We start from the raw sequence: 55,209 nt of genomic DNA, 5'->3' as shown, positions 1-55,209 counted from the left end.
CACTGATGGCCGCCCGCAAAGCCGATCACCCGCTACAGCGCAACGAGAAGCGCGCGGGCACTCGGCTTTGCTATCTCCCGCCAGTTACACCATCTGCTGGGACACGATCGACTTACCACCACCGTTGGCATGCCTATTTGAATGACTACCTCGAACCCATACTCCCGTCGCGATTGGTTCGAGCTTATCTCTAAAATGGACGGGATGGTCACCGTCGCCCGGATTTGGATTCTAAGAGCCGGTGATAGCCCATCGATCGTTAGGCCTGGAACCCGACGAGTACAATGACTGACGAAATAAATCAGCTCACAAGTATTTTCACGGCCGCCGCCGCGGCGAGGATGCGCCAAAGCCGCAATCACGGCGACCGGGGACGGGTTAGGCCGCACCTGGAAGTTACCAGGGTTAGGTGAAGCATCTGAATGGTGAGTAAATGGCAGCGGTCATCTGCCCTAGCGGCTGGCATCGGTGGCGACCGCGCTAAGGATTCATATTGAATTTTCCGCGATAAGGGCGGATTTTCGAGAATGATTCAATAATGGAATCATATTGAGTTTTCCGCGCAAAAAGCGGATAAGGAGATATGATGCAAGTCGGTCGGCCAACACTGTCTTCCTACGCTTCTGGTCTACTTGCTACGGGCCGGGGAGTTTTCTCTGTGGATGAAGCCCAGCAGGAGATCGGCATCAGCCGTGGCGCATTCCTTGACGCTGCCGAGCGTTTGCAGCGACGCGGCCAGCTTATCCGGCCCCGTCGCGGCTTTTATGTGGTTGTGCCCCCTCAGCACGCCGTCATGGGAGCGCCACCGCCGGAGTGGTATATAGACGCCCTGATGCGCCACGAAAAACGACCCTACTATGTGGGATTGCTGACGGCCGCCGCCGCCCATGGCGCCTCCCACCAAGCCACCATGGTATTTCAGGTCGTCACGAACAAACTCCTGTCCGATATTGAGGCCGGGCGAACGCGGATCGTGTTTTCATACCGCAAGGATATGGGAGCGGTGTCGGCGGGAATCGAAGGCCGCAAAACGCCTTCGGGATATATGAAGCTATCCTCACCGGAACTGACGGCGCTCGACCTGGTACGCTATCCGCATTCCGGGGCTGGATTGGACAATATTGCTACAGTGCTTTCCGAACTTGCCGAGCGGTTGCAACCGAAAAAGCTTGCTTCCCTGTCGCGTGCTTTCGAGAAAGCGGTCGCACAACGCCTCGGGCATCTTCTTGTGAGGCTGGGGCACTCGCAGATAGCGGAAGCGATGTTTGCAGCGCTATCTCCACGTGGGCCTTTGCAATGGGTGGAACTCGACCCCAAGCAGGCCGGAGATCCAGATTTGTCGCCGCCGCCATCCGAACGCGATGAACACTGGCGTGTAATCGTTCGCCGGCCGCCGGAGATCGACGAATGATACCGCAGGATTACATCACCGCCTGGAATCGTGTGGTGCCGTGGGCAAGTCAACGGCAAGTCGAGCAGGATCTCATCATCAGCCGCGCGATTGTTGCCATCTTCTCCGATCCTTTCCTGCGCGACGAACTGCGCTTCCGCGGCGGCACTGCGCTCAACAAGCTGCACTTCCCCAAGCCGCTACGCTATTCGGAAGACATCGACCTTGTGAGGACGACTGCCGGTCCTATCCGCCCGTTACTAGAGCATTTGCAGGACGTTCTCGATCCGTGGCTGGGCAGGCCGCGTTTCGATCAAAGCCCGGTTTCGCCCAAACTCAAATACGCTGTCGAAGCCGAAGACAAGGCTTCTGACGGGCCGATAAAACTCAAGATCGAAATCAACACGCGCGAGCGTGAAGCTTACGATCGGCCCATTGAGATTCCGTTTGGCGTCGAAAATCCGTGGTTCACCGGAACGGCCGCAATCTCGACCTTCTCTCGGGAAGAAATGTTGGCGACCAAGCTACGTGCTTTGCTTCAACGCAATAAAGGCCGCGACCTGTTTGACCTTGACTACGCGCTCAGAGTATTCGAGGGGCTGAACTCGGCTAGGATCGTCGAGTGTTTTCTGCTCTACCTTGAAAAAGGAGAGGTAGCGATTTCCAGAGCCGAAGCGCAGCAGCGCATGTTCCAGAAGCTCGTCAATCCGGGCTTCTTCACTGACATGGGCCCGCTGCTTCCGACAGATCTCGCCAAGGCTCTGACCGAAGAAACGCTTAAGGCCGCCTTTGCAAAGGTGATGAAGGAACTCATCGACCGGATGCCTGGCGAAGAATGGGCGAAGGCCGAGGAAATGCGGAAACGGTTCGGGCTATGAAACGACATCTGGCAAGAGCCTACCCTTCTGTAGGCAGACCAGTGTCGCGAGTTAGGGATACTAAACGAACGGTTTGTGATCGGTAGAAATGGTGATATGTTCGCCGTCCGTTCTGAGAACCAACCTTTCGCTTTGCTGCCAGAAGAACGATGACAAATACCTTTCCCGCAGTAGAGACCATCCGCAAAATCATCCATGTGGACATGGATGCCTTCTATGCCTCGGTCGAGCAGCGGGATAATCCGGAACTGCGCGGCAAACCGCTGGCCGTCGGCGGTGCTGCCGCCAGAGGTGTGGTGGCGGCCGCCAGCTATGAGGCCCGCAAGTTCGGGGTTCATTCCGCCATGCCGTCGGTCACGGCCGCTCGCAAATGCCCGGATCTGATTTTCGTAAAGCCGCGCTTCGAAGTCTACCGGGCAGTCTCGCAGCAGATCCGGGAGATCTTTGCCGAATACACGCCATTGATCGAACCCTTGTCGCTGGACGAAGCTTATATTGACGTGACGGAAAACCTGAAGGGCATGCCTGTCGCGACAGAGATCGCGCTGGAAATTCGCGCGAAGATCAAGGCGGTGACTGGTCTCAACGCATCGGCCGGGATTTCCTACAACAAGTTTTTGGCCAAGATGGCCTCCGACCTTAACAAGCCCAACGGTCAGGCCGTGATTACGCCGAAGAACGGTCCGGCCTTTGTGGAGGAACTTGCGGTCAAGAAATTCCATGGTGTCGGTCCAGCGACCGCCGAGAAGATGCATCAGCTCGGGATCGAGACCGGGGCGGACCTGAAGGCGCAGTCGCTGGCTTTCCTGACGCAGCATTTTGGCAAGTCAGGCCCGTATTTCTATGGCATAGCCCGCGGCATCGATAATCGTCAGGTCCGGCCGGACCGCGTGCGAAAATCGGTTGGTGCTGAGGATACGTTCCACGAGGATATCACCGATCTTGATCTCGCGACGAGCGAGCTGAGGCCTCTAGCCGACAAGGTCTGGAGTTATTGCGAAGCCAAGGCGTTTAGCGGCAAGACCGTCACCGTGAAAATCAAATACTCCGACTTCACGCAGGCGACGCGTAGCAGGACCACCGCCCTGCCCGTTGCCAATGGTAATGAGATTTTCGAGGTAGCAATCGGGCTGCTGGCGACGGTTTATCCATTCAAGCGGCCGGTGCGCCTTTTGGGCGTAACGCTATCGTCGCTCACCCAGGATCGTCACGGAGATAACGATCAGGATCAGTCGCAGCTGGATTTCGGGATGTAGACAGAAACGAAAAAGCCTGCCGCGGGAGGAGGTGCGGCAGGCTTTCGAAAGAGTTGAACAACGGCTGGGAGGAGGAGTGCCGCTGTTCCGTCAGGCAACCCTTGGGAGGAGGAGTGGGTTACCTGAATGACGAAGCTTTGCGGGAGGAGGTGCATCGCTTCGTTGAGATTGCTTATACAAGCATTCTGCCAGCCGCGTTAGCGACTTCACCGCATCTCAGCTATGCTCTGAATGCACGCCTAGCAAAAAGGTCGCCCAATTTTCCGCCATTATGCGCGGAAGCGGTCGAAGGCGGTCAGGTACTTGGTCGGTGGGTCCGCTTCCGGGTGGCGGTAGATCTCTGTGCGAAGGTAGTCGAGTTCATCAGCCAAAGCGGCCTCATCTACTTCGATCCACCAGGATTTCGGGCGTCCCTCGCTGCCATCCGACCATCGATACCCCCTCGCCTTCAGGTGATCCTTGAAGTCGTAAGGGCTGTTCTCGGCGAAGATGCGCACCCGGGAATGCTGGCTTGCCCTGTAGAGCTCCGCAAACGGGGACGAATAATCCCCCTCAACCTCGCGATCTAACTTCAAGCAGGGCGAAACAGTCGTCTACAGCGCGATGGCCGTCATGGAAATAACCGGCCTGGCCGACGAGGTAACCGAGCTTTGTCCCTTCAAATCCCCACGCCGACCAATCGATCTCTGCATTCGAACACGCCCAAGCCTTGTTGCAGAACACACGAGAAAACGCTTCGCAGAAGGGTCTGTCGAAGCCGGCATTGTGGGCGATAATAAGATCGGCCGGGGCGACAAGAGTCTCGACGGCCTCCATGTCGATCTTCTGGCCGGCGACCATGTCATCGGTGATCCCGGTCAGCTTGACGATTTCAGGGGGGATTGGTTTGCCGGGCTGCTGCAGACCGCCATAAATCCCGGTCACGTCTCCGATTACACCTTGGTCGTCAAAGGTAAAGGCGATCAAGCCGATTTCGATAATCTCTTCATTGCGATGATTAAGACCGGTGGTTTCGGTATCGAGAATAATTCCTTTATGCGGGAATTCCGGGCGTAGGCTACGGACAACCGGGCGGGACTCGAGCTTTCGCAATATTCGATAGCGACCTGTTGATCGACCATCTCCTGTTCGGACAAGGCGACATCTACCGTGCGCCCGGCTGGCCTCTTCAAAGAGGACTTGGCCGGAGCCGCCGGCGGTCCGTCCGAAAACATATCGAACTGGGCAAGGTGCGCTGCACGATCATTCTGCGTCATGGAACAGGATTAGCACGATGCCCTCCTGCGGTCATGAACCGGGGATGTCAGGTTGAGGCACGGTCCACAGTCTTCGATGGCGATTGACCGATATTGGCATCGTCGATCCATCCGCTCGATCACCGCTATCGGGCATCAATGCACGCCGATTGCCCGGATGTCGTTCGGGAGCGTGATCTTGATGACCTTGCCGAAAATCTCCGACTTGCGGAACTGCCTGTCGGTCACTGCCAGGCTGGGCGTATTTTGAGGAGAATTTTGCAACAGGCCAAGCCAGGTCAAAGGCCGAATGAAATTATGCGCAATGAAAAAGCTTGCCTCGTGTCGTGGTCCGAATGGCCCCCTGCCTGGAAAAAGCTCAATCGGCAGTGCCCATTCGGTAAATGTACCGAGCGTCACCCAATCGACCATTCGGTTAGAAATGCCTGAAGCGCACCGTGATTGCCGAGAATAGACCTGCCGGCTTTCGTCAGAACAGCTTTGCCCTTGTAATGGCGGATGAGGCGCAAGTCCTGCAACGCCTGATGCAGGATAGATAGCGGCGGGAAATCCGGTTCGTTGAGAACCTTGTTTACCGAATAAAGCACGTCGGGTTCGAAGCCAGGCCAGCGGAATTCATATGCTGCCCATTCGACGCATTTGCGATGGAATGCTCCCAAAGACTGGGTCAAAGGGATTCCGCCGGACTGCTCCGCGTAGCGAAAGAGTTTCATGCCATTTATGGCGAGCGGGCTGTCCGTCAGCTCTTGTTCCGAAAGATCGGATGAGATGAAGATTAACGGCGAAAGTGTCGACTGTCTGAACATGCTTGAATGATGACCAAATTCATCGAGGCCGTCACCGTGAAATCTCTTCTCCGTCGGTGCGGGGCTGGGCTCTTGACGGGACACGAACCATCGAACCGCCTGACTCTAAAGCTAAGGCTTTAAAGTCCCTCTCTTTTGCGTCGTAGGCTTTGCAGGTAGCGAAGCAAGATCCCAGCGCAATGTCCCCACTGGGACGGCGTGCCGAGCGGCCGTTCAACGTAGATAGGCTTCATTCGCTTGAGTGGAATATTCTCAACCTGGCAGCAAGCTCGCCTCTTTATAGCTGTCGATCATTGCATCGAACAGCGAGATGTCGGACCTGCTGCGGGCCAGGAGCTGGGCTCCGGCGACAGCGGCGAAGATTGATCTCGCCCGCGCTTCGCTTCCCTTCTTATCCGTCAAGCCGGCATCGAGCAGCCGCTCCGCGAGCCAGGCGATATTGACGTCGGCGAAGGTCTGGACCTGTCTGCGGACCTGTTCGGGAAGGTCATCGTACTCTGCTCCGAGGAAGCTGCCGAGACAGAGGCGATTGCCGTTTTCCAGCGACATTCGGAACGTCTGCGTGTACTTTCGGAGACTGGCTTTGGAATCAGCGTCCTCCCTCGCGACTTCCTCCAGCCACGCTTTAGTGTCCTGCCAGTAGCGCTCGGCGATCGCCGCAGCGAGATCCGCCTTGCTCGGGAAGTGGTGATAGATGCTGGCGGCCTTGATGCCGACCTCGGCTGCGAGCTCGCGCATGTTGAGGCCACCATAACCGTGCGACTGAGCGCTCAGGCGTCCCGCCGCAAGGATGGCTTCCCTTGCACTTCCACTCATACCTATGTCCCTTCCTGATCACCTAACAAATGTTAGATAGGGGTTGACGGCGAGATTGTAAAGATCTAGCTGTTGGTTGCCTACCAATCGTTAGTTAGAGAGAGCGCCATGAGCAACGAACTGATATATTCCGACGCCACAAGGCTTGCCGAACTCATCCGCCGCAAAGAGATATCGCCTGTCGAAGTGGTACAGGCGCATCTCGACCGCATCGAAGCGATCGATCCCAAGATCAATGCGATCGTCACCGTGGCGGAGGGAGCGCTGCAGGCGGCCCAGAGAGCCGAAGCCGCAATCCGGGCCGGCGAAGAACTCGGTCCGCTGCATGGCGTGCCGTTCACCGTCAAGGATTCCATCGATACCCAAGGCGTGATGACGCAGCGCGGTTCCCCAATCTTCAAGGGACGTTTGCCTGACCGCGACGCGACCAGCGTCGCGCGCCTGAAGACGGCGGGCGGCATTCTGCTGGCCAAGACCAACTTGCCGGAGTTCTCCTACTGGATCGAGAGCGACAATCTGCTGTCCGGGCGCTCCAACAATCCCTGGGATCTGGAGCGGACGCCTGGAGGATCGAGCGGCGGTGAATCTGCCGCGATCGCCGCCGGAATGTCGCCACTCGGTCTTGGGACCGATCTTGCGATTTCCGTACGGGGACCTGCCGCGCAGACCGGGATCACCTCGATGAAGGCGACCCATGGTCGTGTCCCGATGACAGGCATCTGGCCGCGCGCGCCGCGCCGCTTCTGGCATGTCGGGCCGATGGCCCGGTCGGTGCGCGACGTGGCCCTCGCCTTCTCGCATATGGCAGGACCCGACGGCGAAGACGCTTTCTCGTCCAGCGCCGTTCCGTTCGACGCCGGGATAGGTAGACAGCCCTTCCGGCAGCTCCGCGTCGGCTGGATGGTCGGACCCGGCCTCGGCCCCGTCGATCCGGAAGTCGTCGCTACCGTCAAGGCAGCGGCTGAAGCGTTGAAGGATGTCGGCCTTTCAGTCGAGCATGTCGGCATCCCGGCACTGGAGAAGGACTTCGCCCTTGATGTCTTCAACCGTCTGCATGTCATGGAGATGAAGCCCGCCTTCCGCGAGGCGACCGCAGGTCGTTGGGACGACGAACTCTACAAAATGGCGAAGACCATGCTATCCCTTCCCGACACCTCCATGGACGACTATATCGAGGCCGAGCAGGCGGCCGAGCGGCTTCGTGATGGCTATGCTGATTACTTCTCCCGTTACGACGCGCTGATCACTCACGTCCTGCCGATCCCGGCCCACAAGCACGGCGTTGAAGAGTTCGTGATCGACGGACAGACGGTGGATGCGACATACCTGCAGGGCGCGACCGTGCCCCTGAACGTAACCGGCCTTCCCGGAGTCTCAATGCGGTTCGGCACCAGCAGGGAAGGCCTTCCGATCAACGTGCAGATAGTTGGCGCGTGGCAGGCAGAGTCGACCATCCTACATGTCGCCTCGCTGCTGGAGAGCGTCAGTCCAACGCGCGGCCTGCGTCCCGCACTCTGACGGCTACCGTCGATCAGGCACGACCTTCCTCGTGGTGAAGGCCGTGCTCCTGCGCCACATCGGCGATCACAGACCGCGGTTACAGGTGCGCTGGGTGGTCGGGTAACGGACGTGTCAGATGAGTTCGACCGGAAGGCAGCCGAGATCTGCGGGCGCAGGGAGCACCGGGAAGTGTGATTGACACCGGCCGCTTGCATTGGTGCTGCTAGCCCGTCCGATCTCGCAGTCGAGCAAAGATGAAGCCCTACGAATAATGGATCATGACGCTACGCGGTCCCCGACCACTTCACACCTTCTGCTCATTGTGAGGGTGGACATATTACGGCGATCCTCTATGTGTTCGTCATCGTCAGCAAACGAATACGTAGGCGCTGGCGGCTGAGGGCTGTGAGCTCCCGCCTGCCAATGCAGGACGCGCTCATGGTCGATGATTCCGCCGAGACATCTCAGAAAATCATCAGCGGCGACGGGAGCAAGCTGCTTGTTCTTATCGCCGAAGATGAACCCCTCATTCAAGCAACTCTCGAAGATGTCGTGGCGGAAGCGGGCTTCTTGCACTTTTCAGTATCGAACGCGGACGAGGCTATCCGTGCTTTGGAGGAGGACTCGGCTCGCTTTTGCGCCCTGATAACCGACGTAAGGATGCCGGGAGAAGCAGACGGTTGGGATTTAGCGCGCCGCGCGCGGGAACTGCAGCCGCTCATGCCAGTGATCTATATGACCGGGGACAGCGCCAAGGACTGGGCGGCCCAAGGCGTTCCCAATAGCGTTCTACTCCAGAAGCCTTTCGTTCAAGCCCAGCTCGTCACCGCATTGACCACTCTTCTCAATGACGCTGCCACGAGCGGCATCGGGCAATAGCTCGTTAGTCTGAACTGAGGGGATCGGCCAGGGTGCTCATCTACCTGCCAACTTTGCTCCTACGGCGAAGAACGGCGCCGCCACGAATGACCGCGACAACAACCCGACACTTACGACCGCTTATCGGCGATAATGGATAACTTGTGGATCTGTGGTGGCTTGGCGAATAAGTCGCCTTCGGCCGCCTTCGCCATCAAAGCCGCAGCGACCTGGCCATTTAGGTGGGCATCCCTTCCGTCCTCATCGTCGAACGTATCGAAGATTGCAAACGAGCTTGGGCCTTCCTGTATCGCATACCAGGAAATCGTGCCCGGCTCCGCGTTGACGAGAGGTATGGCTGCTCTCAGGAAATCGGCGACCTCCTGTTCCTTACCGGGTTTTGCTTCAAGCGGAACGTAAAGTGCGAATTTGGTCATGGCCATCTCCATGGGCACCTGATCGTGCCGCAACCTGCTATACCACGTTCAGCCGCCGGATGTTTCGCGATCGGGCAAATAAAGAAATCCATAGGAAAGCTCGGCTTAACGGATAGCGAACCCCTCGGAATGGTTGGAAAATAAAGGTCGCGGGATCAACGGCTCTGGACGGGATCCGAACCCTCGGCCCGCAAATATACGACTTCGGAGCACAAATAATTACCTGCGGTTCCAGCAACTTCCGCAATGATAAGAGTGCGTCCTTTCCGATTTTTCCCGAGGAAGCCGGGATGAGAAGCAAAGGCGTGCCGCGGCTCAAGTGACATTACGTCGACGCGGCTCCGCCCCGTGGCTATCGATCTGGCGCCTCATTGCTTGAAGACATACCAGGACCGCGATCGCAGCTGCCGTCGCGGCCACGCCCAAGGCCCAGCGCGGACCCCATTGATCGGCGACCCGGCCCTCGATCAGGGCGCCGATGGGCGTGCCGCCCAGCGCGACGCCGACGCGCAGCGCCATGACCCGACCGCGCATCTTCGGCTCGGTCGACAGCTGCATCAGGCTGTTTGTGGTGTTGGTGAAGGTGAATGCCGCGACGCCGATCAGGATCAGCGCGGCTGCGAATGACCAATAGCCGGGGGCAAGCGCAGCCAGGGCGCACCCGAGCCCGAAGGCGCCTACGCCGACCAGAAGAACACCAAAACGGGCAGCCTTTTTGCGACTTGCGGTCAAAAGCGATCCACTAATCGTTCCGATGGCCATGATCGTTGAAAGAAGTCCATAGCTGGCAGCATCGGCATGAAACACCCCGACTGCCATGCCTGATATGAAGATCGGGAAATTCAACCCGAAGGTACCGATTAGAAAGAGCATCAGCAGAATGGCTTTGAGGTCCGGCCTCGCCATCACATAGCGGATGCCTTCGACGAAATTGCCCTTGGCGCCACCCGTCCTAGCAATCGGTTTAAGCTGGGCCCTGCGCAGGAGAAAGAGCGAGATCAACACCGCGGCGAAGGAAAAGCCATCGATCAGGAATGCCCATCCGGTGCCAACGGTCGCGATTACGCCACCTGCGATGGCCGGGCCGATCATCTGCGCCGCGTTGAACGAAGTCGAGTTGAGCGCCACGGCATTCGGAAGATCCTCATCGCCGACCAGTTCGGCAACAAAGGTCTGTCGAACCGGAGCATCGACGGCCGCCGCACATCCGAACAGCAGGGCGAGGACATAGACATGCCAGAGCTGCACGATATCAAGGATGGTGAGCAGGCCGAGCGCCAGCGACAGGGCGCCCATCGCTGCCTGGGTCAGCATGAGCAGACGGCGCTGATTGAAGTGATCGGCCGCGTATCCTGTCCAAGGCAGCAGCAGCAGCTGAGGCGCGAACTGCAGAGCCAGCACGATGCCGAGGGCTGAGGCACTGTGCTCAGTCAGTTGTGTGAAGACCAGCCAGCTCTGCGCAGTGCGCTGAACCCACGAGCCTATGTTCGAGACCAGCGCACCCACGGCCCATAGCCGGTAGTTGAAATGCCGCAACGACCGGAACGTACGGGCGAGCGGATTGCTCACGAAACGCCCGGCCTGTTGCCACCATGGAACTTGCCGAAATGCCGGGCCATGAACAGCGCGATAAGCAGCGCACCGATCCCTGGCGCCAGCACATCAGAAAGGTTGCGCAGTTGGAAATCGCCCACACGGATGAAAAGGACGTAGGCGACGGCCAGATTGAAGAAGCCCCAGAGGACATTGACTGTCGAGGATGAAAGGCCCTCTCCACGCGGCTTGGCAAACGGACTTTGAAAGGCATGCCCCATCGAACCGGCGACGACATGCGGCACCGCGTTCATCAGGAAGACACCACCGAAGAAATAGGAAATGAGTTCGCGCCAATACATGTCATGCACTCCGCTTTTCGAGCATATCGATAACGTCCTGCGTCGTACCGGTTTCGCCCAGCCGCGGAAAAACGTTGGCGATGCTATAGTCATGCGCCTCGGCTCGCATATCCGTCATCGCGTCGATGGCGAGGGTAACGTTGAAACCGCCCTCGTAAGCCTGCCGTGCCGTCGCTTCCACACCGGTCCCCGTGGCGACCCCGACGACGACGACTTGCGTCACGCCGGTCGCCTTCAGCTGCCTCTCGAGATCCGTTTTGGCAAAGGCGCCCCATGTGCGCTTCGTCACGACGATATCGCCGGCCTGAGGTGTAATTTCCGGTATGAAATCCGCAAATCCCTCCGGAAACTCTATCGGGCGGCGAGGCTGTTCCGTTCGTCCGGGCGCCTGCGCGGTCACGTTGACCAGCACGACAGGCAGATCGTGCCGTCGAAATGCATCGACCAGCGCGGCTGCCTTCTCGACAACGGTTCCAATGGGATGGATGAGTGGACACCCCATCAGGCCCTTCTGCAGATCGACGACAACAAGGGCCGTACGGAGATCAAGCGTGGTTATCGCCATGGCGTTTCTTCTTTCGAACGGTTGCCGAAGGGTTTCCGGTGTCGCACCGGAGGCGTGTCAATCTTCCACGAGCCGCATCAGCAACTTGAGATGTGATGCGAGTTGCTCTCGCTCTTCGCTGCTGAGCTTTGTCGCGATAGTCTTCGAAAGCCAGTCCTGCCGCATGGCGCGCCCTTCCTGAAGTCGCTTGCGGCAGGCGTCCGTGAGCGAAAGAACGGTCTGCCGTCCATCACTGGAATCCGGCACACCCTGGATCATTCCAGCCGATTGAAGGGCGACGACGATCGAACCCATCGACTGTGGGCGCATGCCTTCAGCGCGCGCAAGGCCGGAGGTCGTCGCGGGACCTCCGCTTTCAAGTCTGAGAATGACGGCAATCTGGGATTGGGTCAGCTCGCCCACATCCGCCTGCTCCCGAAGACGCCGTTTGATATGGCGCACAAAGCTCCGGAGTTCTTCGGCAAGTTCGGCCGGCGCTGTCTTTGGTGGAAGTTCGTGGCTATCATCCATGCACGGTCAATAGCATATATGAAGCTAGACTGTAAAGATATCTGTACAGATTACCTTCATATTTCAGATGGGCGACCGAAGGGATCCCAAAACTCGCGCCATTTTCAAGGCCCATCTGTTGTTTTGCATTTAATCGCACGACTCCGCATCCAATAATTTCAACAAGATAGCGCGGCACTTAAATTGAGATCGGGCACTTAATTTGAGATTCGCCGGTCCGATTTGGCACTTAATGTGAGATTTACCGCGTAGAAAAAGATGACCACCGATGGCCAAGCTTCATCGGAAAATGCGAAATATTACAGAACGCTATTTCCGAACCAGAGAGCGTCAAGCGCCGAAAATGGAACCGGCGAATCTCAAATTAAGTGCCATGAGCTGCCGAAGCGGGCGCATTCTTACAGTTAAATGCCAAACGACATCTCGTTCGGCCGATCCATGAGAAGGCCATGCCCGTCCTGCTGCAGACGAAGGAAGAAACCGACATCTGGATGCGGGGGCCTTGGGGTGAGGCAAAGCACCTCGCGCGACCACTTCCGAACGATGCACTGATCATTCTGACGCGTGAGTCCTATGGACCCTTCAGCGACTGACACCATCTCTGCCCGCGGATCTGCGTCGTGGACCGTTGCATGCCGATCTTCGTAAACTTCCGCCGGGACTTTTCTTCGCCGGGCAGTTGGACCCGATCGTCGACGACAGCATCAACATGCATGCCCGATGGGACCAGGCTAACGGAAATGCCCGCCTCGTTATTATTCCGGAAGGCCCTCACGGCTTTAATCGCATGCCGACTCGTCTGGCAGAAAAAACCAATGCTGTCGGGAGGCGGTGAATGAGAGAACGCATTTGGGTAAACGTCGTCGATAGGCGCTCGGACGGCGAGAGCCCCTAAGCCGGCCTCAAAGAGACACCAGACGTCGTGTGGAAGTAGTCTCTGCATGCACTGCGCTGTCCAAAACAGGCATCAAGCGGTCCTGTCGTGATTTTTGCACAATGCGGAAACCTCCCACCGATCCTTCCCAGCGACCTTCGCCTGGTACAACAGGCGATCCGCTTGCGAAATCAACCGTTCTAAATCGTCCTTCATGGCAGTCCACACCCCGCCGACGGTGGCACGAACGTTTGCACAGGCGGCGCCGATTGCTATGGGAGCGCGCATCGCCTCTACAACACGCTGCGCAATGGCACGGCCGGAAGCCAAGTTTCCTGCCACTACAAGAAGGAACTCGTCACCGCCCGTCCTGCACACAAGGTCGGTATGGCGGACAATCATCCCCAGGCGCTTCGCGGTCTCCACGAGAACCTTGTCGCCCGCAGGATGACCGTGGGCATCGTTCACCATCTTGAACCCGTCGAGGTCGATAGCCAGGAGAGACCAGCCATCCGCTGATGGCATCTGGGGGAATCGGTTGATCAGCCCCCGCCGGTTAAGCAGCCCCGTCAGAAGGTCGGTCTCCGAATTGCGTTCTGACGCCTCAATCCGCCTATATTCTTCCGTGAAATCTATGGCCACACCAACCACCCTGCGAGGGGTGCCGTCCGGGTTTCGAAGCAGCCGTCGATCGCACCGGATCCACTTCTCCCCTTGGACAGTATCCAGTCGATATTGGGCAACAGATTGGTCGACGCGGCCGGCTAGCAACGGCGTCAGATCCGCGGCCTCGGCGTCCTCGGGATTTACCTTGTCCAGGTAGCGCTGCAGATCGAACTTCGCCGCCGCCGGGCCGCCAATGAACTGAGCCAGGCGATCGGACGTCTCAAATTTCCCGGCCGCCACGTCCATGTGCCAGAAGCCTCCAGGAACGGCCTCCATGGCGAGCTCGAGCTGAGCCGCCTTCTCCGCCAGCTGGCGCTCGTGCTCCTTGTGTACCGTCACGTCTTCGATCTGCGAAATAAACCGGACAACCTCACCCGACGCATCGCGCATCGCCGCGACATGTATGAGAACTTCTACGATCCGGCCATCTGGCCGCACGTAGCGCTTCTCAATAGTGTAGCCATCCCTTAGTCCCGCCAACACCTCCCGGAACAGAATGAGATCCGCCTGCAGATCGTCTGGATGGGTGAAATCCGCAAAAGGGGTGCCGTTCAGAGCCTGACGCGGTATGCCGACCAACTTTGAGAAGGCGTCATTACCACGCAGGATCCTCCCCTCGACGTCCACGATCGCAATGCCAATCGGCGCGTGGTCGAAGGCGAAATCGAACAGCGCCAGGCGTTCTTCGGCGCTGTCGTTACGGAAATCTCCACTCTTCATGTCCAACCTCGTAGCCGCTCGCATCGAGTTCAGCTGCGTCATCTGCCAAGTGAGATAGATGCATCATGAAACAGAACAAGGTGCGTGCTCCTCGGTTCCGTGTAGTCAACTTCATTCAAGGTCGGTATAGCTCGGCTTTTGAGGAGTTTTGAGCATGGTCTGGAAGACACCGAAGACCGAGTATGTGAACGGCTACAAAATTGTTGAGTTCGATGGGCCAAACTTCAAGGTTTATGAAGGCGACCGTCAGCGCGGGGATGATTTTCCCTACTCAGGCGAAGCTGCTGCTTACGCGCGGTCTCTCCCGAAGCGAGATCCCGCTCGTTAGTTGCATGGTCGCTGAAGCGCCTTAGCGTGGCATTGCCCACCAGATGGTCGCGACAGGCGACTTCCTCGTTTCGCACCGTGATGGTGATAGAGAGGTAGTGGTCCGCGGGCGACGACCTCCTGGGCTTGATATTGATCTCCCGATGATGATTGGGTGATGGTCCCCATATCCGAGCGGTGTCGATATCGTGCTGCGCATAGAGAGCTGGTCGACCCGACAGCGGTCGCGCAAGCTGGCGACCGGTACCAGATTGGTGGTTGCCACTCCCGCCAATCTGGAGCGGACAGGGACGGCAAAGATGATGGCATCAACGGATGCTTGCAACAGGCTTTTTCCTCCTCGGGTGGCAGAGCAAAGGAAGCTGTCCAGGTTGGACGGTTTTGTCGCAAACATTTGAAAAGGCCGCAGAAGCGGCCATCGCTGGACACAGTTATGCAGCGAGTGTAGCGAATTGCTGAAATGCCGATTGGCCACTGGTTGAAAATTGGCGCTTGCGGATCATCTATCGGTCGGCATTTCCTCATCCCATAATATGGCGTCGACCGGGCAAACAGAAAGGCACAATCCGCAATTGATGCACTCTTCCGGCTGAATGTAGAACATTCGGCCGCCCTCATAAATGCAATCGACCGGACACGCGACCGTGCAGGCTCCATCCTTCGTATCGATGCAGGGTTCGGTGATTACGTAAGCCATGACCTTCGCCTCACGGCGCACTGAATGACGCCCTTAGCAAACTATGACAAACTGGAGCGTTCTGAAGAAGCGCCGATTTTCGGATTGCTTGTTGCTCAAACGGCAACGGTCGCGTGGATCGGGTGAGTTGGAGAGACAGAGATGGTTGGCGGCATACCGTCTCGGTAGACGAATTATTTTGGCACTTGCCACCGCGCCCAAACACGAAACTACGTCGCTGGGGAAAGGGCGCGGCCGCCCGAAGATGTCGGTGGCGTAACACGATACGAGCGGTTTCCGGAATTTAGTGCCGATCCAGAGAAGTCCGAATTACCGAACCATTCGGCGGTTCAGCGACTACTTCGATTCCGAATGGCTTGACATAAGTTTGAGTGGGTTTCCGGCTATCTAAGTTACGGTAGCATCATCTTCGTGTACACCGCAGACGACGAATCCATCACTGCAATGACCAACGATGGCATGGACGAACCGGAGTAGATGTTCAAAGATTCCCGCCGCTCCCCAACGAATGGAACGACTTCCTTGACAGCTTGGTCGATGACAAAGACCTTGTCGCCGCATCAAAGCAAGACTCTGCGGGAGCAATGGGGGATTACGATAGAATGCCGGAGATAACTGAAGGAGGTCATTCCGATGCTCTTCAAGCGGAAAATCACTTTGCCGCCTGGCAGTCAGCTGGGAAAACGCCAGTTGCGCTGCCCCCGTATGCAGTCGAACGAAAAAGCAGCAGGTCGTGGAGTGGCGGACCATCCTACGCCTTTTGGAATACGGTGTTTGATATCGATATCAGCGGCAGGTTGAGGCCAGTGACTGATTCCGAATGTCCAATGAACAAGAAGCCTTTTTGATCGGCATTGGTGCACCGATCGTTAGCGGTTACGCTTTATGGAGCGGCGATCGAAACAACGCCCAGTCACCGCTATGCCTTTCAAACACAATGCTGCCCGCCGTCATCGTATCGGCAAGATGAAGTTCAAGGTGACGAACTGGGCAGAATACGAAGCCGGCCTTCGCCGTCGCGGCAGTCTGACGTTTTGGATAACACCGGAAGCGTTGTCGTCCTGGCAGGCGCCGAAGCGGACGACACGCGGCGGCCAGCCTCGCTATTCTGAACTGGCGATTGAGACCGCCTTGATGCTGGGCCTGGTGTTCGGCCTGCGTCTGCGACAGACGGAGGGCTTGCTGGTGTCGGCGCTCAAATTGATGGGGTTGGATCTCGCCGTGCCCGATCACACCACGCTGAGCCGGCGGGCACGGACATGGCGATCGATGAACAGGCCAAATGGTCGTAGCATTGCGAAAACGGGACCAGTCCACATCATCATCGACAGCACAGGGCTCGAAGTCTATGGCGCCGGCCAGTGGCTAGCGGAGAAGCACGGTGCTAAATCCCGTCGGCGCTGGCGCAAATTGCACCTTGCGCTGGACGCCGCCACCGGCGAAATCATCGCTCAAAACATGACCGATCAGAATGCGGGCGACGCCTCACAGGTCGAACCGCTGCTCAATGAGATCGATCGACCGATAGCCAGTTCACGACCGACGGCGCCTATGATGGTGAACCGACCTATGATGCCGTCGGTCGGCATAGCGCCGATGCTGTCGTCGTCATTCCACCTCGATCAAACGCGATCGACGGCTCGCAAACGGGGATCGCCAGTCAGCGAGACCGACACATCGAAGCGATCAAGGCCCACGGTCGGATGAAATGGCAAGCAACGACCGGCTATGGCAAGCGCTCGCTGGTCGAGACCGCCATCGGCCGATACAAATCGATCATCGGACACCGACTACGGGCACGCTCATTCGGCGCGCAACAGACCGAGGTCGCCATCGGCTGCGCCGCCCTCAATCGCATGCTGGCATGCGCTCGCCCGAATTCCGTCCGCTGCCAAGCAGCAAAGGCATAGCGTCTGTTCAAAGACAGAAAGTCGTTCCCGTTGTGACCCATGCACCAACGCCGGGCCGACCCACTCGGACCCCCGTATCAACATCATTATTCTGAGGGACAGCCACCTATCTGGCTACAGTCTCCGAAGCGCCGGCCCATTACGGCATCTAGTCACTTCTGGCGCGCAGCGAGCTGTTGTTGAACAAGCTCTTCATCAAGAATGCGATCTGGGGAAAGCCTCGTGAGCTCGGAACGATCGGCTGGCGTAAAATCCCGAATGAAGTCCCCGATCCGTGCCGGCGGAGCGGTATAGTCCAAGTTAAAGCCATCGGTTTCGCAATGGTAACCGTTGGCGTTGAGCAAATCCGTCACCTCGTCCCAAGGCATATAGCCGAAGACGCTATTGCCATTCTCCTGGCGGGCCAAAAGGATAAAATCGACTTCCGGCAGGATCGCCGGGAGTGCATCACCCCAGACAGCGACCGTTCGAACACGCCCAGAGATCAGCATATACAGAACTTGCGGGACAAATTGCCTATTCCCGCACCTGGCTTGCCGGAGAGGCCGACTATAGTTCCAGTGCCACGTTTTGTGGAGCTGCGATGAAGGCAGATGCAAGATCGGATCGCTGGACTGTGACAGAACGGCTTCTATGCCGAACTCGTTGCCGGCGTTCCAACCACGCAGGAACCCCTCCCTCGAATAGGGACCGTCGCCCATTCCGTTCATCTGGGGATCGTGGATCTGGCATGGGAACCTTTTCAGGAGATCGGCAATTTCAATCTCCGCCTCCAATCCGAAGAAGCTTGGCCTGCAATAATTGATATTGATGTGGGCCTTTATGTCGTTTTTGCGCAAGAAGCCCTTCTTTTCTTCGCTAAAGTTGAGCATGAAATAAACGCCGGTGAGGCCATTCTCGTAGATGATCTGGCTTCCATTTGCCTTGTAGTTAGCGCGGGCCGCAAAAAACTCGAAAATGTCCTCCATTCGCACGCGTGACTTGAAGTCCAGATAGAGATCGTAGCTCATAACGCTGTCATTCTCAGATGGGAGATATTTGGGAATCGGGATGACGACAATATCATCTCGGTGTTGCACAATTTTTGCCATACCGCCGATGCAGCAGCAGTGGTCTATCGGATGCGCGGTGTCGCAGCTGACCGAATTATGATACCTCCGCTTCTTCAGTAATCCGGAACAGATCCGGCCTGAAAAGCTTCTTCAGCTCCACGCGCCGACGGGAGAATGTCGGGAAGTCGTTGAAGCTATCCATGATATTATCGCTCATCAACAAGAGATAGCCGTCGGCTAGCTCCTCGACGCAATAGCCAAGTTCAGCGAGCTTTTTAAAATCAACCTCATGAGCGTAAGGGGGACCAAAGAACGTCGCCCAGGCAATATTGGGAAACTGCTTTTTTAAGATACTTCCGCCAACACCGGGATAGTAGGGCGAATACCCATTTTCGCGTCTCTCGACTTCCGCTGGAATATGGATAAATCCTGCGGCAGCCTTAGTCAGCTCGCAGACTTCTTTAAAGAATTTAAGCCAATCCGTTGCCTCATCATAAGCGGATGACATAAAAATATTTCCGAAAATCAAATCTCCCTTTTTGTTTCGATCCGTAAAACTCACCCGACCATTGCTCTCAAGCTTCGTGCGGCGGTGCCAAGCAACAGGCCACAACACATCTGAAGGACCAAGTGGTCCCTCGAGCCGAACCTTCTTTCCCCAGTGCGACTCAAAAGAAGCGATATTTTCATATTTCGTCAGGTTATCGGAGTTTCCGATCTTCTCGGGTGTGAGACGCACGTCCGTATCGATCAACAATTCAAAAAAACGCTGACCGAAACGCCAGTCCGACATGTAATTCGCTGTCAGCACATCGAACTCTATTGTCGGTTGCCCATTTTTCCGTTCACTTGCCATCATCGCCTCAATATCTTGTCATAATTCCAGTCGCGGGGTCGAATCGGTAGATATTCCCACCATATTGAAGCCTGCTTATTGCTTGTTCGAGCATGTTATCAACCACAGTGCTAGGCCCGACAACCAGATTATAGGGCAACCCGTTAGATGACGCGAAACTCATTTGCGCCGTCAATTGATTGGTCTCCTTTACTGTCGTCGCGTTGTAGAATTTGGCCTCCGTTACGCCATCCAGTGGAGTTCCTGTGCCGCTAGCCACAATAGCGTCAGGAATGGTGTTCTGTGCTGTGCCATCACCTAGAAGACCTGGAACCTTGACTTTGTTTTCTGGAATTCCAACGGACTGAAGAACCTGATTCTGGAAGACAATGCCCTGCTTTTGTGGATCGATTCGTGCGACGCCGGTTCCATTGAACTCAAAATAATTTCCATTGCTGTAGTAGACCGGATTTCCATTGTTGGTTTGTCCGACCGTAGCATATTTCGCCCCATTCGAGCTCACTAGGTCCCCGCTGACGGTCGGAGTGTATGTGCACGAATTGTGAACCCATACCGGTTCGGCGTCTGCGTTGTCAGCTTGCTTGACGAAGTAGGTATGGAAACCAGCAACCGTGAGATTGTAGGCGTCGAGCGCTTTACCGGAAACTCGAACTCCGACGACATCGGTCCAGCTTCCGTCCGCGCCCAGCAATCTGTAGCCCGGTTTCAGGTCACGGGCGGCAACCCAAGCGCCATTGGCGATTGGGCCATGATACAAACGACCTTCAGGCAATGCCGCCGGCTGCACAGCACCTTCCGGCACGATCGCGAAGAAGGGGTGCGTTAGCGTGGTGGTAATAGTCTGCGGATGCCCGCCGCTTTCAGAACGCAAGGTGACATAGACGGTTTCAGCATGCCTGTTGAGCATCTGATGCAGGACAAGCTTATAGCCTTCCTGTCCGTGCTCATCTCGCGACCAGACCCGAGTCTTACCGGGGCGAATATCACGGATAGCGGTGAAGCCATCTATGGTCTTGACCAGCGTCGAGCCTTCGAAGGAGCAGCCGACGATACAAGTGGTGCCTGAGCAGCTTACCCCCTTTAGCTCCAACGCAGCATTGTCGATCTGAGAAGCGCCGATATCCGCGTCAGCGACGACAACCTGGAGCAAGCGGGATGCGCTGTTTGCACCACCAAGCTTGCTGGCATTGACAGCAAAGCTGTAAACGGTCTGACCGCCTACCGTCCCAACAGTCACGACCAGGATGCCGGCATCGACATAGGCTTGATACTTCGCGGCGTCGGCCGCTGAATAGCCCTGGTTCTGAAGCGCCAATTCCAGGATCGACTTGGCTGCCTCTCCGGTGATTGCCTGTTGTGCATCGCCGTAAAGGTGATTAGCTGCACTCGCCGCGCCCAGAAGACCTAGTGCGCAGGCGACCCCGCCAGTGCCGCCACACACTGCCGCTCCGCCAACAACTCCCGCCGCATCAAGGAAAGCTGCGATGCCGCCCTTGCTTTTGGAAATATCCGTCGCAGCATCGGCAAGCGCCTGATCGGGTGTAATCGACCCATTGAGGACACCTGCAAGGTGATCTGCCAAAATGCCGTCATAGCTAAATGCAGATTGCATGACGGCATAAGCGCCGGCCTGCTGTGCCACGGGGAGGCCGGCATCGCTGTCATTTGCCACCGCTTTCTGGAACTCGAGAAGCTGCCTGATCCCCTCCTGACAAGCCGCCGACGCCGTACTGCCGCTGCAATTTGCGATCAGATTCTTCGTATTGTTCTGTGACAGTGTCAGATAATACGCGTTCTTCTGATAGAGCGCGGTGATGTCGTTGGTGCTGCATCCCTGGCTGTCAGGCGCCGCCTGGCACTTTGCGATTGCAGCGGCAATATCCTTGGCTTCCTTAAGCTGCTCATGTGTCAGGAAGTTATAGTTGAACGCATCAAGCGAGGCAGCAGCTCCCGCATTGCCGCCAATAGCGGTTCCGACCAATGCTGCTGCCCATTGCTGGATGGCAATACGCTCAGGCGCAGTTAGAGCGGGGTTTGCCTTCAGGGCGTCCGCAAGTACGCCATTGACCAATTCCTCTGCGGCCGCCGCGGCCGCTGCCTGCCCGGGGTTGCTGCCGGCGACTTGCGCAATCACGGCCGCTGCCGCCGCATGCAAGGCTACTTTGAGCGGGCTCCCTTCGGGAAGCTGAAGCTTCTGGGCGAGATCGCCGATTGCCATATTCGCAAGCTGCGATAGCGCCGCCGCACTCTGCTGCTGGGCTTTCAACTTGTCGATGTCGAACGGATCGACCTGAGTATTCGCCTTGGAGGCATCGGTGTTAAGCCCAGACAGGTCCTGCTGCTGGTTCGTCAGGTTCCAATTGCCGGGCGTGATCGTCGCTAGCGTCGCGCCGCTGTCGCTCTGCTTGGCCGGCTGGCCGACGGTCGGGACGGGAATGCCCGCGCCGATCAGGCTGAAGCCGGTGCTCGTCGAAGAGGCCGACATCGAATTTCCGATGTCGGAATAAAAGATCTCGTTGGCGGCCAAGTCATTGTTTTTGGGGTCGGCGGTCGAGCCGATGAAGCCGCCTCTCAGATCAATCGTGCCGTCGGTATTGACGTGATAGCCGCCGGAACCAGCGAAGATGCCGCTCTGCTGGGAAACATTGGCATAATCACCGGTGATCGTGCCCTGATTGTAGCCGCCGCTGATGCCGCCGGAGCTGATGCCGCCGGAGCTGATGCCGAGTTGGGCACTCTTCGACTTTTCGTCATAGGATGCCGTATCCTGGCGACTTTCGATGGTGATACCATTGACCGCAGCGACGTTAACAGTGTTGCCGGAAAGAACGCCACCGGCCAGTGTCAGCGTATCGCCCGCGACGACGGTAACCGTATTGGTGCCGCTAACATTCGAATTGACCTGCGTAACCGAGCTTGCCACCTGCTTGCCAGAACCGTAGGCCGCGTTCGCGGTCGGGCCGGCGTTGAAAATGTTGCCGCTGGCATCGATGCTCGCGCCCACGCCGAAGCTGGCGCTACCTGACTTGCTGCTGCTCTTGCTGTCGCTGGTGGCCTGCACGCTTTCCAGGTCAACATTGCCCGCCGCCGAAATCAGCACATTGCCGCTATTTGGATCATCGGAGGTCGTCGATGCCTTGCCATCTTTGCCCATTCCCGCGCTGATTTGGACGCCGCGGCCCACAACGTCACCGGATTGGGCGATGATGGTCACGGAGCTGCCGCGAATCTCGGGCGGAACGGGAATCGAGGTCGTCGACTGCTGCGAGCTTTCGCTGAAGCTATAGCCAGCCGTCAGCGAGATCCCGGCGACGGCGGGTTTCAGGCCGGTGACTGGATCGGGCGCCGCGTGGATGGCATCGTAGGTCGATTGCAGGGCGTTATAGCCGTTGACCCCAGCCAGGACCGCAGGCGCTATGCCATAGATACCGTTATCCCCGGACAGCAGGCTGCCTGCCTGCATCGCTTGCTGACCCGCTGCTATCAGCGATGACTGCACCGTAATGCTTACACCGGCAAAGCTCTTCTTCTGCATCTCGGAGGCATTGGTGACATCGTTGCTCGACAGCATGTTGACGTTGTCGCCAGCAATCAGGCCGATCGCGCCGGCGGCGAGAATCTTTCCGGACTGGTCGTTGATGTTGCGGTTTGCGGCAATGGTGATGCTGCCATCGGAATCCAATGTGCTGACGGCATTGATATTGGCGTCTTTCGAGCGCTTCTCTTCCGATTTGGCGACGCCAATGCCGATGGATAGGCTGCCGTCGCCGGAGGAAAAGTTGATGCCGAAGCCGGAGCGTTTGGTCTGACTGGAGGATGACTGCTCTTCAGCCCCCGGCGCGATATTGACATCGCGCGCCGACGAGATGACGGTGCCGTCACCGGAGTGGGAAGACGAGCCGAAGATGTTGACGTCACCTTGAGTCGACGTGATCGTTGTCGTGCCGCCCGACGACAGTGTCGAGCCGATGTTGTCGGTCTCGCTCTGGCTGCTCTTCGAGTCCTTCGATCCATAGATCGAAATGAACCCGCCGCCGGAGCCGACGCCGATGCCGGATTTCTTGACCTGTTTATCGCTCTCATGCTGTTCCTCGGCCCCCATGACGGTGACGGTGGAGCCGGAGAGGCTGAGATCATTGCCCGCTGCTATTTCCGAACCCGAGACCACAGCCTCGCCATCGGCGTTGACAGTGACATTGCCGGACGCGGAAATCGAGGAGCCGACCGTATCTTCGTCATAGGTGTGCGTGTGGGTTTTCGAAGACGACAGGAAGCCGCTCTTTTTGCTGTCGGAGGTGGTCTCGTCTGTATCCTTGCCGGAGGCGATGACGATGTTGCCGGCTGCCTGGATATTGGCGTTGGCTGTATGCGTTGCATCGCCAGCGGCCACATCGGAGGCCGAGATGGTGACGTTGCCACCCGTCGAGGCGATACTGACGCCAGTCTGGCCCGAGATCGACGATCCCTCTGCCGTTGTCGTGGTCTCGGTCGCCTTCTTCGAGCCGAACTTGCTGGACGATGATGCACTGTCGGTCGCTTCGCCGATGGTTACGTCACCCTTGGCAATCAGGTTCGCAGCGCCGCCCTTAGCATCGATGTCGGAGCCGATGACACTGATATTGCCGGCGTCGGCTTGGACGGTGACGTTGCCATTCTGCGAGGTGATCGACGAACCGTTACTGGTGACTGCAGCCGAGGAGGACTGGCCGCCCTTGTAGCCATTGTACGAGCTTGCCGTCGTCTTCGACTGGCTCGCCGTTTGATCCTGCGAGGCGGTAATTGCGATACTGCCGTTCGTCGAGACGATGCCGAGATTGCCGCCGGCCGTCAGCGACGAGCCGCCGATCAGCACACCCTGATTGCCGGATATGAGGGTGGTGCCACCTGATGTGAGCGACGAACCCTGCTGCGTCTGACTGGCGGTCTTGAGGGTCGTGCCGCGACTGATATCGACCGTCGTATTCTGAACGCCGGCAGAGATAATGTTGACGGTGCCACTGGCGGAGGCGACGGACAGGTCACCGCCAACCTTGGCGGAGCTGGCGATGATGTTGACGCCATTGGTGCCAGCAATGCTCAGATTGCCGCCAGTCGTCGTCACCGTGGTCCCGACAAGCGTCTGAACCCCGCCATTATCCTGTTTGACGGCGCCGATCGTGACGGTCTGACCGGAGAGCTGCGCGCTGCCGCCCGCGGCGACCTTCGTCCCGCTCAGCGTCAGGCTGCCCGCGCCTTCGTCCATTTTCAGGTTGCCGCCGGCGGTGATCCCGCCATTGGCGGCAACCACGGTCTGGCCGCCGATGTTCATCGTCTGGGCGGCAAGCGTGATGCCGTTTTCGGCATTGAGATTCATATTGCCGCCAGCGAGGAACGCCCCGCCATTAGCCTTGATGCTCCCCGCGTTGATGGTCATGCCGTCGACTGCGGCAATCGTGCCGGAATTGTTGACGGAGCCGGCATCGATGCTGACCGTATTGCCGGCGATCATTGCCGCGGACGTGGTTTTGGCCCGGTCGGCGGCCGAGAGATAGACGACCGGCACCAGCACCGGCGCGCCATCGACGATCTCGGTCTGGTAGATCACCATCGACTGCGTCAGCGACGCGGCCTGCTGTGGCGTCAACGCCTGCCCAAGGCCAAGTCCGTTCGCCTCGGCATAAGCGACGCCGTTGTCGAGCAATGACTTCATCTGGTCGGTGGCGTTATCGCCGGGAACGAAGGATCCCGCGCCAAGGCCATTGCCGACCAGCTGCCGCATCTGTTCGTCTACGAGCTGATTGTCGAAATAGGCGTCGCCGAGGAAGGGAACCTTGGTTTCCGGCGTATAGCCAATACGATCGATGAAATAACTCGACCCATAAAACTTCGAGACATCGAGGAAGGCAGCCCGCGTCTCGAACAGGAAGACCTGGCCCGGAACCGTGCCGCCGACGCCACCCGATTGCGGCTTGGCAAGCGAGGCGAGTTCAGCGCCGTTCGTCTGCAGGATCTGGGTGAGATTGCCGCTATTGCCGATCGCGGCGGTGAGTTTGCCCATGAGGCTGTTCGGATTGACCGAAGCGCCGGCAATCGTCAGGGTGTTGCCGCTGATGGCAGTTCCGTTAGATGCAGTCACACCGTTGTTGCTGACCGCAACACCGTTCGCCACAGCCAGGTTGCTGCCATTGATCGAAGGACCGCCGCTGGCCCGCAGATTGCTGCTGCCGATCGTCGGCCCCGAGCCGATCGTCGGACCGCTGCCTGTAAGCGACGGGCCGCTGCCCGCGTTGGCGCCGCCATTGGCTGTTACGTTTGAAAGTGCGGCGTTGACGTTGAACAGGGCCCCGCCGGCGGTCATGCTGCCCAGCGCACCAAGCGGATTGTTCGTCGTCGCAGGAGCGTCAATCGCAACCTGACCGGCGATGGAACCATTGGACGCAACGTTGTTGACCGCGCCACCGCCGTTGATGGCGAGGCCTCCGCGTGCCTGGATAACGCCAGAGATCGCACCAATCGCGGCAACGCCGGTAACGGTCGTGCCGGGGTTCAGATCCTTCGAGGGGTCACGCGTGCCATTGGGGTTGGGTTCATAGGTTGTCGTGGTATTTTCGATGCAGGGTCTGTTGGGTCCGCTGCAGTTCAGCGTCGTCGTCTCAACCGTCTTGTCAGGATAATACTGGCACGGCGTCGAACTGCTGCAGGTTGCCTCGGTTATGCGATTGAGCGTGGCGCCGTCATTGGTGAGCGTGCCGGCGACGGTGAGCAGCATGTTGCCGTCGGACTTGATCGAACTGTAGCCGTTCGTGAGGTTGGTGGCATTGATGGTCAAATCCCCACCGGCGCGAATTTGCGCGGACGCGCCCGCGCCGCTGATCAACTGATCCTGGTCGACAATCTGGTGGACAAGGCTGGTGGTGGTGCCATCATCGTCGATGAGATCATAAGCATGCAGGATGTCGTCGGAGACCTGCACGTTGCGTTGGATTGCCGGTCCGGAGGTCGTGGTATTGGTCAACCCGTTGGTCAGGATCGACATGGTGCCGCCCGACTGAATGAGACCGGCGGAGTTGACCACGGCGCCGTTTCTCTGACCACCGCCAGGCCCTGCTATGGTAAGACCGTTGCCGGACAGGATAGCGCCCTGGTCGTTGGTCAGCGTGCCACCGACAAAGAGGTTGGCGTTGTTGCCGGCAAACACGAGACCGGAAGGGCTGTTGTAGAAGTCGCTCGATACGTTGAAGGTGAGATTGTTGCCCGCGGCAAGCTGGCCGGCATTGCCGAGCGATGGCAGATTCAGCGTCAGGTCGTGCGCTGCAAGCAGCGAAGTACCAGCCGTCGTGGTAAGACCTGCAGCAGATATGCTGATATCGCCGGAACCGCCGGCATTGGTCACAGTGCTGACCTGCGCGTTTGAAAGATCAGCGTTGCCCGACAGATTGAGGGCCAGGCCGCCGAAGACAAGGTTACTGCCGGAGAGATTGGCCGAGGAGGCGTTGACGATCAGCGTGCCGCCGCCGGCCATCCGGCTGCCTCTGCTGCCGGATAGATCGAGCGCACCGGTGTTGAGCGTGAGGTTGCCGCCGACGCGGGTGGTGCTGGTATAGGCAATGGCGCCAGGGCTTGTGAGCGCGGCACTCCCCAGGCTTTGCAGACTATTATAGCTGATATTCTGCGTCGCCGTGGCGACAAGATTACCGCCGGAAAGCAATGAGTTGGCACTGATGCTGCCGTTGGAGGCAGCGAGCGTCATGGTGCCGGCACGACGCAACATCAGGCTACGGTTGCCTGATGCATTGGTGGCAGCAAAGTCGACGCCGGAGACCAGCGTATCGATCGAGATCGACCGGGCATTGAGATTTATATCGCCGGTCCCCAGCGATTGGCCGGTGAGCGTGATGGCGTTGCCGGCGGTCAGCGCCAGGTTGCCATGGGCGACGGCATTGGCGCCGATATTGTTCGCCGCATTGGCGGTGATGGTCCCTGCAGCAAGGAGGCTGTTGAAAGCGACGTCGCCTGCCGCGGCGGTGAGCGTCAGATTACCGCTCTGGCCAAGAATGACGTTGCTGGCGCCCGATTGGTCCATCGCGGCAAAATCGACACCGGCCGCGATGACGTTGCCGCTGACGGTAGATCCGGTCATCGAGACGTTGTTGGCGCCCAGGAGCTGGCCATTGATCCTGATCGCGCCAGGACTGCTGGCCGAACCGATCGAGACCGCTCCATGGCCGGTGATGTTGCCGCCCGTAAAGGCACCCGCGGCCACATTGAGGTTGCCTGCGACGATCAGCGTGCCGGCCGACGCGCTTGCGGCATTAATAGTCAGATCGCCGCTTGGTCCGAGAGCGATGGCGCCGTTTGACGATCGCGAAGTGGTCGCGAAATCGACGCCGGTGACTGCCTGGCCCAGTTGGACGGTCAAACCGGAGAGCAAGACATCGCCGGCACTGAGGAGTTGGCCCGAGACATTGACGCTGTTGCTGCCCGTGAGGGTGATGTCGCCATGCCCGGTCACAGCGTTGGCCGTAATCGCAGACCCACTGGCATTGATAGCTCCAGCCGATAGCATGGTCTGCGCGGTGATGCCCGCAGACGCGGTCAGATTCATATCGCCGGCAGTTCCGAGGACTATACCGCCGCCGCGGGCACTGGTGGCAGCGAAATCGATGCCAGAGATCAGGGTCGGTGCATTGATGTGACCGCCGCTAACCGTCAGATTGCCAGCGGTAATGATCTGGTTGCTGACATCGACATTTCCGACAATGCCTGCGCTGCCATGAGTGGTGATGCTGTCGGCAATGAGATCCGCTGCATTCGCCGTGAAGTCCCCGGCCGAAAGGATTGTCCCAGCGGCAATATTGCCGGAGGCCGTAAGATTGGTGCTGCCAGACGACGCCAGCACGATAGTGCCGCCCGCGGCATTGGTGGCGGCAAAGTCGATGCCGGAGATCAGGGTTGGCGCGCTGATGCTGCCGCCATTGATGGTGAGGTCGCCGTCAGCAAGAATCTGGTTGCTGACATCGACGTTACCGACAACACCGACTTTGCCATGGCTGGTAATGCTGCTTGCCTGCAGATTGCCGGCATTCGCCGTGAAATCGCCAGCCGACAGGATCGTGCCGGCCGCGGCCTTACCCACAACGGTAAGGTTCATGGCGCCTGACGGGGCGAGGACGATGTTGCCGCCGCTCGCATTGGTCGCCGCGAAATCGACACCGGAAATAAGGAGACCGGCGTTGAGGCTGTTGGCGTTGATCGTGAGATCACCGGCCGACAACACTTGGCCACTCACATTTACGCGGCCGCTTGCGGCCGTACCGCTGGCCTTGAGGTCGGTCTCGCCATGGCTTGTGATGCTGCTTGCCGTCAGATCCATTGCCTGTGCGGTAAGATCGCCGGCCGACAACAGCGTGCCGACGGTGAGGCCGCCTGTCGAGGTGAGCGAAACGTCACCAACCGTCGTCTGGACGATGTTGCCGTTTGCGGCGGCCGTTCCCGCGAAGTCGACTCCGGAGACGATCGCGCCTGCCGCGATACTCGGGCCGGAAACGCTGATGTTTCCACCACCAAGGACTTGGCCATTGACTGTGGTCGCACCGGCGAGCGTGATATCCTTATGGCCGGTGAGGGTATCGGCCGTCACCGTGGCGGCATTGACGTTGATGGCACCGGCCGCCTCGATCGTCGATACAGAGAACCCGCCGCTGAGCTGGGTCGTCAAATCCCCAGTCTGGCCAAGGACGATATTGCCTCCTGCCCTGGTGGTCGCGTCGAAGTCGATACCGGCGACGACAGATTGGGCCGACAGGCTCTGACCCGTGATCAGCACGTTGCCAGCGCCAAGGATCTGGCCGGCAATGCTGGTGGCACCATTGAGCATCATGTCGCCATGCGCTGTGACGGCATCCGCAGTCACGGTCGCACCGCTGGCCGAAAAACTGCCAGCCGAGAGCAATGTGCCAGTCTTGATAGAACCGGTCGAAGCGAGCGTCAGATTGCCGCTTGTCGTCTGGACGATGTTCCCATTGGCGGCGGCCGTCGCGGTGAAATCGACGCCCGAGACGATAGTCCCTGCCTTGATGCTCTGCCCGGAGACGCCAACGTTACCGCCGCCAAGCACCTGATTGGTAACATTCACACCTCCGACGCCCGTTCCGGAAAGAGTGACATCCTTGTGGCCGGTGATCGAGGCAGCTGCAACGGACGCGCCGCCGACGTCGATGGCACCCGCAGCCTGTATGGTCGGCGCCGCAACGGCGCCATTGACGGCAACCGTCAAATCACCGGTTTGACCAAGGACGATGTTGCCACCGGCTGCATTTGTCCCGGCAAAATCGATGCCGGCAATAACGGTCTGCGCTGACAGGCTTTGACCGGCAATCGACACGTTGCCAGACCCGAGGATCTGGTCTGTCACGCTGATCGCGCCACCAAGCGTCACGTCGCCATGGGCAGTAATGCCATCAGCTGCAATGGTCGAACCGGCCGCGCTGAAGCCAGCGGCAGAGAGTAGTGTACCAGCATCGATGTTGCCGCTCGATGAAAGGCTCAGATCTCCACTCGCGGCGAGAACGATATTGCCATTGGCGGCGGCCGTCCTGGCAAAATCTACACCGGAAACAATGATGCCGGCCCTGATGCTTGAACCGGAGACACTGACATCGCCAGCACCGAGAACCTGACCACCAATCGTGGTCGCGCCGGAAAGGGTGATATCGCCGTGGCCTGTGATCGAACTTGCCGCGACGGACGCGCCGCTGACGTCGATGATGCCTGCGGCCTGCATGGTCGGCACCGCCACCGCGCCATTGACAGCCACGTTCAAATCGCCGGCCTGTCCAAGGACGATATTGCCGCCCGCAGCACTTGTCGCATCGAAGTCGATACCGGAGACGATGGTTTGAGCGGTCAGGCTCTGGCCGGTGATCGACACGTTGCCTGAGCCGAGGATCTGATTTGTGACGTCAACGCGACCGCTCGCGGTCGTCGTGCCGATCGCGCCGCCAAGCGTCACCGCACCATGGGCCGTGATCCCGTCAGCCGTAACGGTCGAGCCGGAGGCTGTCAGATCGCCCGCCGATAGCAGCGTGCCGGCGCTGAGTGCGCCCGAAGCCGCAAGCGTAAGGTCACCGCTCCCGGCCAGCACGATATTGCCATTGGCGGCGGCAGTCCTCGTGAAGTCGACGCCGGAAACGATGGAGTCGGCGCTGATGCTGGAACCGAAGATCGCAACATCCCCGCCGCCCAGCACCTGATTGGTAACATTCACGCCCGCGTCCGCGCCGGAGAGGGTGATATCCTTGTGACCGGTGATCGAATCTGCCGTGACGGATGCGCCGCTCACATCGATGATACCTGCGGCCTGGATGGTTGGCGCCGTGACGGCGCCATTGACGGACACGTTCAAATCGCCGGCCTGACCAAGGACGATGTTGCCGCCAGCCGCATTTGTGCCACCGAAATCAAGGCCGGCGACGATGGTCTGTGCAGACAGGCTCTCCCCGGTGATCGAGACGTTGCTGGAGCCGAGAATCTGGCCGCTGACACTGATGATGCCGCCAAGCGTCATGTCGTGATGGGCCGAGATATTGCCGGCGGTGATCGCCGCACCGCTGGCATTGAGATCGCCGGCGGACAGCAAGGTGCCGACCTTGAGCTGGTCGGACGCTGTCAATGACAGATTGCCAGTCCCAGCCGTGGTCTGGCTGAGTATGACGCCGCCGCCAGAGGCATTGGTGGCGGCTATATCGACGCCAGAAACAACGGCGTCGGCTTTAATGTCTGAGCCGGAAACTCTGACATTGCCTGCACCGAGAACCTGGCCAGTCACATTTACGACACCACTTCCGGCCGTCGCACTGGTGGCGCCCGAAAGCGTGATGTCCTTGTGGCCGGTGATCGTATCCGCAGTGATGGTCTGGCCGCTGGCATTGATCGCGCCGGCTGCAAGCACGGTCCCTGCCTGGATGGCGCCGGCGCTGTCATTGATCGTCAGATCGCCGCTACCCGCCAGCACGATATTGCCACCAGCGGCCTTGGTGGCGGCAAAGTCGACGCCGGACGCAAGAAGACCGACGCCAACACCGCTGGTGTTACTGCTGATTGTGACATTGCCGGCGCCGAGCAATTGATTGGCGACATTGACGCCGCCACCCATGCCGGCGTTACCGCTTGCGGCAATCGCGACATTGCCATGGCTCGTGAGATTGTTGGCCTGCAACAGGGTGGCCTGAGCCGTCAGGTCGCCGGCCGACAGCAAGTTGTCGGCAACGATATTGCCTGCGGTGGCGGTCAGCCCAAGCGTGCCTGACGAACCGAGGACAATGCTGCCGCCATTCGGATCCGAGGCGGCAAAGTCGACACCGGCGGCAATGGCGCCGGCCTGAAGGGCAGAGCCCGAGATCAGGACATTACTGGCAACCAAAACCTGGCCGTTGACGTCAACGCGGCCGCCTGCCGTATTGACCGTAAGCGCTCCATATGAGGTGATGCCGCTCACCATCAGCGATGCCGCTGAGATCGTCAGATCGTTGGCCGACTGAACGCCGCCCGCGGTCATATTGCCGGTCGCGGTCGTCTTGAGGCTTCCCGCCGACAAAAGACTGCCAGTGGCGATATTGCCGCCGGTCGCCGTCAAGCTCAGATCACCGGCTACCCCAAGCACCACATTGCCATTCGGATCAGCACTGGTGGCGGCGATGTTGATGCCTGAGATGACTTTGCCGGTGGAGATGGACCGACCGGTAACATTGACATTACCCTGTGCCTGCACATTGCCGACAACGGCAATATCGAGAGCAGCGTTCGAGGCGATATTCTGGCTGCTCTGCAGCGAGGCGGCCGAGATCGAGCCGGCCGAAGCGGTCAGACTGAGGTCACCGGAGCTAATGGCTGCCCCTGCGATCGCGATATCGCCAGAGGTGGCGACAAGGGTTGTTGCGCCATTGCCAGCGGTGACGCTGCCGGCGGCAATGCCACTACCCGAAGTCATCTGCACGGTCGTACCGCTGTTGACGTCGCCCGACACGCTCAAGAGTCCGGTTCCGCTCGCAAGCACGATATCGCTGTCGGCGGCGATGGACTGCAGAGTGATGCCCTGATCGGTCTGGACCGCAACCTTCTGCCTTGAGGTCACCTTGGCGGCCGTGACCTTCTGTTTCGAGGTGATTGCGACGCCATCGCGACCAGACGCATTGCCGATCGAGATCTTGCCGTCGGCCGATAGCGAGAGTTCACCGGCATTGGCGGCCATATCGCCGCTCATCTTGACCCCGGCGCCTTTTTCCGTGACGACGACCTTGATGCGGTCGGCCCGCATGGCGCCGAGTGCGGTGCCGTCGATCGCGTATTCTGGCGTGCCTGACGTCGCCGTGAGCGCGGTGGCCTCGCCCGTCGCATAGTTGTATTGGCTGGCGCCGCCCGTTAGCCGCAGCGTCTTGCCATAAACGGGCGCATTCACATGGATGTTGCGGGCAACGACGTCGAACAGATCGACCGCACCGGGAGCGGTCGCAAAGTTCCCCCCTGCCCCTTCAAAGGTGACATCGCCGCCGTTGACGGTAAAGCCGGACAAGCTACCGTCGGCGCCGATATTGGGCACACCGGTGGTCAGCGTCGCACGCGGCGTATTGATGAAGCCACAGCCGTTGCACGTAATGCCGTTCGGGTTTGCGATGATGACATCGGCCCTGCCGCCAAACACTTCGGTCGGGCCGTTCAGCGCCGAACGATTGCCGCTGGTGATCTCATTGAGGATGACGGAAGCTGGATTCGATCCATAGAGATTGGGATTGCCGGGTGTCACGCCCCCGAGATTGGAGGTCCCGACCTCGCCCTTGAAATTGTTGAGGATGAGGCCAGGCGTTCCGACATTGAAATCGTCGTATTTGTTGTGCGACAGGCCGGCGCCGTTCGGCGTCACGATGTCGATCAGCGGCACGCCGTTCGGGGCGGCCCCGACGCCCGGCCGATTGGTCGTCGGCGCCGTCGCGCTGGCAGAGATCGATTGGGCGTTGGCAATCGCCGGCTGCAGAAACAGCAACGCGCTCAGGGTGATCGCAAGCGACTGATGGCAGAGGCGCACAAGCCAAAGCACGGCGTTGCCTGCCGGCGACCGCAACGCGGTCCGTTCATTGAACGATTTGCCGGAATCCTGCCCTGAACGCTTGCTCACGATACGCTCTCGCCCTTCTGAGGCTAGGCCACGGGGCGGATCTCGCCAAAAATGTAGCCTATGTCTTGCCTCGCCCGGGCCGCGTCATGCGGCACCATATTGAATGATTTTCTTGATGGACTTGTCGGCGAAGGTCAATCCATTGCACGGATATGGAGAGCAATCGTCGAGGAGTTCGCGTAAATTTGGTAAAGCCTATATAAATTTTACAACTTCATTGCGCGATGTAAAAAGAACACGAATTACGGATTGCCCCATGACCTCAACATCTTCTCGCAACAGGGGTCGGGGAAAGATGCCAACGAAATCAGATCTGAAAGGACAACTCCCTTTGAAACGCATCCTCAAGTCGCTTGTCGCACTTTCCGTCTTGTCGGGCTGTACTTCTACCATCGCTCCCGCGCCCGCCAAACTTGCAGGCCCTGCCTCGAGGGTGTCCGCCGAAAGTTCAGACCTTGCTCAATTCAAGTCCGATCCGAAGACACTGAAAGCCACCCGGTCGTTTCCAGAGAGCTTTGATGTGATGTATAAACGTGTCGCTGGTCAAGCCGACCGTTGCTTTAATGGAGCAAGCGACCTTTATGCCGAGCAAGGTATTGGAGTTGCGTTCAACACCTACGATCTCAGCGGCGCCTATGTGTATTGGGTAAAAATCGAAAAGGCAGGCACAGGTTCGAAGGTTACGGTCTATACTGGCAATAATATGGCGAAACAAGGATACGTCGACGACATGTTCCGGTGGGCGTCCGGTGATACTAAATGCACCAAAGGTTGGATTATCTAAGGACGCCCCCTTCGCTCGTTAAATGCTGGTAGGCCGCTCCCATTCGTCGCATCCGCGCAAATAGAGCATTGGAAATGCGGTGACGGCGCGGTTGCCTGATCCCCAGTGACTAGCAAGGCCAATTCGATCATCCCGCGATAACAGACAGCTCGCTTGCGGGTCCAGGCGCTACTTCTTGGTCAGCAACCACTGCTTGACCTGTTGGGTGAATGCGTTCGACAGCCGTTGCGCCAGAATATCGTCCGGTCCCGCAGTCGATGCTGCGTTGACCGCCATCGCAACGATTATGCCGAGCCCCTCCCCGCGCATGCCGCTGTTACCCGCTGCGATGGGTTGCTCGGCGATGAGATGCCCCGTCTTGACGTCTTCCAGCCTGACTATCCCCGAAATCTGGCTGTCGCTATGAATGAGAATGCGCCCCGCCTTCGTGGCCAGATCAACCACATGCAGGCTAACGACCAACCGCGCTGGCGTTGGGCCGCCTGGTAGCCCAGTCAGGTCCTTCTCCATGGTCCCCTTCAGCACGCGAACGACCGTGGCCAGTTGCGGATCAGGCTTTCCTTCCGTGAACAGCCCCGTCATTTTTACGTCGGGCGCCGTCTCGATGCGGATTTCACGCACTGAACTCTGTTGAAGCGCCGCAATAAGCCGCGGATCGTTTGCTACACAGGAACTGAGTATCATCATGAAAATGATGGCGATGCCCCCGAAGAGGTATCGCATCAGCGGTGCGCCGGAAGCACCCGTTTCGGACGTCAAATGCATATAAATCTTCACCACCTCAGCCCTCTCTCTTGGCCGGCGTCGTCTTCGCGCTGCCGTCGAGCTTTTTGTAGAGATCGCCCAATTGCGACTTCGGCTGAGGACACTTTCTCGAGCGAGCAAGATCCGTCAGCACCTGGTTGCGATTGCGCAACGCATCGATCTCGATCTTTTCCGGCGATTTCGGATCCATGAAGAACAGGGCCGGCCAAAACAGAAGGACGCCTGTCGCACCCAGGATCACGTTCTTGCCCTGCGCCTGTGAACGCTCCTTGACCGTTGCGATGATCTGGCGCTCGTTGGCTGCAAATTCGCGCGTTATGCCGCCGCAGTCCATCCCGCCATCACCAACACTGGTGGATGCGATCGGATGCGCTTCACGGCCGCCGCAGCTCGAAAGTATGATTGAAGAGCAGAGAAATGCCGTTATGGCGAGCGGCCCAGCCGAGAATGTCTTGCGATCTTTCTTTTCGATTAAGTTCATGAATATCCTCTCAATTAATAATCACCATTTCAGGGATGCACTGGCGAACAGCAGTCCCGCATCATTCCGGCTAACCGAGCCGCCAAGCACGTCCGAATAGCCGATGTCGAAATTCACAGAGCCGCCGGCAAGCTTGGCGCCGACCGTCCAGCCGCCCATGTCGCCCCCATCGATTTGGTAGCGCGACTGGGCAGCGATCCGTCCGTAGTCGATCCCAACATAAGGGCGCAGCTCGCCGAATATCTTGGCGACTGTGGCGTTTCCGGCGAATGGTTGCGTCCGCCAAACGAGGTCGTTGCGAACGAAGAAACCGTTGTTGCCGTAGAGCATGGTTTCGCGCGTGCCGCGCACGGTCGAATACCCGCCCACCGAGATCTGCTCTGCCCCGAAAAGATTGTCGGGAGAATATTGGCCGGTCAGGATCGAATCGATCTCGAAATGTTGCCCCGCAAGCTCCAAGGGACGTGTCACCGTGATGGTGCCGCTGAACTTCGAGAAACGAGGATCTGCGTCCCCCGCCCCGACATCGCCCGGTGCGACTGCATCGAAGAGGTCGAGCCCCTGATCGTACGACAAGTCGAAGACCCAGAGGCCTCCGAGCATTCGGCGCGAATGAGAAATACCGAGATCGCCGACCGAATATCGGCGACTGCCGACCTCGATCTTGCTCCCGAGCAGGAAGTTGTTGGTTTCCTTGTAGGTGAGGCCGCTATTGACGGTCGTGATCGAATCCTTGTCGCGCAGAACGACGCGATCCACGCCAATACCGAGCCGCCTGCTGTCACCACTTGTCTGCAGTGGTCCGAAATTACCCGGCACGGAACTGCGATAGTCATACCAGGAGCCGTTCAGAGACAATGTCCAGTAGCCGTAGGGAAGGCTCGCATTGCCGGAATAGCTGTTGCTGTCGCCTTGACCGTCATTCCGCCAGGGATAGTCCGGACCCGTACGCTCGTAGGCAAAATTCCACTGGTCGTTAAGACCGAAGAGGTCGTCATAGCCGCTCGAGAGCGACGTCTGCGAATAGCCTGTCTGCCACTGACCGAGATTGCTGTTGCCGACCGACCCGTGCCAGCGATGATCGGGGTTGTTCTCGATGTTGAGGATCGAGGTCCCATCGGTCTTTCCCGGCAGCATGGCCGTCTTGGCATTGTTGGAGGATAGGCGGTTGATCTGGTCGAGACCCTGTTCGATGTCGCGCAGGTTGGTGACGCGTCCCTTCATGCCGGGAAAGGCGGTCGCTAGCATCCCCGAACCTGACGTCGGTTTGCCGTTGAGGTAAATGTCGGACAACGCTCCCTCGACGGCGACGAGCCGCAACGTCTTCGTCTTGGCGATATCCTGCGCCGGCACGTAAACGCGCGACGTCACCAGGCCCTTGTTGAGATAGAGATGTGTCAGGTCGCGCAGCAACATATTGATGTCGCCGACACCGATACACCGGTTGCCATAGGGCGCCGTGATCCTGTCGATGGCGCCCGCGGAAAACTGCTTTACCCCCTCGACGGTGACACGGGCGACCGCAAAGCAGGGGCCGCCCTTTTGCTCGGCCGGCACATGCTTCTGGTCGATCGGCGCTGTCAGGGGTTTCGGAGTTGCATCCCGCAATGCGTCAAGGCGTTGCTTTTCCGCCTGTTGCGCCTGCCGTCGCGCGAAATCATCGCTTGGCGGTTGCTGTGCGCGACCCTGTGATGACACCAGGACCGCCGACGCCAATGCGACAGAGAACAGGACAGCGGGCGACGACGTCGAAAAGGCGCGTCTGTACCATGCAGGGGTTCTCCCCAATGCCGCAATCATCGGTTCTTACCGCCGTCCGGCTACTTGGAGACAGATTTCTCTAAAGCGTCGAGAGCCCCTGACAGGCCCTTGAAGGAGAATTTGATGTTGACCCTCTGACCATTCATCATCTGGACATGGCCGGTCCCGTCGGACGCCTTGGCAAGGGCCGCAACCATCCTTGCATCGAGCTTCTGCTGCGCCCAACAGCCCGCCTGATTGCAATTGCGATAGGCAAGCTGCACGACCGGCTTGTCGCCTGCGTCGATACTGATCCCGGCGGGCAGATACATGTTCAGCGGCACGAGGGTCGTAACCACAAGCTCGCTTGCGGGCAGCTTCTCAACCTTCTGGCTCGAGCCTGAGGATGCCGGTGGCACCTTGGCGATCGCAAGCGTCAGAATGTTCACATCCTGATCGCCCTGCTTCACCGTTGCGATCTGCGCCACTTCGCAGTTGGTCGTCGTCTGGCCGTCTGCGGCCTTGCCATCGATGCAGCGATAGTACCAATCGTCGAACTTCTGCACGCGCGCTTGCGGGGCCGGCTGCTGTTCGCTCGCGGTAGGAGCGGATCCTTGTGTGCTCGATGGAGTATTTGCTGCCGGTCCGGGTTGCTCCTGAGCGATTGCGGAGAATGCGAGCAGGGTCGAGCAAAGAAATACTGCAGATCCAAAAATCTGAACGGAAAACGTCTTATTCAGGGGTGGCATGCGAAACTTCCTAAAGCCAAAGCTATTTGCTTGCGCAAGGCCGGCCCTGCGCAACTGGCAATGTGTCAAAGTTCACGAAAATGCACCTGGAATCGGTGTGGCCGATCATGGCCTGTCCGATCAATAGCAGGTTTTTAAAAAGTACAGCGAAAAGTAGCACTCATCGACGCGGGCTTCTCACGCGTTTCTGGATAGGTGTGTAAAATATGCAACAGCCGCGTTTAGTTGAAACACCATAAGCTCTTGATGAGATATGAACCCTCGCCTATTTCGGTCGAATGGCACATGCATAGATTATGGAGCTTGGACTGGCCCTTGAACGCGACGGAGCTGTTCTTGCCGAACGAATAGGTCTTCCGGTTCCAGAACAGTGCCACGATCGTAGCTTTCCGTTTCCAGTTCAACAGGATAGCTCGATTCGCCGAGGCCTTGGCGGTAATGACTGAGGACTTGCACATTTCTTCCGGAAGATTTCGATATCCAAACGTTGACGAAAGCTTCCCATCCATGCCGCCGCCACAAGGCCCAGTAGCGCAATGCGTGCTCACCGTTAATATCCTCAACACCTTGATATCGACACGCAGTAAAGATTGGTTGCCCCGTTCGGTCGTCCAGGGTCGTGCGAACAACGGTTCGCTTGGATCTCTTCCAAATTCCGCTACCAGATCTGGCAAAAATGTAACCATCCATCGCCTGGAGTTCTTGACGAAGTTTTGGCGGACCATCGGGTGGTACCCCATAGATTTTCGAAAGGTGGCGTCCGGCATCATGTGTGCTTTCATACGCACGGTTGACGTCGTAACAGGACTTATCCTCGTACGGACCTTCAGGGGCTCTTGTCGTCCGCTCGCTCTGCACGCTGCCGAGATTGGCGGGCGTTCTCAGCTTTCCCGCGGAGTCTTGCTGGCATTGTGCATTGGCAGCAGATCCGCAAACCACCACCCCAAGCTCGCCGTCTGTGGAGACCTTTGTCAGCAAACCGGATTTCAGCGCATCGTCGGTCTGGATGATATGCATGTCCTGGGGGATCGCCGACGCGATCATAGCGAAGACATCGTTGCTGATCCCCATTTGATCGAAATAGACTGCAAGTTCTCTACGCAGCGCCGGATAGAGCTTGGTTGAGGTTGTTTCCTTGACGATCTTTCGCTTGGAACCGTCCGCCTCATATTCTTGCCGGACGGTCGTGATTTGATGAACGCCCAGATAAGCGTTGCGAGCAGCAACTCTTACTGAACCTCCTGCAAATAAGAACGGACAAGCCGACAAACAGTATGCGCCGCCGGCGCGAACGACGCCCTCCGACCAGTCGTTGTCTGACACGGTCTCCTGACATCGGGGATTAAGCGTCGGGCAATCTTTCAGCTGCGTGCGTCCGATTTCGGTTTCCAAACCTGCCTTGCGGATCATTCGGCCAACGGCAAGGGCCGCGTTCACATCTCCACCACCGGACTGAATAACGATGGGCAGCTTTCTGCCATTCAAGCTCTTCAGCAGCGCCGCGAAAAGCTTGGGCGTGTCGGCACTGATTTTCCCTTCCGCGGAAACCCACTCAATGCATGCCTCCTTGCAATCGCCGCTGTGAACTAGAATAAAATCCATCGGCCTTTGTCCGGAACCTGGAGCTTCCGCAAACGCAAGGTCGGCTGTCAGCAGCGGCGCAAGCAGCAAAGCGAATATCAGAAGACCAGTGACCACCAAGACGCCGGGCCGACCAATCATGATAGCCAAATTCATTGTGCTCCCAACCCATTCTGTTCGTCTTCGGCAGCATCTTCCCCTTGACGATCGTGCATGTCGTCCCGGTCATCAGACTTGTGCTCGAACGCAAAAGTCACGGACGACCGGCGGTCAGCGCGGTCGTAGGATTCGGCGCATTCGTCGCCGCGCGATGACCGAACTTCGAAATGGCCACCCTTTGTCTTGGCGACAGCGCTGCCGCGAAACGTCTCACAGGAGTCCATCTTCGTGACGACGGCCAGAACGATATCTTATGATTTGTGATCATGGAGGTTTTGCAGAGCCACACGACTAACCCTCAATGCCCGTGCGATACTGTCAGACGCGACGTAATCCCGAGCGAAGTGGACATAGTCGTCGTAAGAAATCGTCCCTTTTTCGTAGGCGGTTAGAATGCGCCGGCAGAATTCATATCTTACTTTGGTTTGCGGAACTTTCATGAGCTCGGCGAGCTTCTGTTGCACTTCTGGCCTGACCCCCATGTGACTGCAGGCTTCGAGAGTCCTGTTGAACACTGTAGGATCACCCAACTGCATGCGGTCGTTATCCCAGCCGCTTTTCGTGGTCAGTGAGGCAGCCTGCCCTGAAACGGAAAGCAATGCCCACACAACAACGAACGAACCCACAAGCTTCTTCATTTTAAATCTCCCCCTTATGCGCATTCAGCGCTCGTGCATGGCTTCTGATGATATTTCGGCGATCGGCGAGAACAGGTATTCGAGAATCCGCCGCTTGCCCGTTTTGATTTCGACGGTCGCCGCCATGCCTGGGCTGAGCGGCTGCAAGGTGCCGTCGACGCTGATGACATCGGTGTCGAGGCGAACCGTGACCGGGAAGACGAGGTTCTGGACACGTTCGACATTGCCGAGCGGGATGATGCTCTGCAATTCCTTGGCAGGCTCGGATTCCAGCTGCTGGGCATCGGCTTCAGGAACGGCGTCCCTGGCAACGGCGGTGACGTGACCGTGGATGATGCCATAACGAGTAAAGGGAAACGCCTCGACCTTGATAACCGCTTCCTGGCCGACAGTGACAAAGCCGACATCGCTGTTCGGCAGATAGGCTTCGATCTCGAGCGCCGTTCCGGCAGGTATAATCCGCATCAGTTCCGCACCGGGATTGACGACCTGTCCAATGGTGGTGATCGCAGACGCTTCCACCACGCCATCGATCGGGCTGGTGATGATCATCGATTCCCGTCGTGTGCGCGCCTTGACGACCTGCTTTTCCAGTTCGTCCGCTTGCTTGGAGGCATCGCCCTGTTTCCCGGCATAATCGGCGATGAAGGCACGGATGGTCTTTTCCCCTTCGCTGGTCGCGACCGCAAAGGCCGCTTTCGCCTCGCCGAGCTGGCCGATCTCCTCGGCCAGATCCGTCTCTTCCTTCTGCTGTTCTTCAAGGGCGTCGATCACTGCGGAGCGCGAGCCCGCCTCCTGCACGACCAGACCGGAACGCATATCGACCCGATCCTTCAGCGTTGCGATCAATGTCCTGTGGGCTTCGATCCTGGCGCTTAGCCGCCCGATGGTCGCCTGCTGCTGGTCGCGTTGCGCCGAAAGATTGTCGAGGTTAGAAGCAAGCTGTGACAGATCTGCGTTGAAGATCATCCGCTCGCGTTCGCGGACATTGTCCGGAACATTTGAAGGAAAGTCGATGACATCGTCAGCCATGGTGCGTGCCGGCACCCAGATCCCCGTGGCCATCCAGGCCTGCACTATCTTCAGAACAGCCTTTCGCCGGGCGACCTCACCATGCAGCGCCTGGATGCTCACCGTCATTGCATCCTCATCGGACTTCAGCTCGGTGTCATCGAGATCGACGACGACATCGCCCGACTTGACCCGCGTGCCGTTGACAACAGGGATCGACTTCGTCTTGCCTGTTTCGAGTGACTGGATAACCTTCACACGCCCGGTCGGCTGGATTTTGCCCTGTGCGGTCGAGACGATGTCGAAGGTCCCAAAATAGGTCCAGGCCAAGGTGGCAGCGACCAGCACACAAATGAACCAGATGAAAGCGGCGCGCACCGGCGAAGCGGGCGTCTCAAGGATCTCCAGAGCGGCGGGTAGGAACTCGTTATCGATACGCCTGCGCTTCGGCGAATTCGGCTTCTTCGGCAGGTCGCGGCGTCGAACAATCTGGTTCATGCCTGGTTCAACCCGTTCTGCAGCTGATAGAGATGGGCATAGAGACCATTCGGCTTGGCAAGCAGCGTCTCGTGCGTCCCCTCCTCGACGATGCGGCCGTCCTTCATGCCAACAATGCGATTGCAATGACGCACTGTCGCCAGCCGGTGGGCAATGATCAGAACCGTGCGGCCCTTCACGATCTCGCGCATGTTGGCGAGAATGATGCGCTCGCTTTCATAGTCGAGAGCGCTGGTCGCTTCATCGAGGATTAGGATCGGCGGATTGGTGGCAAGCGCTCTGGCGATGGCGAGCCGCTGGCGCTGGCCGCCGGAGAGGTTCGCACCCCGTTCTTCGATCAGCGTGTCATAGCCGCGTGGCAGTTTCGAGATGAATTCGTCGGCGCCGGACAGTCGCGCCATATGAATGGCGGCGGCCCGCGACATGGCCGGGTTCACCAGACAGATGTTCTCGTGAATGGTGCGGTTGAACAGCATGTTCTCCTGCAGCACGACACCGATATTCGCTCTCAGCCACGCCGGATCGACCTGGGCGATATCCTGGCCGTCGACGAAGACCTGGCCGCTGTTTGGAATATAGAAGCGCTGCACCAGCTTAGTCAGCGTGGACTTGCCCGATCCCGATGGTCCGACGATGCCAATGACTTCGCCAGGGCGCACTGACAGGTTGACGTCCCTCAGGACATCCGGACCATCCTGCGTATAGCGGAAGCTGACAGACTTGAAGGTGATCGCACCCTTTGGCGACGGCAGGCTGACCGCCACGCTCGGCCGCGGCTCAGGTGCCGCATTCAGGATATCCGCAAGCCTTGCCACCGATATCTGCACCTGCTGAAAATCCTGCCAGAGCTGGGAAAGCCTGAGGATCGGCTGCGAGACCTGATTGGCAATCATGTTGAAGGCAACGAGCGCGCCGACGGTCAGCTCGCCATTGATGACCGCCTGCGCCCCGAACAGCAGCAGCGCGGCAGAAACCAGCTTGTTGACGTACTGGATGGCGTTCTGTCCCTTGGCGGCGAGCATGGTCGTGGAGAAGGACGAACCCACATAGCCTGCCAGCCGCTCCTCCCACTGCGAGGCCACGACCGGTTCGACGGCGGCCGCCTTCAGCGTCTGGACGCCGACCACGCTTTCGACCAGCAACTGTTGGCTATAGGCGCCGCGCTCGAACTTCTCATCGATCTTTTCCTTGAGCAGTGGTCGGATCAGAAAGCCGATGGCGAGATAAAAAGGGATGGAGGCAACGACGATCCAGGCCAGCTTCTCAGAATAAGAAAACAAGACGACGATGAAGATGATCGTGAAGATCATGTCGAGGCCTGAGAACAGCGCCTGGCCGGTCAGAAAATTGCGGATCGTCTCCAGCTCTCGAACGCGCGCGATCGTCTGACCGGTCGCCCTTGTCTCGAAATAGTTGAGCGGCAGGTTCAACAGGTGTCGAAACAACCGTCGTCCAAGCTCGACGTCGATGCGGTTGGTCGTATGCGAGAGCGCATAGGTGCGCAGATACTGCAGGACAACATCGAACAAGCCGACCGCGGCAAGCCCGACGACAAGGACAATCAGCGTCGAGTAACTGCGATGCGCAAGCACCTTGTCGACGACGACCTGGAAGAACAGCGGGCTAACGAGCGCAAACAGCTGCACGAACAGCGACGCCAGCATGACATGGCCGAGCGCGTGACGGTAGCGCCAGATCGACGGCAGGAACCACTGAAAATCGAAGTTCTTGCGTGAGGCGCCTGGGCCGGCAAAGCGACGCTGGACGAGGATGAAGGAATGGCTGGTTGCCTTGAGCAATTCCGGCGCAGACAGGTTCCTCGCCGTGAAATCGACTGGGTTGATCAGACGATAACTGCCATCGGGGTTGACCCCACCAAAGACACCGAAGGAGCCGTCCTTCAGCATGGCAATCGACGGCGCAGGTAATGTCTGCAGACGTGCCTCGGTGGCGCAGGTAACGACCTTGGCTTTGAGACCGAGGCCCTTGGCAGCGCGCAGAATATCGTCCGGCACAGCAGGCGAAATCAGCGCTTGCTCTCTGGCCATTGTCTCCGCCTTCGCCGCGATCCGAAAATAACCCGCGATCGCCGCAAGGGCAGACAGGCCAGAGTCAGGGCCGACAATGGGTTCGGCTGGATTCTCAGGCGGCGGCGGATTGCCCGCGACCAGAATGCTGTCCATACTGTGAGGCCGTTTCTATTACTCAGGACAGGAAGACGCGACAACGGCAGCCAGGGCTGCCGGTGTCGAACTCTCGTGCGGTTCATGCCGCCCGTTGCGGGGAACCTTGCGACCACTGGCTGGTGTCGACGGCAAGGTAGCGCGAGCCGTCTGTGGTGTCGTAGCTACCGGTACCGGACACGGCCGTGCCGTCAGCGAAGGATTGATCGGCGGTCGCAGGCATCAGATTGATCAGCTTGATACCCGCATCCGACAGGCTCTCCAGTTCGCCTGGGTCGGTGACCCCGTTCTGGTTTGCATCATTCCACAGGCGGAACTCACTCCAGAGAGCATCGTTGGCGTCGAGGACACTGTCGCCGTTGCTGTCGAAGGCCTGATGCAATCCATCGAAATTGGAGGCCGTCGAGCCGTCGCCTGGAGCCGTCGCCCAGAGCGAGAAGGACATTTCCCTCGCCTGGTCGAGGACGCCGTCGGCGCCCGACTGGCCGTTTGCACCGAGATCGATGGCAAGGATGCCATCGCCGCTGCCGCCCCATGCGCTACCATTCCAATCGACTGTTGCCTGGGCACTGTTCTCAGGGCTTTCCAACACGAACGGGCGAAGGTCGAAGTGCTCGTCGGCGCCGGGATTGGACAAGGACAAGGGCGAAGACCTGGCCAAAGCGGTGCCACCAAAATTAGTAACCGCAAAAGACAACGCGGCTTTCATGCTCTGCGGCGTCCACACGGTGCCGTCGGCAAAGACGATCTGCTCGACGCCAATCTGATTGCTGCCGTTTAGTCCATTCTTGATCAGCACCGAGCCACCGTCTCGGGCACCCGGTGTGCTATCGCCGATCATCAGCGTCACGTCATTGCCGTTGCGCACCAGGCTGACATCGTCTGGATTGATATCGGCAAATAGCAGCTTGTCGGCAGTTCCGGAGAACGTCGCCTCGTTGATCGTGTCATGACCATCGCCGCGAGCGTAGCGGTACGTATCACTGCTGCTAAAGCCGACAAACGTCTCATCCGCAGCTGTGTTGGTCAGAAGCTGATCGCGCATGCTCTGCGGTGTCCACGTGGTGCCGTCGGCAAAGACGATCTGCTCGACGCCAGCCTGATTGGTGCCGTTTAGCCCACTCTTGATCAGCACCGAGCCACCGTCTCCGGCACCCTGTGCGCTCTCGCCGATCACCAGCGTCACATCATCGCCGTTGCGCACCAGGCTGACATCATCTGGATTGATATCGGCAAATAGCAGCTTGTCGGCAGTTCCGGAGAGTGTCGCCTCGTTGATCGTGTCATGACCATCCCCGCGAGCGTAGCGGTACGTATCACTGCTGCTAAAGCCGACAAACGTCTCATCCGCAGCCGTGCTGGTCAGAAGCTGATCGCGCATACTCTGCGGCGTCCACGTGGTGCCGTCGGCAAAGTCGATCTGCTCGACGCCAGCTTGATTGGTGCCGTTTAGCCCACTCTTGATCAGCACCGAGCCACCGTCTCCGGCGCCCGGTGTGCTCTCGCCGATCACCAGCGTCACGTCATTGCCGTTGCGCACCAGGCTGACATCGTCTGGATTGATATCGGCAAATAGCAGCTTGTCGGCAGTTCCGGAGAGTGTCGCCTCGTTGATCGTGTCATGACCATCCCCGCGAGCGTAGCGGTACGTATCACTGCTGCTAAAGCCGACAAACGTCTCATCCGCAGCTGTGTTGGTCAGAAGCTGATCGCGCATGCTCTGCGGTGTCCACGTGGTGCCGTCGGCAAAGACGATCTGCTCGACGCCAGCCTGATTGGTGCCGTTTAGCCCACTCTTGATCAGCACCGAGCCACCGTCTCCGGCACCCTGTGCGCTCTCGCCGATCACCAGCGTCACGTCATCGCCGTTGCGCGTCAGGCTGACATCGTCTGGATTGATATCGGCAAATAGCAGCTTGTCGGCAGTTCCGGAGAGTGTCGCCTCGTTGATCGTGTCATGACCATCGCCGCGAGCGTAGATATAGGTGTCGTTGCCCGCTGCACCATTCAGTTGATCATCACCGCGACCGCCTACAACAACGTCATTGAGATTGGTACCTACAATCGTATCATTTCCCGAAGTTCCCGCCTCGTTCGCAAGCATTGCTGTCATAGTGCTCACGGTCCACACGGTGCCATCGGCAAAGACGATCTGCTCGACGCCAACTTGATTGAGGCCGTTTAGTCCATTCTTGATCAGCACCGAGCCACCGTCTCCGGCACCCGGTGTGCTATCGCCGATCACCAGCGTCACGTCATCGCCGTTGCGCACCAGGCTGACATCGTCTGGATTGATATCGGCAAATAGCAGCTTGTCGGCAGTTCCGGAGAACGTCGCCTCGTTGATCGTGTCATGACCATCCCCGCGAGCGTAGCGGTACGTATCACTGCTGCTAAAGCCGACAAACGTCTCATCCGCAGCTGTGCTGGTCAGAAGCTGATCGCGCATACTCTGTGGCGTCCACGTGGTGCCGTCGGCAAAGACGATCTGCTCGACGCCAACCTGGAAGCTGCCGTTTAGCCCCTTCTTGATCAGTACCGAGCCAGCGTCTCCGGCGTCCGGTGTGCTCTCGCCAATCACCAACGTCACGTCATCGCCGTTACGCACCAGGCTCACCTTATCCGGATCGATGTCGGTAAACATCAGTTTGTCGGTGGCTCCGACGTTCAACGCCGTTTCGTCGATCGTGTCGTGGCCGTCCCCGCGAGCATAGATATAGGTATCGTTGCCCGCTGCACCATTCAGCAGGTCATCACCGCGACCACCGGCAATAACGTCGTTGAAGTTGAAGCCGGTGATCGTATCGTTTCCTGAGGATGAGGCTGCAGCTAATATCGCCACACTCATGCTCTGCGGCGTCCACACGGTGCCATCGGCAAAGACGATCTGCTCGACGCCAACCTGATTGAGGCCGTTTAGTCCATTCTTGATCAGCACCGAGCCACCGTCTCCGGCACCCGGTGTGCTCTCGCCGATCACCAGCGTCACGTCATCGCCGTTGCGCACTAGGCTGACATCATCTGGATTGATATCGGCAAATAGCAGCCTGTCGGCAGTTCCGGAGAACGTCGCCTCATTGATCGTGTCATGACCATCCCCGCGAGCGTAGCGGTACGTATCACTGCTGCTAAAGCCGACAAACGTCTCATCCGCAGCCGTACTGGTCAGAAGCTGATCGCGCATACTCTGTGGTGTCCACGTGGTGCCGTCGGCAAAGACGATCTGCTCGACGCCAACCTGGAAGCTGCCGTTTAGTCCACTCTTGATCAGCACCGAGCCACCGTCTCCGGCGCCCGGTGTGCTCTCGCCAATCACCAACGTCACTTCATCGCCGTTGCGCGCCAGGCTCACCTCATCCGGATCGATGTTGGCAAACACCAGTTTGTCGGCGGTTCCCGAGAACCTCGCCTCGTTGATCGTGTCAACACCATCGCCGCGAGTGTAGATATAGGTGTCGTTGCCATCGCCGCCGGTCAGCGTGTCGTTGCCGCCCCGTCCCGTGAAGGTATCGTTGTTGTTGGAGCCGACGATCGTGTCGTTGCCGGATGTGCCCTGCTGATCGATGATCTTTGCCCTGATCTGGGCGATCGTCCAGGACGTACCGTCGGCAAAGACCATCTTCTCGATCGCGTCCGTATAGCGGGAGTTGAAGCTGGACTTCAGCACGATGCTGCCGCCGTCGCCGGCACCTGCCGCACTTTCAAGGATCTGGATGGTGATATCCGCGCCGTTGGTGCTCAGGACTATATTGGCAGCATTGATGTTGGTGAAGACCAACCGGTCAGCGTTGCTCGTGTCGGAAAGCTCGTTGATGATGTCGTTGCCATCACCACGGGCGTAGACATAGGTGTCGTTCCCATCGCCGCCCGTAAGCGTGTCGTCGCCGGCGCCTCCAAGGAAGATTTCCGAAGCTGTGCTTCCGACCAACGAGTCTTGACCAGATGACCCAATAATAAACGGCGTATCGATCAACTGTTGAAACAAGGCTATCGTTTGGCTCGTCAGGCTACTATGAGCACACGAGGAAATAAGCATCGCATCGAAGGTCGCGTCGCTTTCGAAATCTACTTTGAGACCCGAAACAAACGACAGCGCCTTATTCCAGTATGCCGTAGCAAGGGTGCCGTCCGGTGGCGCAAGCTCCGCCATAGTCTCAACCAGGTGAGGGAAATCAACCGAGATGCGATCTGTCGCTACATCGTATTGAACATTCAAAAATGCAGCGAGAGGATCGCCGATGATTACGCTAGGATCGACACCATTGAGCAGTTGACTTATCACAACCTGGCTGGTGAACCTGGTTTCAAGCGCATCAACTATCTTACGATAGAGGGGCTCGAAAACGTCTGGTCCATTATGCCAATTGGGATCCGCGCTAAACGAGGGATCCGTTGCAGGGTCGATCCCATAAAATGCATAGACTACAGCGAGATGGCGAGCGTCGACATATTGCCCACTGCTCGAGGGAGCGATCCCGGCCGCACCCGCCCACTCAATAACCATTGCCTGAAACGCCGTATCAAAGTCGGAATACGACATTGATCCCGAATTCAGAACAAGATTCTTCACATCAAGTAACAGATCTGAATTTTGGGACATAGCCACGCGCAGGTTCGGCATTGTCCCATAGCCGACAATTTCGGGCAGAAGGAGAGCGTCAGAGTTGTAGGTGAAATCGGCGGGCGGTGTATAGACGCTAAGTTGGCGATTGGTCGCGAAATCAACTTCCGCCATCGACGCGGTTACAATTCCAGCTTCACCAGTCGAGGGATCAAGTCGATTGATAGTAAAGCTTCCCGAGGTCACCACGATATTATCGCCGATGGTTTTGTTCTCAGGGGTGCTTATCAAATTGATCGCAGTAATTCCAAGGTCCGCGAGACTGTACAGCTCCCCAGTTGAAGAAGCCCCGTCCAAACCATCGTCGACCCATACTTTAAGGTTAGCAAAGGCCGGATCGCGATTATCAATCACACCATCCCCGTTAGAGTCCAGCTGAGACAAATCGCTGAAAGCGCTGCCGCTTTTAGCCCCGAGCAATTCCGAAGCCGTAACTACGCCGTCATTATTGCCATCATCCAGCACCAAAAGACCTTCACCCGGCGCTATCCATCCTGTCTTGATCGCAAATCCCGATCCAGTGAAGTCAAAATGTGCGACTGAAGCGTTTGGTGAGGAAAGAGTAATTCCTGCGCCTGAAAGATCTAGCACGAGCGGGTCGACATACGGGCTGGGGGCCCCTGTTGGAAGACCTGGAGCTGGGATCGGCTGCAAAAGACCAGTCGACCCTCCATCTTCAGGTCCACCAGAGCCGCTCCCCCCGCCCGATCCAGAAGATCCAGATGACCCAGAGTCCGGTGCCGGCGGATTGTCCGGCGGCTGCGGGTCGTTGGGAAAATTGTCGTTATACCACTGCTTAAATTCATTCCAGGAAGGAAACTCCTGATAGATGCCCCCTTCTATGAGATCGGTCCAGCCTCCTCCTTCAGAAAAAAATACATGCCCTGAATATAGATCATACATGGCAGACCATGACGGACCTGGCGTACCGGACGGGGAAGCAATACCCCCCTCAACAAATACCGACGAACCGCCATTTCCACCACTCCACGTATACCCTCCGGCAGAACCCGCGCCAAACAAACTCGATTGGATCCCGAAGCTGACACTCGTCGCGCCGTCTGTGCCTTTGCCAATGGCCACCGTAATAAACGCTGCTTGACCGTAGAATCCACTTCCTACTGGTGGTGGTGGGACATCTGACATAGCCTTCCTCCAAGTTGAATTTGTAATCGCCTTTGCGCACGCTAATTTTACACACGCAGCCTAAGAAAGGGCCCGACTTGCAATCGCCGCGTCACCCACACATCGATGTGATAGATCAACAAATCATTCACATCACACTCAATGTTTTCGGGCAAACGGCGAAAAAATTCGGCAGCAATGGAAGGCTCCCTACTTGACCGCATAGGGCGCCAAATAAGCGAACAAAATTAATAGTGGAAGTAAGCAAATTATTGTGATCGCTGCTTTCTTCTTAGGTATTTCTTTTGAGTCCCTGTATTTAGAAAATGGGATAGCTGATAAAATTATTATGACTACTATCGCAAACTCGATAATAGAGTAAATGTTGATCCCGCTTTCCATCTATTCCTCAACCAAATTTAACCTTGAATTATATCTCAAAACTCATTTTTTATTTTGGGCTGCACCGCTACATTCTGACTTTAACCTGCGCAAGTCGCGCGCATCTATTCTCTTTCGTAGCATCAAACCTAAGTTTGCAGGAATTGCTTCCTTTGAACAAAGCGACATCCGCAACCTTCACCAGCGCGATTGAAATCGGTTTCGGAAATGCCCCGGTAGAACACGATTGAGTTGCGTGTTCACACACAACATCCATACGAAACCCAAAGTCGATTTCACTCACCAACTCACCTTATCATAGCGTGCATTTGATCGTATATTCCATAGGTCTACAAGCCCTAGATTTTGACGGAACCCATAATGAGCTTCCACCGAGAATTCGCTTCTGGAATGCGTTAAATGCCGCCTGTTGAGAACGGATCCACAAAAAGAGGAACAGATTGAGAAAAAAGTAGTTTAAAGCCTCAGGCCAGTTTCTCGCATCTCACCGCCTGCGCCGAAGATCTCAGCCTATATGCCCACGCTAGTGCTCGGCTCTCCATCGGTGCCAATTCCTCTCGAATATGAGACAAAAAAGCCCTGAAAGTAATAGCCACTTCCGATTGGCGATGGGGGCAATTCTGACATAGTCATCTCCTCGACTTCGCTGCTGGTATTTTTGCGCGATCCACTACAAAAAATCAGATATAAATCCCGTTCTTATAATTATTATTTCTCTATAATGAATATTAACGCAATATACATATCTTTTAATTTATAGAATATGGCATTCTTACAATTAACATCATTACGACCGTGATGAATATCGCTGCGGTTATCATCATTTGTCTTTTCGGAATACTATCAACGGATTTGTATTTCATCAGCGGGAACAAAATTGCCGCCGCGACAATCATCAGTGCGATCGAAATATCGTTATAAATATTATAAATACTGCCCATTTGTAAGCGGTGTCTTCACCCCACCTTCCGGATCAGGGTCGGATTGTTGATGTTGTGGCCGAACGAGGCTTCGACATATGACGATTACAGGGTTTACGCATAGCACCAGTGTGGACGTGCCGGTGCAACGGTTTGAAGTTTTCACCGGAGCAGGCCGCCGCCGCGACTGGAGCGACGAGGAAAAGGATCAAATTATCGCGGAGAGCTATAGCGGCGAGATGTCAGTCAGTGCTGTTGCGCGGCGGCATGGGTTGTCGCCGGGGCAATTGTTCACCTGGCGGCGGCAGGTGCGAAAGCAGGCGGAGCAAGCCTTGCCGCCGATGTTTGTGCCAGCGGTGATCGATAGCTCAGCAGAGCGGCGTCCGAAGCCGCGAAAGGCGATGACGAAGAATGCATCCCCAGCTACCGCTATAGAGCTGGAGATTGGCGACGCGATCGTCAGGATCACGTCTGGCGCGGATACCGCAACCATTGCTGCCGTCATTCAGGCCTTGAAGGCATCATCGTGATTGGTCCGTCCGGTGCGGTGAAGGTGATGATTGCCACCAAGCCCGTCGACTTCCGCAAAGGTGCTGAAGGATTGGCGGCGCTGGTGAAGGCCGAAATGGGTGCCGACCCATTCTCGGGCACGATCTATGTGTTCCGAGCCAAACGAACCGACCGGATCAAGCTGATCTTCTGGGACGGCAGTGGCGTGTGCCTGGTCGCCAAGCGGCTTGAGGATGGCGAGTTCCATTGGCCTCGAATGCAGGACGGCGCGATGCATCTGACTGCCGCCCAGTTCTCGGCTCTGTTCGAGGGATTGGACTGGAAACGCGTGCATGCGCCGAGCGAAGCGCGAACGCCGGTAAGGGCCGGATGATGGCCGCGACCAATTGAATCAGCACCATCCGGCCTCTCGTTCCGAGCGGCAAAATATGCTGTTCTTAATCTATGACGATGACGGTGGACGAGCTTCCGGATGACCTGAACGCGCTGAAAGCGATGGTGCTTTCGCGCGAGGCAGAGAATGCCCGCCTTCGTCAGATCATCAAGGAATTACAGCGTCACCGCTTCGGCCGCCGTGCCGAGACGCTTCCCGAGGACCAGCTTCTGCTTGGGCTTGAAGAGGCCGAACAGGTCGAGGCTGCCGGGCTGGAAGAGAAGGAACAGGCCTCCACTGCTCTTCGCCAGGCACAGGTCGCCAAACGACGCACCAACCGGGGTTCGCTGCCAGCGCATCTGCCGCGCTTCGACGTGGTCGTCGATATCGATGACCATTCCTGCCCCTGTTGCCACAATGACCTGCATCGGATCGGCGAGGATGTCAGCGCGAAGCTCGACATTGTGCCTGCCCAGTTCCGCGTCCTGGTCGTGCGCCGCCCGAAGTATGCCTGCCGGGTCTGTGAAGAAGTCGTGGTCCAGGCTCCGGCCCCGGCAAGGCTGATCGAAGGCGGCATTCCGACCGAGGCAACCATCGCCCAGGTTCTGGTTTCCAAATATGCCGATCATTTGCCACTGTATCGCCAGGCACAAATCTACAAGCGCCAGGGCATCGACCTCGACCGTTCGACGCTCGCCGACTGGGTCGGTCGCGCGGCCTGGCATCTGCGTCCGGTCCATCAGCGGCTGCTCGATCATTTGAAGTCATCGTCCAAGCTCTTCGCCGACGAGACGACAGCCCCAGTGCTCGACCCGGGGCGTGGCAAGACCAAGACCGGGCAGCTCTGGGCCTATGCGCGTGATGACCGGCCGTGGCAGGGAAATGATCCGCCCGGTGTCGCCTATGTCTATGCGCCAGATCGCAAAGGCGAACGGCCGATGGCCCATCTCGACGGCTTCGTCGGCGTCCTGCAGGTCGATGGCTACAGTGGATATCGCCCGCTGGCGGCAAAGAACACCGTGTCGCTGGCTTTCTGCTGGAGCCATGTTCGCCGCCGCTTCTATGAACTGGCCGCTGCCGGTCCGGCACCCATTGCCAGCGAGGCGCTCAGGCGCATCGCCGAACTTTACAGGATCGAAGATGAGATACGTGGGCGGCCCCACGGGGAGCGCAGCGCCATACGCCTGGAAAAGAGCCGCCTGATCACCGATAGCCTCGCGCCCTGGCTCACCGAACAGCTCGGCCTCATCAGCCAGAAGACGAAGCTGGCCGAAGCGATCCGGTACACCTTGTCACGATGGGATGGTTTGACCCGGTTCATCGACGACGGCCGGATCGAGATCGACTCCAACATTGTCGAGCGGTCCATCAGGCCGATCGCCCTCAATCGCAAGAATGCATTATTTGCTGGTTCCGATGCCGGGGCCGAGCATTGGGCAACCATCGCATCACTCATCGAGACCGCCAAGGTAAACCAAGTCGAGCCTCTGGCCTATCTCTCAGACGTCCTCATCAGGATCGTCAACGGCCATTCGAACAGCCAGATCGATGAACTGCTGCCATGGGCCTATGCCGCAAAGCAGGAACTCAAACCTGTGGCCTGAGAACACCGCTTACCGTTTATCGTGTCTGCCGAGAAGACGGTGTTGTTGAGCGTCGTATCGCCCTTCGAGACAAAGGTGATGTTGTTCGAGGCGCTGACGGTGGAGATCACTTGCGTCGTCGAGGAGCTCGACGATTTCGATTGACCAGCCGAGACGCTGGCCGTCGGGGTGATCCCCGTGGCGCCGCCAATGCCGACACCGACCGAGACGCCGATGCTGGCGCCCGCCGACTCGCTATGCGAAGAGGCATCGGTCGTCGCATGGGCCCCGGCCATGTCGATATTGTTGGCCGATATCTGCAGGCCGCGGCTGACGAAATCACCATTGGTCGAAATGTCAACCGAGCTGCCCGATAACGTCGGCAGCACTGGCGTCGAGGTTGAAACCGACGTCTCGTTCTTCGACTAGTGAAGCCGGCCGTCAGCGAGACGGAAGCGAGATTGCCGGCATTGATACAGTCGGTGAGATTGGAGAGCGCCTGATAGGCCTTCAGACCGGCGAAGGCGACGTTGGCGGCGGACTTATGTCCAGGTTAGAATTATGTTCGACTCGACGCCACGTGGATCGTACGAAGATTCGATACTACCCCAAGCAAACGCATATTTTATAAACCCGTGAATGTCGCGGGAGTGTGGAGGGCCAAACGCGGCAATCAATACCTTATCGTGGTGCTGTCGAACTTTTTCGGGATCAGTGCGATCCTGATCCAGCAATACAAAAAAAACCTTCTTCAGCTCCTCGCGGAAAAAGCTCAGCATGGCTGAGGCTGGTCTTCCCAGAATGAGAATATTCGTAATCGAAATGTGCCGCCAGCCAGTATTTACCTCCCAATCGTTCCATACCGCAAAACCCATATCAAGAACCTGATGAAGGCTTGTGTTCCGGGCAAGCACCCGCCCTTCCTCCAAAAAAATGGAGCCGTCACTCCTGTCTATATTGCATATCATTTGTTTAATCCTTGAACGGAATGGAAAACAGCGGCACCAGCGAATTCTTAAAGTCGGGTATAAAAAACTGCGGAGCCCCGCCACTGCCCCACACCGGGTTTGCCGTGGTTGCGGAACTATATGCAGCCGATGTGTTCCCGTTCACCTGGTATATCGTAACGCCGTCTCGGTACGGCGGATAAGGTACATCAGTGTTGGGCTTTATCTGAAGCGCATTGTAATACCCCTTTGCAGTACCGCCGGTGGCCAAATAGCCTTGCAGAGTGGTGTAATACACTGATTGACCCGGTGCGGCCCCCACTACATAGCTTCCACCCGACAGCAGAATATCGACATAGTTATCGACGCCTGGATAGTAGCCGCTTCCCTGCCAAGCCCTAGCTTGCTGGGATGGCGAAAGTGCTGTGTTATTCGCTCCCGTATAAGCTGAACCACTCAGCGGTTCGAATTCGAATCCAAGGGATTGGTTGATAGCTGTCGCAGGTGCCCCACTTGTGGCTGCACCAATGAAAACTCCATTTATGACCTCCCAAGTCGCCAAAGCCTTGTCGACGGCTGCCCTAGCCTGAGCGGCTCCGGTGATCGTTTGTGCGGCGCTGTCGAGCTCGCCCGCAAAGTCCTTGGACGTAGTGTGCTCTGTGGCATAAACCTGCGAGGCAAGATTATAGAGGTTGAGCACCCGGGCAAAATACTGGGAGTT

General features: G+C 57.9%; 36 protein-coding genes and 4 pseudogenes (1 of these 40 running past the window's edge). 15 read left to right on the top strand and 25 right to left on the bottom strand.

All coding sequences use genetic code 11. The features are described from left to right. The first annotated feature begins 583 nt into the window (after nt 1-583). The 3 genes from EV561_RS27905 to dinB all read left to right on the top strand — a co-directional run bounded on the left by EV561_RS27905 (nt 584) and on the right by dinB (nt 3,524). Nucleotides 584-1,411, top strand: a complete 828-nt coding sequence (locus tag EV561_RS27905) for a type IV toxin-antitoxin system AbiEi family antitoxin (RefSeq protein ID WP_132526599.1) — start codon at nt 584-586, stop codon at nt 1,409-1,411. Then, nucleotides 1,408-2,268, top strand: coding sequence for a nucleotidyl transferase AbiEii/AbiGii toxin family protein (locus EV561_RS27900; RefSeq protein WP_132526597.1), 861 nt, complete (start codon nt 1,408-1,410; stop codon nt 2,266-2,268). Before EV561_RS27905 ends, EV561_RS27900 begins: the two co-directional genes overlap by 4 nt. 149 nt (nt 2,269-2,417) lie before the next feature. Then, the gene (dinB, locus tag EV561_RS27895; RefSeq protein ID WP_165927933.1) at nt 2,418-3,524 is read left to right on the top strand and encodes a DNA polymerase IV; all 1,107 of its coding nucleotides are present in this window, start codon (nt 2,418-2,420) and stop codon (nt 3,522-3,524) included. Between the two features lie 269 nt (nt 3,525-3,793). On the opposite strand, the pseudogene EV561_RS27890 reads toward dinB, so the two are convergent. The 4 genes and pseudogenes from EV561_RS27890 to EV561_RS27880 form a co-directional block, all read right to left on the bottom strand. After that, a pseudogene (locus tag EV561_RS27890) lies at nt 3,794-4,738 on the bottom strand (3'-5' exonuclease). Between the two features lie 177 nt (nt 4,739-4,915). Beyond that, nucleotides 4,916-5,044 (bottom strand): hypothetical protein, encoded by a 129-nt coding sequence (locus EV561_RS38460; RefSeq protein ID WP_281026163.1) that lies wholly within the window; start codon nt 5,042-5,044, stop codon nt 4,916-4,918. Between the two features lie 131 nt (nt 5,045-5,175). Next, nucleotides 5,176-5,451, bottom strand: coding sequence for a hypothetical protein (locus EV561_RS27885; RefSeq protein WP_165927932.1), 276 nt, complete (start codon nt 5,449-5,451; stop codon nt 5,176-5,178). A gap of 387 nt (nt 5,452-5,838) precedes the next feature. Further along, nucleotides 5,839-6,402: a TetR/AcrR family transcriptional regulator gene (locus EV561_RS27880; protein WP_165927931.1), complete on the bottom strand. Its 564-nt coding sequence runs from the start codon at nt 6,400-6,402 to the stop codon at nt 5,839-5,841. A 108-nt stretch (nt 6,403-6,510) separates the two neighbouring features. Here EV561_RS27880 and EV561_RS27875 point away from each other — a divergent pair, with 108 nt between their 5' ends. Together EV561_RS27875 and EV561_RS27870 are read left to right on the top strand one after the other, a co-directional pair. After that, entirely contained in the window at nt 6,511-7,920 is a 1,410-nt protein-coding gene (locus EV561_RS27875) for an amidase (RefSeq protein ID WP_132526593.1), read from the top strand. 420 nt (nt 7,921-8,340) lie between these two features. Continuing rightward, nucleotides 8,341-8,781, top strand: a complete 441-nt coding sequence (locus tag EV561_RS27870) for a response regulator (RefSeq protein WP_245512986.1) — start codon at nt 8,341-8,343, stop codon at nt 8,779-8,781. A gap of 110 nt (nt 8,782-8,891) precedes the next feature. Here the strand turns inward: EV561_RS27870 and EV561_RS27865 are convergent, their stop codons facing one another. The 5 genes from EV561_RS27865 to EV561_RS27845 all read right to left on the bottom strand — a co-directional run bounded on the left by EV561_RS27865 (nt 8,892) and on the right by EV561_RS27845 (nt 12,167). Next, nucleotides 8,892-9,197 carry an antibiotic biosynthesis monooxygenase gene (locus EV561_RS27865; protein ID WP_132526589.1) on the bottom strand — a complete coding sequence of 102 codons (306 nt, stop codon included), beginning with the start codon at nt 9,195-9,197 and terminating at the stop codon, nt 8,892-8,894. 315 nt (nt 9,198-9,512) lie between these two features. Beyond that, the gene (locus EV561_RS27860; RefSeq protein WP_132526587.1) at nt 9,513-10,766 is read right to left on the bottom strand and encodes an MFS transporter; all 1,254 of its coding nucleotides are present in this window, start codon (nt 10,764-10,766) and stop codon (nt 9,513-9,515) included. Continuing rightward, complete coding sequence (locus EV561_RS27855) at nt 10,763-11,092, bottom strand: hypothetical protein (protein WP_132526585.1); 330 nt, start codon at nt 11,090-11,092, stop codon at nt 10,763-10,765. Before EV561_RS27855 ends, EV561_RS27860 begins: the two co-directional genes overlap by 4 nt. A gap of 1 nt (nt 11,093) precedes the next feature. Continuing rightward, nucleotides 11,094-11,657 carry an isochorismatase family protein gene (locus EV561_RS27850; RefSeq protein WP_132526583.1) on the bottom strand — a complete coding sequence of 188 codons (564 nt, stop codon included), beginning with the start codon at nt 11,655-11,657 and terminating at the stop codon, nt 11,094-11,096. Between the two features lie 57 nt (nt 11,658-11,714). Further along, a complete protein-coding gene (locus tag EV561_RS27845) occupies nt 11,715-12,167 on the bottom strand; it encodes a MarR family transcriptional regulator (RefSeq protein ID WP_132526581.1) in 453 nt (150 codons plus the stop codon). Nucleotides 12,168-12,616: 449 nt separating this feature from the next. On the opposite strand from EV561_RS27845, the gene EV561_RS37325 reads away from it, so the two are divergent. Then, entirely contained in the window at nt 12,617-12,760 is a 144-nt protein-coding gene (locus EV561_RS37325) for a hypothetical protein (RefSeq protein ID WP_165927930.1), read from the top strand. Nucleotides 12,761-12,795: 35 nt separating this feature from the next. Beyond that, nucleotides 12,796-13,002 (top strand): alpha/beta hydrolase fold domain-containing protein, encoded by a 207-nt coding sequence (locus EV561_RS38010; protein ID WP_281026153.1) that lies wholly within the window; start codon nt 12,796-12,798, stop codon nt 13,000-13,002. Nucleotides 13,003-13,134: 132 nt separating this feature from the next. Here EV561_RS38010 and EV561_RS27835 read toward each other — a convergent pair whose 3' ends face one another. Further along, nucleotides 13,135-14,427: a diguanylate cyclase gene (locus EV561_RS27835; protein WP_165927929.1), complete on the bottom strand. Its 1,293-nt coding sequence runs from the start codon at nt 14,425-14,427 to the stop codon at nt 13,135-13,137. Between the two features lie 154 nt (nt 14,428-14,581). On the opposite strand from EV561_RS27835, the gene EV561_RS37320 reads away from it, so the two are divergent. Then, nucleotides 14,582-14,755, top strand: coding sequence for a hypothetical protein (locus tag EV561_RS37320; protein ID WP_165927928.1), 174 nt, complete (start codon nt 14,582-14,584; stop codon nt 14,753-14,755). Nucleotides 14,756-15,265: 510 nt separating this feature from the next. Here EV561_RS37320 and EV561_RS27825 read toward each other — a convergent pair. After that, nucleotides 15,266-15,451, bottom strand: a pseudogene (locus tag EV561_RS27825) (4Fe-4S binding protein); the annotation flags it as partial. A 257-nt stretch (nt 15,452-15,708) separates the two neighbouring features. Between EV561_RS27825 and EV561_RS38575 the strand changes: the two are divergent. Both EV561_RS38575 and EV561_RS27815 read left to right on the top strand, forming a co-directional pair. Further along, nucleotides 15,709-15,811: pseudogene (locus EV561_RS38575) on the top strand (hypothetical protein); the annotation flags it as partial. 561 nt (nt 15,812-16,372) lie between these two features. Continuing rightward, nucleotides 16,373-17,361, top strand: a pseudogene (locus EV561_RS27815) (IS5 family transposase). Nucleotides 17,362-17,513: 152 nt separating this feature from the next. Here EV561_RS27815 and EV561_RS27805 read toward each other — a convergent pair. From EV561_RS27805 to EV561_RS27795, 3 genes are all read right to left on the bottom strand, one after another. Further along, the gene (locus EV561_RS27805; protein WP_132526575.1) at nt 17,514-18,371 is read right to left on the bottom strand and encodes a hypothetical protein; all 858 of its coding nucleotides are present in this window, start codon (nt 18,369-18,371) and stop codon (nt 17,514-17,516) included. Nucleotides 18,372-18,507: 136 nt separating this feature from the next. Continuing rightward, entirely contained in the window at nt 18,508-19,272 is a 765-nt protein-coding gene (locus EV561_RS27800; protein WP_132526573.1) for a hypothetical protein, read from the bottom strand. A gap of 4 nt (nt 19,273-19,276) precedes the next feature. Then, complete coding sequence (locus EV561_RS27795; RefSeq protein ID WP_132526571.1) at nt 19,277-33,418, bottom strand: hemagglutinin repeat-containing protein; 14,142 nt, start codon at nt 33,416-33,418, stop codon at nt 19,277-19,279. Between the two features lie 331 nt (nt 33,419-33,749). Between EV561_RS27795 and EV561_RS27790 the strand changes: the two genes are divergently transcribed. Continuing rightward, nucleotides 33,750-34,202: a hypothetical protein gene (locus EV561_RS27790; protein WP_132526569.1), complete on the top strand. Its 453-nt coding sequence runs from the start codon at nt 33,750-33,752 to the stop codon at nt 34,200-34,202. A 168-nt stretch (nt 34,203-34,370) separates the two neighbouring features. Here the strand turns inward: EV561_RS27790 and EV561_RS27785 are convergent, their stop codons facing one another. The 9 genes from EV561_RS27785 to EV561_RS27745 all read right to left on the bottom strand — a co-directional run bounded on the left by EV561_RS27785 (nt 34,371) and on the right by EV561_RS27745 (nt 49,774). After that, the gene (locus EV561_RS27785) at nt 34,371-34,925 is read right to left on the bottom strand and encodes a hypothetical protein (RefSeq protein ID WP_132526607.1); all 555 of its coding nucleotides are present in this window, start codon (nt 34,923-34,925) and stop codon (nt 34,371-34,373) included. A gap of 58 nt (nt 34,926-34,983) precedes the next feature. Beyond that, nucleotides 34,984-35,448 carry a hypothetical protein gene (locus EV561_RS27780; protein ID WP_132526567.1) on the bottom strand — a complete coding sequence of 155 codons (465 nt, stop codon included), beginning with the start codon at nt 35,446-35,448 and terminating at the stop codon, nt 34,984-34,986. A gap of 21 nt (nt 35,449-35,469) precedes the next feature. Next, on the bottom strand, nt 35,470-37,146 hold the full coding sequence (locus tag EV561_RS27775) for a ShlB/FhaC/HecB family hemolysin secretion/activation protein (RefSeq protein WP_348633759.1): 1,677 nt from the start codon (nt 37,144-37,146) through the stop codon (nt 35,470-35,472). Nucleotides 37,147-37,268: 122 nt separating this feature from the next. Then, entirely contained in the window at nt 37,269-37,937 is a 669-nt protein-coding gene (locus EV561_RS27770; protein ID WP_132526563.1) for an invasion associated locus B family protein, read from the bottom strand. A gap of 294 nt (nt 37,938-38,231) precedes the next feature. After that, nucleotides 38,232-39,674: a hypothetical protein gene (locus tag EV561_RS27765; protein ID WP_132526561.1), complete on the bottom strand. Its 1,443-nt coding sequence runs from the start codon at nt 39,672-39,674 to the stop codon at nt 38,232-38,234. Nucleotides 39,675-39,928: 254 nt separating this feature from the next. Then, entirely contained in the window at nt 39,929-40,315 is a 387-nt protein-coding gene (locus EV561_RS27760; RefSeq protein ID WP_132526559.1) for a hypothetical protein, read from the bottom strand. A gap of 24 nt (nt 40,316-40,339) precedes the next feature. Next, entirely contained in the window at nt 40,340-41,824 is a 1,485-nt protein-coding gene (locus tag EV561_RS27755) for an HlyD family type I secretion periplasmic adaptor subunit (protein ID WP_132526557.1), read from the bottom strand. Continuing rightward, entirely contained in the window at nt 41,821-44,007 is a 2,187-nt protein-coding gene (locus EV561_RS27750; protein WP_132526555.1) for a type I secretion system permease/ATPase, read from the bottom strand. Before EV561_RS27750 ends, EV561_RS27755 begins: the two co-directional genes overlap by 4 nt. Nucleotides 44,008-44,089: 82 nt before the next feature. After that, nucleotides 44,090-49,774 carry a calcium-binding protein gene (locus EV561_RS27745; RefSeq protein ID WP_132526553.1) on the bottom strand — a complete coding sequence of 1,895 codons (5,685 nt, stop codon included), beginning with the start codon at nt 49,772-49,774 and terminating at the stop codon, nt 44,090-44,092. A gap of 1,399 nt (nt 49,775-51,173) precedes the next feature. On the opposite strand from EV561_RS27745, the gene EV561_RS27740 reads away from it, so the two are divergent. The 4 genes from EV561_RS27740 to EV561_RS38005 all read left to right on the top strand — a co-directional run bounded on the left by EV561_RS27740 (nt 51,174) and on the right by EV561_RS38005 (nt 53,970). Continuing rightward, entirely contained in the window at nt 51,174-51,605 is a 432-nt protein-coding gene (locus tag EV561_RS27740; RefSeq protein ID WP_132526551.1) for a transposase, read from the top strand. After that, complete coding sequence (gene tnpB / locus EV561_RS27735; protein ID WP_132526549.1) at nt 51,602-51,958, top strand: IS66 family insertion sequence element accessory protein TnpB; 357 nt, start codon at nt 51,602-51,604, stop codon at nt 51,956-51,958. Before EV561_RS27740 ends, tnpB begins: the two co-directional genes overlap by 4 nt. 71 nt (nt 51,959-52,029) lie before the next feature. Then, a complete protein-coding gene (locus tag EV561_RS27730) occupies nt 52,030-53,562 on the top strand; it encodes an IS66 family transposase (protein ID WP_132526547.1) in 1,533 nt (510 codons plus the stop codon). A gap of 189 nt (nt 53,563-53,751) precedes the next feature. Next, on the top strand, nt 53,752-53,970 hold the full coding sequence (locus EV561_RS38005; protein ID WP_245512984.1) for a hypothetical protein: 219 nt from the start codon (nt 53,752-53,754) through the stop codon (nt 53,968-53,970). A 113-nt stretch (nt 53,971-54,083) separates the two neighbouring features. On the opposite strand, the gene EV561_RS27720 is transcribed toward EV561_RS38005, so the two are convergent. Both EV561_RS27720 and EV561_RS27715 read right to left on the bottom strand, forming a co-directional pair. Next, nucleotides 54,084-54,455, bottom strand: coding sequence for a hypothetical protein (locus EV561_RS27720; RefSeq protein ID WP_132526543.1), 372 nt, complete (start codon nt 54,453-54,455; stop codon nt 54,084-54,086). Between the two features lie 58 nt (nt 54,456-54,513). Then, nucleotides 54,514-55,209, bottom strand: the end of a protein-coding gene (locus tag EV561_RS27715) for a hypothetical protein (RefSeq protein WP_132526541.1). Its footprint extends 879 nt past the window's final position; only the last 696 of its 1,575 coding nucleotides appear in the window; its start codon lies beyond the right edge, outside the window — the gene reads right to left on this strand; it ends in the stop codon at nt 54,514-54,516.

This window comes from Rhizobium sp. BK376 (assembly GCF_004341625.1).
Taxonomy (GTDB): Bacteria; Pseudomonadota; Alphaproteobacteria; order Rhizobiales; family Rhizobiaceae; genus Rhizobium.
The sequence above is the reverse complement of the archived record's forward strand: the minus strand, read 5'-3'. Positions and strand labels throughout refer to the sequence as shown.

Bases quoted from the DNA above. Each gene is read 5' to 3' on its own strand.
- EV561_RS27855 (WP_132526585.1), bottom strand. From the start codon at position 11,092: ATGTATTGGCGCGAACTCATTTCCTATTTCTTCGGTGGTGTCTTCCTG.
- EV561_RS27755 (WP_132526557.1), bottom strand. From the start codon at position 41,824: ATGAACCAGATTGTTCGACGCCGCGACCTGCCGAAGAAGCCGAATTCG.
- EV561_RS27760 (WP_132526559.1), bottom strand. From the start codon at position 40,315: ATGAAGAAGCTTGTGGGTTCGTTCGTTGTTGTGTGGGCATTGCTTTCC.
- EV561_RS27770 (WP_132526563.1), bottom strand. From the start codon at position 37,937: ATGCCACCCCTGAATAAGACGTTTTCCGTTCAGATTTTTGGATCTGCA.
- EV561_RS27785 (WP_132526607.1), bottom strand. From the start codon at position 34,925: ATGCGATACCTCTTCGGGGGCATCGCCATCATTTTCATGATGATACTC.
- EV561_RS27900 (WP_132526597.1), top strand. From the start codon at position 1,408: ATGATACCGCAGGATTACATCACCGCCTGGAATCGTGTGGTGCCGTGG.
- EV561_RS27765 (WP_132526561.1), bottom strand. From the start codon at position 39,674: ATGAATTTGGCTATCATGATTGGTCGGCCCGGCGTCTTGGTGGTCACT.
- EV561_RS27780 (WP_132526567.1), bottom strand. From the start codon at position 35,448: ATGAACTTAATCGAAAAGAAAGATCGCAAGACATTCTCGGCTGGGCCG.
- EV561_RS27845 (WP_132526581.1), bottom strand. From the start codon at position 12,167: ATGGATGATAGCCACGAACTTCCACCAAAGACAGCGCCGGCCGAACTT.
- EV561_RS37320 (WP_165927928.1), top strand. From the start codon at position 14,582: ATGGTCTGGAAGACACCGAAGACCGAGTATGTGAACGGCTACAAAATT.
- EV561_RS27800 (WP_132526573.1), bottom strand. From the start codon at position 19,272: ATGATGGCAAGTGAACGGAAAAATGGGCAACCGACAATAGAGTTCGAT.
- EV561_RS27850 (WP_132526583.1), bottom strand. From the start codon at position 11,657: ATGGCGATAACCACGCTTGATCTCCGTACGGCCCTTGTTGTCGTCGAT.
- EV561_RS38005 (WP_245512984.1), top strand. From the start codon at position 53,752: ATGCCGACACCGACCGAGACGCCGATGCTGGCGCCCGCCGACTCGCTA.
- EV561_RS27905 (WP_132526599.1), top strand. From the start codon at position 584: ATGATGCAAGTCGGTCGGCCAACACTGTCTTCCTACGCTTCTGGTCTA.
- EV561_RS27865 (WP_132526589.1), bottom strand. From the start codon at position 9,197: ATGACCAAATTCGCACTTTACGTTCCGCTTGAAGCAAAACCCGGTAAG.
- dinB (WP_165927933.1), top strand. From the start codon at position 2,418: ATGACAAATACCTTTCCCGCAGTAGAGACCATCCGCAAAATCATCCAT.
- EV561_RS27745 (WP_132526553.1), bottom strand. From the start codon at position 49,774: ATGTCAGATGTCCCACCACCACCAGTAGGAAGTGGATTCTACGGTCAA.
- EV561_RS27875 (WP_132526593.1), top strand. From the start codon at position 6,511: ATGAGCAACGAACTGATATATTCCGACGCCACAAGGCTTGCCGAACTC.
- EV561_RS27730 (WP_132526547.1), top strand. From the start codon at position 52,030: ATGACGATGACGGTGGACGAGCTTCCGGATGACCTGAACGCGCTGAAA.
- EV561_RS37325 (WP_165927930.1), top strand. From the start codon at position 12,617: ATGCCCGTCCTGCTGCAGACGAAGGAAGAAACCGACATCTGGATGCGG.
- EV561_RS27750 (WP_132526555.1), bottom strand. From the start codon at position 44,007: ATGGACAGCATTCTGGTCGCGGGCAATCCGCCGCCGCCTGAGAATCCA.
- EV561_RS27805 (WP_132526575.1), bottom strand. From the start codon at position 18,371: ATGAGCTACGATCTCTATCTGGACTTCAAGTCACGCGTGCGAATGGAG.
- EV561_RS27870 (WP_245512986.1), top strand. From the start codon at position 8,341: ATGGTCGATGATTCCGCCGAGACATCTCAGAAAATCATCAGCGGCGAC.
- EV561_RS27880 (WP_165927931.1), bottom strand. From the start codon at position 6,402: ATGAGTGGAAGTGCAAGGGAAGCCATCCTTGCGGCGGGACGCCTGAGC.
- EV561_RS27740 (WP_132526551.1), top strand. From the start codon at position 51,174: ATGACGATTACAGGGTTTACGCATAGCACCAGTGTGGACGTGCCGGTG.
- EV561_RS27835 (WP_165927929.1), bottom strand. From the start codon at position 14,427: ATGAAGAGTGGAGATTTCCGTAACGACAGCGCCGAAGAACGCCTGGCG.